The organism is Rossellomorea orangium, assembly GCF_019334305.1.
Taxonomy (GTDB): domain Bacteria; phylum Bacillota; class Bacilli; order Bacillales; family Bacillaceae_B; genus Rossellomorea.
This window is the reverse complement of the sequence record NZ_JAHWGH010000013.1, coordinates 37,776-95,446: the sequence shown is the minus strand read 5'-3', so window position 1 is coordinate 95,446 and position 57,671 is coordinate 37,776. Positions and strand designations below refer to the sequence as shown.

General features: G+C 44.1%; 48 protein-coding genes (1 of these 48 only partly in view). 32 read left to right on the top strand and 16 right to left on the bottom strand.

Features of this window, described 5'->3' with window-relative positions; translation table 11 throughout:
• The 3 genes from KYJ26_RS09360 to KYJ26_RS24200 all read left to right on the top strand — a co-directional run.
• Window positions 1-125, top strand: partial view of a TVP38/TMEM64 family protein gene (locus KYJ26_RS09360; RefSeq protein ID WP_219167007.1) — the final stretch only. 517 nt of this gene lie to the left of the window's left edge; only the last 125 of its 642 coding nucleotides appear in the window; the start codon falls outside the window, past its left edge; the stop codon is at window positions 123-125.
• Window positions 122-682, top strand: a complete 561-nt coding sequence (gene lepB, locus KYJ26_RS09355) for a signal peptidase I (protein WP_219167006.1) — start codon at window positions 122-124, stop codon at window positions 680-682. The genes KYJ26_RS09360 and lepB overlap by 4 nt, the downstream gene beginning before the upstream one ends.
• A 128-nt stretch (window positions 683-810) precedes the next feature.
• The gene (locus KYJ26_RS24200; protein ID WP_219167005.1) at window positions 811-4,032 is read left to right on the top strand and encodes a BTAD domain-containing putative transcriptional regulator; all 3,222 of its coding nucleotides are present in this window, start codon (window positions 811-813) and stop codon (window positions 4,030-4,032) included.
• Between the two features lie 59 nt (window positions 4,033-4,091).
• Here KYJ26_RS24200 and KYJ26_RS09345 read toward each other — a convergent pair whose 3' ends face one another.
• Window positions 4,092-5,606 (bottom strand): HD domain-containing phosphohydrolase, encoded by a 1,515-nt coding sequence (locus KYJ26_RS09345; protein WP_219167004.1) that lies wholly within the window; start codon window positions 5,604-5,606, stop codon window positions 4,092-4,094.
• A 498-nt stretch (window positions 5,607-6,104) separates the two neighbouring features.
• Here KYJ26_RS09345 and KYJ26_RS09340 point away from each other — a divergent pair, with 498 nt between their 5' ends.
• From KYJ26_RS09340 to KYJ26_RS09280, 13 genes are all read left to right on the top strand, one after another.
• Window positions 6,105-7,325, top strand: a complete 1,221-nt coding sequence (locus KYJ26_RS09340; protein ID WP_219167003.1) for a substrate-binding domain-containing protein — start codon at window positions 6,105-6,107, stop codon at window positions 7,323-7,325.
• Window positions 7,326-7,411: 86 nt separating this feature from the next.
• Entirely contained in the window at window positions 7,412-8,185 is a 774-nt protein-coding gene (locus tag KYJ26_RS09335; protein WP_219167002.1) for an ABC transporter ATP-binding protein, read from the top strand.
• Complete coding sequence (locus KYJ26_RS09330) at window positions 8,169-8,876, top strand: ABC transporter ATP-binding protein (RefSeq protein ID WP_219167036.1); 708 nt, start codon at window positions 8,169-8,171, stop codon at window positions 8,874-8,876. Before KYJ26_RS09335 ends, KYJ26_RS09330 begins: the two co-directional genes overlap by 17 nt.
• A gap of 12 nt (window positions 8,877-8,888) precedes the next feature.
• Window positions 8,889-9,749 (top strand): branched-chain amino acid ABC transporter permease, encoded by an 861-nt coding sequence (locus KYJ26_RS09325; RefSeq protein ID WP_219167001.1) that lies wholly within the window; start codon window positions 8,889-8,891, stop codon window positions 9,747-9,749.
• Between the two features lie 4 nt (window positions 9,750-9,753).
• Window positions 9,754-10,746, top strand: coding sequence for a branched-chain amino acid ABC transporter permease (locus KYJ26_RS09320; RefSeq protein ID WP_219167000.1), 993 nt, complete (start codon window positions 9,754-9,756; stop codon window positions 10,744-10,746).
• 13 nt (window positions 10,747-10,759) lie between these two features.
• A complete protein-coding gene (locus tag KYJ26_RS09315; protein WP_219166999.1) occupies window positions 10,760-11,764 on the top strand; it encodes a 3-oxoacyl-ACP synthase in 1,005 nt (334 codons plus the stop codon).
• Window positions 11,765-11,780: 16 nt separating this feature from the next.
• Window positions 11,781-12,692: an intracellular short-chain-length polyhydroxyalkanoate depolymerase gene (phaZ, locus tag KYJ26_RS09310; RefSeq protein WP_219166998.1), complete on the top strand. Its 912-nt coding sequence runs from the start codon at window positions 11,781-11,783 to the stop codon at window positions 12,690-12,692.
• Window positions 12,689-13,432 carry a 3-oxoacyl-ACP reductase FabG gene (gene fabG, locus KYJ26_RS09305; protein WP_219166997.1) on the top strand — a complete coding sequence of 248 codons (744 nt, stop codon included), beginning with the start codon at window positions 12,689-12,691 and terminating at the stop codon, window positions 13,430-13,432. The genes phaZ and fabG overlap by 4 nt, the downstream gene beginning before the upstream one ends.
• Window positions 13,433-13,457: 25 nt before the next feature.
• Complete coding sequence (locus tag KYJ26_RS09300) at window positions 13,458-14,636, top strand: thiolase family protein (protein WP_219166996.1); 1,179 nt, start codon at window positions 13,458-13,460, stop codon at window positions 14,634-14,636.
• Between the two features lie 249 nt (window positions 14,637-14,885).
• Window positions 14,886-16,010: an endonuclease gene (locus tag KYJ26_RS09295; protein ID WP_374939761.1), complete on the top strand. Its 1,125-nt coding sequence runs from the start codon at window positions 14,886-14,888 to the stop codon at window positions 16,008-16,010.
• A gap of 196 nt (window positions 16,011-16,206) precedes the next feature.
• Window positions 16,207-17,694 (top strand): class I adenylate-forming enzyme family protein, encoded by a 1,488-nt coding sequence (locus KYJ26_RS09290; protein ID WP_307513772.1) that lies wholly within the window; start codon window positions 16,207-16,209, stop codon window positions 17,692-17,694.
• Between the two features lie 48 nt (window positions 17,695-17,742).
• Window positions 17,743-18,279: a GNAT family N-acetyltransferase gene (locus tag KYJ26_RS09285; RefSeq protein ID WP_219166994.1), complete on the top strand. Its 537-nt coding sequence runs from the start codon at window positions 17,743-17,745 to the stop codon at window positions 18,277-18,279.
• A gap of 322 nt (window positions 18,280-18,601) precedes the next feature.
• The gene (locus KYJ26_RS09280; protein WP_219166993.1) at window positions 18,602-18,988 is read left to right on the top strand and encodes a VOC family protein; all 387 of its coding nucleotides are present in this window, start codon (window positions 18,602-18,604) and stop codon (window positions 18,986-18,988) included.
• Here the strand turns inward: KYJ26_RS09280 and KYJ26_RS09275 are convergent.
• A complete protein-coding gene (locus KYJ26_RS09275) occupies window positions 18,985-20,139 on the bottom strand; it encodes an MFS transporter (protein WP_219166992.1) in 1,155 nt (384 codons plus the stop codon). The genes KYJ26_RS09280 and KYJ26_RS09275 overlap by 4 nt on opposite strands.
• A 164-nt stretch (window positions 20,140-20,303) precedes the next feature.
• On the opposite strand from KYJ26_RS09275, the gene addB reads away from it, so the two are divergent.
• From addB to KYJ26_RS09260, 3 genes are all read left to right on the top strand, one after another.
• On the top strand, window positions 20,304-23,786 hold the full coding sequence (gene addB, locus KYJ26_RS09270) for a helicase-exonuclease AddAB subunit AddB (protein WP_219166991.1): 3,483 nt from the start codon (window positions 20,304-20,306) through the stop codon (window positions 23,784-23,786).
• Window positions 23,779-27,540: a helicase-exonuclease AddAB subunit AddA gene (gene addA, locus KYJ26_RS09265; protein WP_219166990.1), complete on the top strand. Its 3,762-nt coding sequence runs from the start codon at window positions 23,779-23,781 to the stop codon at window positions 27,538-27,540. Before addB ends, addA begins: the two co-directional genes overlap by 8 nt.
• A 93-nt stretch (window positions 27,541-27,633) precedes the next feature.
• Window positions 27,634-27,936 carry an HNH endonuclease gene (locus tag KYJ26_RS09260; protein WP_219166989.1) on the top strand — a complete coding sequence of 101 codons (303 nt, stop codon included), beginning with the start codon at window positions 27,634-27,636 and terminating at the stop codon, window positions 27,934-27,936.
• A gap of 39 nt (window positions 27,937-27,975) precedes the next feature.
• Here the strand turns inward: KYJ26_RS09260 and KYJ26_RS09255 are convergent, their stop codons facing one another.
• From KYJ26_RS09255 to KYJ26_RS09230, 6 genes are all read right to left on the bottom strand, one after another.
• On the bottom strand, window positions 27,976-28,194 hold the full coding sequence (locus tag KYJ26_RS09255) for a spore germination protein (protein ID WP_219166988.1): 219 nt from the start codon (window positions 28,192-28,194) through the stop codon (window positions 27,976-27,978).
• An 80-nt stretch (window positions 28,195-28,274) separates the two neighbouring features.
• Window positions 28,275-28,685: a spore germination protein GerPE gene (locus KYJ26_RS09250; protein WP_219166987.1), complete on the bottom strand. Its 411-nt coding sequence runs from the start codon at window positions 28,683-28,685 to the stop codon at window positions 28,275-28,277.
• 3 nt (window positions 28,686-28,688) lie between these two features.
• Window positions 28,689-28,868 (bottom strand): spore gernimation protein GerPD, encoded by a 180-nt coding sequence (locus tag KYJ26_RS09245; protein WP_219166986.1) that lies wholly within the window; start codon window positions 28,866-28,868, stop codon window positions 28,689-28,691.
• On the bottom strand, window positions 28,843-29,472 hold the full coding sequence (gerPC, locus tag KYJ26_RS09240) for a spore germination protein GerPC (RefSeq protein WP_219166985.1): 630 nt from the start codon (window positions 29,470-29,472) through the stop codon (window positions 28,843-28,845). Before gerPC ends, KYJ26_RS09245 begins: the two co-directional genes overlap by 26 nt.
• 35 nt (window positions 29,473-29,507) lie before the next feature.
• Entirely contained in the window at window positions 29,508-29,732 is a 225-nt protein-coding gene (locus KYJ26_RS09235; RefSeq protein ID WP_219166984.1) for a spore germination protein GerPB, read from the bottom strand.
• 12 nt (window positions 29,733-29,744) lie between these two features.
• Window positions 29,745-29,966: a spore germination protein gene (locus KYJ26_RS09230; RefSeq protein ID WP_219166983.1), complete on the bottom strand. Its 222-nt coding sequence runs from the start codon at window positions 29,964-29,966 to the stop codon at window positions 29,745-29,747.
• A 129-nt stretch (window positions 29,967-30,095) separates the two neighbouring features.
• Between KYJ26_RS09230 and KYJ26_RS09225 the strand changes: the two genes are divergently transcribed.
• The 4 genes from KYJ26_RS09225 to KYJ26_RS09210 all read left to right on the top strand — a co-directional run bounded on the left by KYJ26_RS09225 (window position 30,096) and on the right by KYJ26_RS09210 (window position 35,849).
• Complete coding sequence (locus KYJ26_RS09225) at window positions 30,096-31,283, top strand: DUF418 domain-containing protein (RefSeq protein WP_219166982.1); 1,188 nt, start codon at window positions 30,096-30,098, stop codon at window positions 31,281-31,283.
• 24 nt (window positions 31,284-31,307) lie between these two features.
• The gene (locus tag KYJ26_RS09220; RefSeq protein ID WP_219166981.1) at window positions 31,308-32,177 is read left to right on the top strand and encodes a fumarylacetoacetate hydrolase family protein; all 870 of its coding nucleotides are present in this window, start codon (window positions 31,308-31,310) and stop codon (window positions 32,175-32,177) included.
• Between the two features lie 72 nt (window positions 32,178-32,249).
• A complete protein-coding gene (locus KYJ26_RS09215) occupies window positions 32,250-32,621 on the top strand; it encodes a YisL family protein (protein ID WP_219166980.1) in 372 nt (123 codons plus the stop codon).
• Window positions 32,622-32,936: 315 nt separating this feature from the next.
• A complete protein-coding gene (locus KYJ26_RS09210) occupies window positions 32,937-35,849 on the top strand; it encodes a bifunctional diguanylate cyclase/phosphodiesterase (RefSeq protein WP_219166979.1) in 2,913 nt (970 codons plus the stop codon).
• Window positions 35,850-35,905: 56 nt separating this feature from the next.
• Here the strand turns inward: KYJ26_RS09210 and KYJ26_RS09205 are convergent, their stop codons facing one another.
• A complete protein-coding gene (locus KYJ26_RS09205) occupies window positions 35,906-36,469 on the bottom strand; it encodes a DUF2777 family protein (protein WP_219166978.1) in 564 nt (187 codons plus the stop codon).
• 148 nt (window positions 36,470-36,617) lie between these two features.
• Between KYJ26_RS09205 and asnB the strand changes: the two genes are divergently transcribed.
• The 4 genes from asnB (at window position 36,618) to KYJ26_RS09185 (ending at window position 42,621) form a co-directional block, all read left to right on the top strand.
• Complete coding sequence (asnB, locus tag KYJ26_RS09200) at window positions 36,618-38,474, top strand: asparagine synthase (glutamine-hydrolyzing) (RefSeq protein WP_219166977.1); 1,857 nt, start codon at window positions 36,618-36,620, stop codon at window positions 38,472-38,474.
• Between the two features lie 322 nt (window positions 38,475-38,796).
• Window positions 38,797-40,320 (top strand): phytoene desaturase family protein, encoded by a 1,524-nt coding sequence (locus tag KYJ26_RS09195; protein WP_219166976.1) that lies wholly within the window; start codon window positions 38,797-38,799, stop codon window positions 40,318-40,320.
• Window positions 40,317-41,819 carry a phytoene desaturase family protein gene (locus KYJ26_RS09190; protein ID WP_219166975.1) on the top strand — a complete coding sequence of 501 codons (1,503 nt, stop codon included), beginning with the start codon at window positions 40,317-40,319 and terminating at the stop codon, window positions 41,817-41,819. The genes KYJ26_RS09195 and KYJ26_RS09190 overlap by 4 nt, the downstream gene beginning before the upstream one ends.
• Window positions 41,785-42,621, top strand: a complete 837-nt coding sequence (locus KYJ26_RS09185) for a phytoene/squalene synthase family protein (RefSeq protein WP_219166974.1) — start codon at window positions 41,785-41,787, stop codon at window positions 42,619-42,621. The genes KYJ26_RS09190 and KYJ26_RS09185 overlap by 35 nt, the downstream gene beginning before the upstream one ends.
• 116 nt (window positions 42,622-42,737) lie before the next feature.
• Here the strand turns inward: KYJ26_RS09185 and KYJ26_RS09180 are convergent, their stop codons facing one another.
• From KYJ26_RS09180 to KYJ26_RS09165, 4 genes are all read right to left on the bottom strand, one after another.
• Window positions 42,738-44,123, bottom strand: coding sequence for an ammonium transporter (locus tag KYJ26_RS09180; protein WP_219166973.1), 1,386 nt, complete (start codon window positions 44,121-44,123; stop codon window positions 42,738-42,740).
• 60 nt (window positions 44,124-44,183) lie between these two features.
• Window positions 44,184-44,525, bottom strand: coding sequence for a P-II family nitrogen regulator (locus KYJ26_RS09175; protein WP_219166972.1), 342 nt, complete (start codon window positions 44,523-44,525; stop codon window positions 44,184-44,186).
• Between the two features lie 253 nt (window positions 44,526-44,778).
• A complete protein-coding gene (locus KYJ26_RS09170; RefSeq protein WP_219166971.1) occupies window positions 44,779-46,134 on the bottom strand; it encodes an MATE family efflux transporter in 1,356 nt (451 codons plus the stop codon).
• 100 nt (window positions 46,135-46,234) lie between these two features.
• Complete coding sequence (locus KYJ26_RS09165) at window positions 46,235-47,995, bottom strand: alpha-glycosidase (protein WP_219166970.1); 1,761 nt, start codon at window positions 47,993-47,995, stop codon at window positions 46,235-46,237.
• Window positions 47,996-48,285: 290 nt separating this feature from the next.
• Between KYJ26_RS09165 and KYJ26_RS09160 the strand changes: the two genes are divergently transcribed.
• The 5 genes from KYJ26_RS09160 to KYJ26_RS09140 all read left to right on the top strand — a co-directional run bounded on the left by KYJ26_RS09160 (window position 48,286) and on the right by KYJ26_RS09140 (window position 54,576).
• On the top strand, window positions 48,286-49,560 hold the full coding sequence (locus KYJ26_RS09160) for an extracellular solute-binding protein (RefSeq protein WP_219166969.1): 1,275 nt from the start codon (window positions 48,286-48,288) through the stop codon (window positions 49,558-49,560).
• Window positions 49,561-49,709: 149 nt separating this feature from the next.
• Window positions 49,710-50,996, top strand: a complete 1,287-nt coding sequence (locus KYJ26_RS09155) for a carbohydrate ABC transporter permease (protein ID WP_219166968.1) — start codon at window positions 49,710-49,712, stop codon at window positions 50,994-50,996.
• 1 nt (window position 50,997) lies between these two features.
• Window positions 50,998-51,840: a sugar ABC transporter permease gene (locus KYJ26_RS09150; protein ID WP_219166967.1), complete on the top strand. Its 843-nt coding sequence runs from the start codon at window positions 50,998-51,000 to the stop codon at window positions 51,838-51,840.
• A 38-nt stretch (window positions 51,841-51,878) separates the two neighbouring features.
• Window positions 51,879-53,417: an alpha-amylase family glycosyl hydrolase gene (locus KYJ26_RS09145; protein WP_219166966.1), complete on the top strand. Its 1,539-nt coding sequence runs from the start codon at window positions 51,879-51,881 to the stop codon at window positions 53,415-53,417.
• Window positions 53,418-53,544: 127 nt separating this feature from the next.
• On the top strand, window positions 53,545-54,576 hold the full coding sequence (locus KYJ26_RS09140; RefSeq protein WP_219166965.1) for a LacI family DNA-binding transcriptional regulator: 1,032 nt from the start codon (window positions 53,545-53,547) through the stop codon (window positions 54,574-54,576).
• A 62-nt stretch (window positions 54,577-54,638) separates the two neighbouring features.
• On the opposite strand, the gene KYJ26_RS09135 is transcribed toward KYJ26_RS09140, so the two are convergent.
• The 3 genes from KYJ26_RS09135 to KYJ26_RS09125 form a co-directional block, all read right to left on the bottom strand.
• Entirely contained in the window at window positions 54,639-55,511 is an 873-nt protein-coding gene (locus KYJ26_RS09135) for an SDR family oxidoreductase (RefSeq protein ID WP_219166964.1), read from the bottom strand.
• Between the two features lie 239 nt (window positions 55,512-55,750).
• Window positions 55,751-57,103, bottom strand: coding sequence for a CoA-disulfide reductase (locus tag KYJ26_RS09130; RefSeq protein WP_219166963.1), 1,353 nt, complete (start codon window positions 57,101-57,103; stop codon window positions 55,751-55,753).
• Between the two features lie 70 nt (window positions 57,104-57,173).
• Window positions 57,174-57,665 carry a YajQ family cyclic di-GMP-binding protein gene (locus tag KYJ26_RS09125; protein WP_206852629.1) on the bottom strand — a complete coding sequence of 164 codons (492 nt, stop codon included), beginning with the start codon at window positions 57,663-57,665 and terminating at the stop codon, window positions 57,174-57,176.
• Window positions 57,666-57,671: the final 6 nt, after the last annotated feature.

Below are 57,671 nucleotides of genomic sequence, written 5' to 3'. Positions count from 1 at the left end.
CAGTCATCGTTGTAGCCATTATTTTCGTTTTGTGGTTTGTAGGAAAACGAATTGAGATACATCTGAATAAGAAGATGGAATTAGACCAACGAATTGAACGGAAAAAGCAGGAGGAATCAAATTGAGAGAAGAGGTAAAAAGAGAAGGACTGGAATGGATCAAAGCCCTGGGAATTGGATTAATCATCTTTATCATCATTCGGACCTTTCTCTTCTCCAACTATGTGGTGGAAGGCGAATCCATGATGCCGACACTGCAGGATGGAAATAAACTGGTTGTAAATAAAATAGGCTACCATATCGGGGAATTGGACCGCTTTGATGTAGTGGTATTTCATGCAAATGAAGAAGAGGATTATGTAAAACGAATCATCGGGCTCCCGGGTGATAAAGTCGTTTATAAAGATGACAAGTTATATGTGAATGGAGAATATTATCCTGAACCTTACTTGGAGAAGTTCAAGCAGGAGTATATTGGCAGCAAGCTGACAGGTGACTTTACCCTGCAGGAAATCACTGGTGAAAAAATAGTTCCAAAAGGAAAAATATTCGTTCTCGGGGATAATCGCAGGGGTAGCATGGATAGCCGTTATTTCGGTTTTGTAGACCGGGAACAGATTGTCGGAAAAGTGGACCTTCGCTATTGGCCCATCAATGAATGGGATGTACAATTTAGAAAATGACATCAAGGGAAGACGACTTAAATGATAGTCGTCTTCTTTTTTTGTGAATTCTGTACTTGTTGTCCTCCAAGGCTCCATATAGATATGTTAGAATAGTAAGAAAATTCGTTCGTTTTGAGGGTGGTATTGTGACGACGGAACTTCCGATTATTGAAACTAAATTTGTGCCGCCTGTTGTCAAGGATTCTTATGTTAGGCGTCCAAGTTTATTGAAAAAAATGAGAACGGTTACAGACTATAAATTAGTGATCGTTCATTCCGGAGCAGGCTATGGGAAAAGTACAGCCATCAGCCAGTTTTTGCAGGATGTGAAACCGAATTATTGCTGGTACTCAATCACACAGACAGATGATGGACTGATTCCTTTTGTGACAAATATTGTCTACAGCATCCAGAAGCAGATTCCGCAGTTTGGACTGGAGCTTTGGGAAACGGTCAGGTCGATGGGGCAATATATGAAAGAGGATGATATCTATCGGTTGAGTGCATTGTTTATTAACGAGTGCATGAACATTCCTCATTCATTCATCATTATCGTGGATGACTATCATCTTGTGGACCATTCATTTCTCATCAATCAATGGATGGAGAAGGTCATTGAGCACTTACCCGGTCATATACACATCTTTCTATCTACACGCACCAAACCTTCATGGGCCTCATTTATACAATTGAAAATCTCCCGTCAATTGCTGGAGATAACGGAAAGTGATTTGTGTCTGACGAAAGAAGAAGCAGAAGTCCTGCTTACGGACTTTCATGAGGTAATCATTCCAGACTCCCAGCTTGATATGATTTATGACTTAACCGAAGGATGGGTCATTGCTGTCAGTATGATCCATTCGCAACTTCAGGAAAACCCGGAGATTCTCTTGGTGGACAAACAACACTCTTCCCTGGAAGAGCTCTTTCATTATTTGGCCCACGAAGTATTTTCCAAACAAACACCAATCGTTCAGCAGTTCCTGAAACAAATTTCAATCCTGGATGAAATCAACGGCAGTATGTGCGAAACCATTTTTGAACTGCCGGGATCGGGACAGATGCTGAAGCAGTTGTCCGATAAAAATGCACTCCTTCAGGAAATGAAAGGTTCTCACCACTATCGCCTCCACGCTTTGTTTCAAACGTTTCTGGAACGTAAATTAAAAGAAGAGAGCCTTGAACTTTACAAAGAACTTCAGCAGAAGTGCGCACGATTCTTTGAAGGACAGGGTAAGTGGAAGAAAGCAATCTTCCATTATATGAAAATGGAAAACATCGAAGCGGTATGTTCCATCCTGGTCCGGGAAGCTGAAGAAATGATGAAAGGCGGACAGCTCGAAACACTGGGTGACTATTTGGGGGAAATACCGGATTCCTTGAAAGATGCCTATTATTCTTTGTGGTTTTATCAAGGTGAGTTCTTCCGATATCGGTCATTTTACGAAAAAGCGGAAAAAGCATATGACAGTGGGATACGATGTGCAAAAAACGATCCGGTTATGCTGAGTAAGTCGTATGAAGGGATTGGAAGGATCTATTTAGATACTATACAACCCGGGAAAGCACAGCGGTATTTATTAAAGGCCATTGAATGCTTGGAGAGCGGGGAAGAAGAGTATCTTATAGAAAAGAATCGACTGTATGCATTAATATCTGAGAATCTGGTCAATTCAGGGAAGGCGATAGAGGCCAAGCTATGGTATGACAAAGGGAAGTTAAACGGGTTCATGAAGGAAGAAGGAAACCTTGAGGCAAGGATGCTCCTCCGTACAGGAAAGCTTCACGAAGCGAGGCAGGTCCTTCTTTACAAGGAAAAAGAGGCGCAGCTTCCTCAATCTCATCGTGAGAAGGAGCTGCTATTGTCCCTCATTCAATCGTTCATGGGAAATGGCGTCGAAGCCAAAACGCTGGCTCAGCATGGGATCACCCAAGGGATCAAAGGGAAATCCCCGTTTGTTGAAGCGTGTGGATGGATGAGGATGGGTCATGCTGTTCAGTTGATCAGCGATTATGATACTTCACTCTCGAAAAGCTGCTATGAAACGTCACTGGAATTAATGAATCAGATCAATGTTTCAAGGGGAAAAGCAGAGCCGTATATGGGCCTCTCCATTCTTTATGCAAGAGTAGGAAATTTTCAAAAAGCGAGGGAACTGGCAGAAGAGGCGTTACATGAAACAGAGAAGGTAGAGGATATGTGGTTGAATTCCCTCATCCTCCTTAGTGTCGGAATAACGGACTACTACAAGGAAGCGTTCAAAGAAGCAAGAATGAACTTTGAGCGGGCACGAGGGCAATTCACTTCATGTGGTGACAGGTACGGCAAAATGATGACAGAGCTGTGGATAAGTGCGACGGCTAGTAAAATAGATGACATGTGCTTATTCAAAGAAAGCATGATCTCCTGTTTGAGTGAAGTCCAAATCGGAGAATATGAGTTTATATTCTTCAAACCGACCACATTCGGACCGAAAGATCTTCAGACCCTGATTCCACTCGTAGTAAAAGCTTATCAGGAGGGGATTCATATCCCTTACTGCCACCATCTATTAACCAGATGGGGGCATGATTCTATATCCTCTCATCCGGGTTACACGATTAAGGTTCAGACCCTTGGACGTTTTGAAATATGGTTAGGGGATCATAAGGTGAAAGAGAAGCAATGGCAAAGGGAAAAGGCGAAGGAATTATTTCAATACTTCCTGATCCAGGGGCACAAATTAAAGAGGAAGGAAGAGATCATTGAAGAGTTGTGGCCGGAAGGGACCGGTTCAGATCGTGATTTCAAGGTGGCACTCAACGCCCTGAACAACGTATTGGAGCCGAATCGACAAGCAAGGGAGAAAGCATTCTTCATCTCTAGACAACAGGAGGGGTATGGGCTGAACCCGGCAGCGAATATCGAATACGATGCAGAACAATTCATCAGCTGGATTATGGAAGGAATAAAAGAAAATGATATGGAGAAGTCCCTGCAATATCTTGAAAGAGGATTTCACTATTATAAAGGCATGTTCCTGCCTGATCGAAAAGGAACGTGGTGGACCGAGAAAGAAAGGGAAAGAATACATCTATTCTATTTGAGGGGATTAGAGAAAAGGGCCCAGATTGCAGTGAGAATGGAAGATATGGATGAAGCCATCGATTACTGCCTCAACATCATTGAACATGACTCCCTTTGGGAAGAAGCTTACAGGATTCTCATGTACTGTTATTACCAAAAGAATAATCGACCCCAAGCAGTAAGATGGTTTCAACGCTGTAAAGATCGGCTTGAGTCAGAACTCGGAGTCGATCCGATGATGGCCACCCGGCAAATGTATGATATGGTCATTGGAACAGAGCGTAGTGAGAAAGGACGATAATGAAAAAGGATCAGATCGGTTAACGGTCTGATCCTTTTAGTTTGATAATAAGTGATTTATCAGCCTGTCTGCTTTATAGCGCCCGATTCAACCCTCATTCCTTTTAGGAAGGCATCGACGAATTGCTCGTCCCACTGAGTTCCTCTCCCATCATTTAGAATTGAGAACGCCTTTTCATAAGGCATACCCTTTCGGTAAGGGCGATCAGAGGTCATGGCGTCAAAGGCATCGGCGACAGCAATCAATCGTCCGAATATGGGAATTTCCATTCCTTTTAATTGATCCGGATACCCTAAACCATCCATCCGCTCATGATGGTGCTTGATGCCGGGTAAGATTGGAAGGAGCTCTTCAGTAAGTTGAACCCCTTTGACGATTTCTTCTCCAATTACAGGATGACGCTTAATCTGGTCAAACTCTTCATCTGTTAATTTCCCTTCTTTTAATAGCACATCATCACGAATCCCGATTTTACCGATGTCGTGAAGAAGGGCAGATTTATTAAGTAAATCGATATCCTTCACCGACCATTTGCACTGCTTGGCAATTAAAATGGAATATTCCGCTACCCGCTTGCTATGACCAGCTGTATAAGGATCGCGAGCATCCAATGTGCCGGCCACCACTGCGAAAAATTGGTCGAGGAGCTGCTGATTCTTCCGGTCCCTGAGGTTGATGGCATCCACCATATGATTAAATCCGGAGAAAAGATGAGAAAACTCATCCGTATACGTATTCGTAACGGTAGCAACATGCCCACCCTCCACTTTTTTGAAATGGGAGACAAGCTCCTTCACGGGTTCTTCAATGCTCTTAAAGATAAGGACCGCCCCGTAAAAGGCAAGGAGCGTAATGATGAAGATCAAGGTCCCTGCCCATTTCCAGTAGTCGACTAAAAGGGTGGAATCCTCAATCGATAAGCGGATCTGAGAAGCGAGTGAAAACAGCAGTATCGGAAACAACGCAAGAAACAATGAAGCTGCCAAAATCTTTCGTTTCAAACTGATAAATATTGTTGACTGATTAGCCGGATCCGTTCCATATGCTTTCATCGTTTTTTGAATAAGGTCTTCTTGAAGTCCGTGACATGCTTTAAAGGTTAAGAAAAATTCGATTAATGCATGAAGGATCGCCACTAAAAAAGCACCACACCAGGCATACAATATATAAGAGTATGGAAGCGAAAGTGAATCTGTATGAATGAAGAAGACGGTCAATAAAGTCGAAGGTAGAGCGAGCCCAAGGAAATGAGGGAGCATAATTCGTTTAACTGTTAAAAGCGGGAATCTTTCTGCTTGTTGATAAGCAGTTATCAGGAGATCCAATTCGATCGTCCCATCCTGCTTTTGATAGACAAGCTTAATAGGACGAATATGCCTCTGGTACACAAGGAATTCAAAGCCGAACATCGTAACAATCGAGAGGGAAATGATGCTTCCCATTGCAAAGAACTCGCTTTCCTTAAGGGAAAGGGTTTGAAAGATAAACACAGAACCGACACCAAACACAGCGATGATACTGCCCAAAAGATAATTCTTAATGATTGTACGCTGAAATTGCTGAAATATATTCAAGGATGAATCCTCCAAATTCACTAACATTTAGTAGATTCATTATAAAGGAAAATGGGAGCGGGGAACATAGGTGATTGATAGATTTGTGGGAAGAGTGAACGTCTTTGTTCAAGTTTTCGGAAAAGTCCAGGCGTTTTGACGGTAAGCCAGTCTGAAAGGTGCAGGAACCAGCCTATCTTCAAGAGCAAGCAGCAGGGTATCGTTCAGCATCCAGATGTCCTTCGGGAAAATCCAGCCGAAATGGGGTGGAATCAAGCCGTTTTTCGGGATAATTCAGCTAAAACGATCCGGAATCCAGCCGTTTTCGAGGATAATCCAGCTGAAATCCCAATAAATTCAGCTGTTTACCTTTTTTATCCAAATCCTATCTCATCGCAAGCACGTACCACGGACCACGAGCCAATCCCCAAGACACCTGTAACTCATTTGTAACTCCTCTCCCCTAAGATGAAATCAAAGCTATTATCGCTTTAGTTCATATCTTTAGGGGGAGAAAATATGAAACGATCATTTAGTTGGACTGCTCTGATCCTGATATTGTCATGCCTGCTGGTTTCTGCAAGTGCCTGCAGCTCGGAAAGCAGCGGAGGCTCAGGAAGTGGAGGAGGAAACGAACAGGAGACGGTGAAAATTGGGGTGCTTGCCTCGCTGACCGGTGCATTGGAGTCATATGGGAAGCAAACGAAGCAAGGGTTTGAATTGGGACTCCAATATGCGACGGATGGAACGATGGAAGTGGCAGGAAAGAAGATAGAAGTAGTATATGAAGATACAGAAACGAAGCCTGAGGTAGCGGTTCAGAAAGCGACGAAACTATTAGAGGAAGATGAGGTCGATTTCCTTGTGGGATCATCAAGCTCGGGCGACACGCTTGCGGTCCTGCCTCTTGCAGAAGAATACGAAAAGGTCATGATTGTCGAGCCGGCTGTTGCGGATAGTATTACGGGTTCAGAGTTTAATCCATATATTTTCCGGACGGCCCGTAACTCTTCACAGGATGCTGTTGCAGGGGCAGCAGCGATTGCTAAGGATGGTGTGAAGATTGCCACCTTGGCACCGGATTACTCATTTGGGCGCGATGGGGTGGCAGCATTTAAAGAAGCGGCGGAAAAGCTTGGGGCAGAAATTGTCCTGGAGGAATATGCGGACCCCGCTGCAACGGATTTTACATCCAATATCCAGAAGGTCATGGATAGTAAACCGGACTATCTATTTGTCATCTGGGCAGGTGCAAACTCTCCCTGGAATCAGATAGCCGATATGAAACTTCAGGAAAAAGGAATCAAGATATCAACGGGTGCCCCTGACATTGCAGCACTTTCCGCGATGGAGCCACTTGTTGGGATGGAAGGGTTCAGCGTGTATTATCATGAGCTCCCTGACAATGAAATCAATGATTGGCTGGTTGATGAGCATCAGAAGAAATATGGAGAAGTACCGGATCTCTTTACCCCTGGTGGAATGAGCTCAGCAATCTCCATTGTAGAGGCGATTAAGAAAACAGAAGGTGATCTTGATGCAGATAAACTGATCGAAACGATGGAAGGTATGAGCTTTGAAACTCCGAAAGGGAAGATGACGTTCCGTGAAGAGGATCATCAGGCCCTCCAAACGTTGTACGCCATCAAGCTTGAGAAGAAAGAGGGAGTACCATATCCTGTTCCGGTATTGATCAGAGAGCTTTCTCCGGAAGAAACCGCTCCTCCTATACGTAACTAATTAGTATATAAAGAAAGAAGGGGGTGACTGACATGGTGTTTCGGCACTATGTTCACAGTCAGCCCCTTTCATGAAATCAGAACGGGGTGAAGAACTTGAGTATATTAGAAACCAAGAATCTGAGTATTACGTTTGGTGGTCATACTGCCGTTGATGATGTGACGTTCTCTGTACCTGAAAAGGAATTCAAATCTATCATCGGACCCAATGGCGCTGGAAAAACGACGCTTTTTAATCTATTGAGCGGTCAGTTAAAGCCTACGGTTGGCGATGTTTTTCTCAAAGGAAAGAAAATTACGGGGTTATCACCGACAAAACGCGCCCGCCTGGGTGTCGGCCGTTCCTTTCAAATGACGAATGTGTTTCCGAATTTAACAGTTTTAGAGAATGTGAGGTTGGCTGTTCAGTCCAAACGGGGAATCCGCTACGTAATGCATCGGAATATCAAAGCATTCAGGGATATGATCAGCGAATCGCATGACTTGTTGAAACTGGTATTGCTTTCGAATAAAGCAGACTCCCTTGCAGCCAATCTAGCCCACGGAGAAAAAAGAAAGCTTGAAATCGCCATGCTGCTTGCACTGGATACGGAAATCTTACTTTTGGATGAGCCGACTGCCGGCATGTCTCTTGAGGAAGTGCCGCAGATCTTGGAAGTGATCCGGACCATCAAATCCCAAGGAACGAAGACCATCGTCCTCATTGAACACAAAATGGATATGATCATGGATTTGTCAGACAGTATCATGGTGTTATTCAATGGGAGACTGCTCGCTGACGATCATCCGAAGGAAATCATGAAAAATGAGCAGGTCCAATCGGCTTATCTGGGGGGACTTTATGATGAGCACACTGCTTAAAGTAGAGGGGATTGAAACGTATATCGGACAGTATCACATACTTCAAGGTGTTTCCTTTGAAGTGAAAAAGGGGGAAGTAACCGTACTTCTCGGGAGGAACGGAGCGGGCAAAACCACCAGTCTCCGGAGCATCATGGGCCTGACTCCCCCATCGTCAGGTAGAGTCATCTATAAAGGTGAGGAGATCAATGGGCTTCCTACCTTTAAAGTAGCTGGTAAAGGAATTGGTTATGTTCCTGAAGATCAAGGGATATTCGGGGACCTCACGGTGGAGGAAAATATGAAGGTGGCCATGAGAAGCCGGGATCAAGAGACGGAGGATCGAATGAATTGGATCATTGATCTGTTTCCTGATTTAAAGAAGTTCTGGAAGAAAGCAGGGGGGAACTTAAGCGGAGGACAGAAGCAGATGCTTTCCATCGCACGGGCGTATTTAAATCATAACGATCTTATTTTGATTGATGAACCGAGTAAGGGTCTCGCTCCGATCGTCGTCGAGAAAGTCATGCGTTCCATTGAAGAAATGAAGGAAAGAACGACAATCCTTCTTGTAGAGCAGAATTTTTTGATGGCGAGCGGGGTCGGGGACCGTTTCTATATTATCGATGATGGAACAACCGTTCACGATGGACAGATGAAGTCATTGGTGAAAGATGAAGAGTTGAAAAAGAAATATTTAGGAATTGCGTGAGGAGTGAATGGGATGGACCTCATCATTAATCTGGCACTGAATGGATTGGCGACAGGGATGCTGATCTTTTTGCTGGCAGCAGGATTGACGCTCATTTTCGGATTGATGGATGTTTTGAATTTTGCCCATGGAGGATTATTCGCATGGGGGGCATACAGTGGTGTTTGGGTTTATACCGTGACTGGGAGTTTTGTCATCGGCATCATCGGGGCCGTCGCGACAGGATTGGTATTAGGTTTTGTGACGGAGAAATTCATCATACAGCCTGTGTACGGAAACCATGTACAGCAAATCCTGATTACCCTTGGATTTATGCTTGTTCTGTCTGAATTACTGAAAGTGGTGTGGGGACCGAATCAGTTATCGGCCACAGCACCTGACTATCTAGCGGGAAGCTTTTCAATTGGGGACATCATCGTCATTAAATATCGTATCTTCATCATCATTATAGGATTTTTGGTTTTTACGATTGTTCAGCTGATTTTGAATAAAACAAGGATTGGATTGATTGTCAGGGCAGGGGTCATGAATAAAGAAATGGTCGAATCCTTTGGAATCAATATCAAAAAAGTATTCTTGTACGTATTCACGGTCGGGTCAGCACTGGCTGCCCTTGGTGGGATCTTACTTGCGCCGTATTCAGGTGTGATTTATGCCGAAATGGGCATGGAGTTCGCGATCCTCGCCTTCATTGTCGTGGTGATTGGGGGGATGGGAAGCTTTCCGGGTTCATTATTCGCGGCAATCCTTGTGGGATTGTCAGGATCATTCATGACGTATTATGTCCCGGAGCTATCCCTGGCCGTGAATATGATCTTAATGGCACTCGTACTCATATTCAGACCACAAGGATTATTCACAGTAAAGGGGTGAGGATATGAAGATTCTCAAAGTTAGGTCACACGCAGTTTTAGGAATGACATTAGCCATTTTAATTGTCTACCCTTTATTTAACGATTCGAGGAGCATGCTGATTCTCCTGACCCAGATATTCATCTTTGGCATCTTCGCCATGAGCTATGACCTCCTTCTAGGTTATACAGGGATCGTTTCCTTTGGGCATGCCATGTTTTTCGGAATCGGAGCTTATTCCACCGGCATCTTTCTCGATCGAATGGAGCCTACCATGTTTTGGCTCGCCGTTTCCATCTTGGTCGCATCGGTCATAGCGGGAGCCGTCAGCTATATCGTCGGACTCCTGACGCTGCGCCTCAAAAGTCACTTCTATGCCATGCTGACCCTTGCATTTGCAGGATTGTTCCTCGTCGGTGCGGAAAAGTGGAGGAGTCTGACGTTTGGTAATGATGGATTCACTTTTCGGACACCGGATTTGATGAAGGACCGTCTAGTCTTTTACTTCATCTGTCTTGGTGTCATGGTCATGATCTTTCTATTATTAAAGAGATTCACCCATTCTCCGGCAGGCTCCGTCCTCCAGGCGATAAGGGAGAACGAGCAGAGAGTGGAATCGATTGGATACCAGGTTCTACATTACAAAATATTAGCAAGTGTGATAGCGGGCGTGACGGCAAGCCTCGCCGGTTCTTTGTATGGACTGTCCTTGCGATTCGTTAACACCAGTGTATTCACCATGGATGTGACCCTTGATGCATTATTGATGACCATTATCGGTGGTGTGGGGACACTCATCGGACCGATTGTCGGGGCAGGGTTGATTGAGTTTGCCCACCACTTTCTGACCGAACTCGCCAAAACATATCCGATTTTTGAACGATGGATCATTTTCTTCGGGATCCTTTATATCCTCGCCGTTATGTTCTTCCCAGCAGGAATTGTAGGGTCATTCAAAAAAATCAAGAAAAGCAAACGAGCAAAGGAAGAGAGCAAACAGCAAAACATCGCAAGCTAAAGGGAGGATCTTCATGACAATCGGAATACTCAGCACGGGGGTATATTTACCATCATCCATTATGACTGGTAATGAAATTGCGGAAAAAGCAGGACTTCCATTAGAAATTGTAGAAAGCAAAATGGGGATCAAAAAGAAAACGGTTCCAGGTCCGGAAGATCATACGTGTGCCATGGGAATTCGGGCTGCAAGAAAAGCCATGGAAAAGGCAGGTATCGATCCCAAGGAGATTGATGTGATTATATACGTAGGGGAAGAGCATAAAGAATATCCTCTCTGGACAGCAGGTATCAAGCTACAGGAGGAAATTGGCGCGTACCATGCATGGGCATTCGATGTTTCCCTTCGATGCGGGACCACCATCATGGCAATGAAACTGGCAAAAAGCTTACTCGAAATGGATCCTGCCATCAAAACGGTCCTTCTGGCAGGAGGCTACCGTAACTCTGATTTCATTGATTACAAGAATGAGAGGACCCGTTTTATGTTCAACCTGGCAGCAGGTGGAGGAGCGATGATCCTACAAAAAAATCTGAAGAAAAATACGGTATTGGAAACGGCCATCATCACCGACGGCTCATTTTCAGAAGACGTTATCGTCCCTGTGGGAGGAACGAAGGAGCCTTTAACAGAAAAGTCCCTCCATCGATATAAGCTGGACGTGACCGATCCTGAAGGAATGAAAAAGAGGCTGGAACAGAAATCCATGGATCATTTCTTAAAGGTAGTACGGGAATCGGTATATAAAAGTGGATACGAAGAGAAAGACATCTCCTACGTCGCCATGCTGCATATGAAAAGGTCCGCCCATGCCTATGTATTAAAGGAATTGGGGCTTTCAGAAGAGCAATCCATTTATCTGGAGGAATATGGTCATATAGGTCAATTCGATCAAATTTTATCATTGGAAGTGGCAGAAAAAAGAGGGAAGCTGAAGAATGGTGACCTGGTGGTCCTTGTCAGTGCGGGGATCGGGTACGCATGGGGAGCGACTGCCATCGTATGGGGAAATCCATAATTAAGGGGGATATGGTATGGCAACGGTTCAATTGAAAAAAGTATTGCTAGGGAATGGAGAGACGTTCGCTTATCGTGAAAGGAGCGGGGGGCATATCCCTCTCGTTCTGGTTCATGGAAATATGACCTCCTCCAAACATTGGGATGTTGTACTTGAAAGATTGGAAGAAACGTATAAGGTTTATGCCGTTGATATGAGAGGGTTTGGGGAATCAAGTTATCATCGGGAGATTGAGGGCATCAGAGATTTGTCCGATGACCTGAAGGACTGGGTAGACGGAATGGGGCTTGAAAGATTCTCAATGATGGGATGGTCTACCGGGGGAGCGGTCGCCATGCAATTTGTCATTGACTACCCCGATTACTGTAAGAATCTTATTTTATTAGCTTCTGCTTCGACAAGGGGGTATCCATTCTTCGGAACGAAAGAAGATGGCACCCCTGATATTGGAAATCGTCTTCGAACAGTGGATGAAGTGATGATGGATAAAGGGAAGACCATTCCTGTACAAGCGGCGTATGACCAAAATGACAGGTCATTTCTTAGGGGTCTCTGGAAAGCCTTGATTTACACCCATGCCGAGCCCGAAGAAGGACGGTATGAAGAATACATCAATGACATGAGGACACAACGGAATCTGGCTCATATCTATCAAGCACTCAATACGTTCAATATAAGCAATACTCACAACGGCCTCGTTGAAGGGACGGGTAAAGCAAGCTCCATTTCCATCCCTGTCCTGGTGTTAAGGGGAGACCGGGATTATGTCATCACCAAAGAAATGACAGAGGAAATTGTCGAGGATATAGGAGAAAATGCTTTATTTGTAGAATTAAAGAATAGTGGGCATTCACCGCTCATAGACGATCTGGATCAATTACTTCATCAAATCCAATCGTTTTTGCAAATGAAGGAGGAACTAACATGAGGCTTGAGGGGAAAGTCGCCTTGATCACAGGCGCAGCGAATGGAATCGGTTACGCAGCAGCAGGTACGTTTGTAAATGAAGGGTGTAATGTTGCCCTTGTGGACTTCAATCAGGAGGCCGGAGAAGAAAAAGCGCGTCAACTGAATGAACTCGGAAAGGGCAAAGCTGCTTTCTTTCAAGGCGATGTAGCTGACCGTGCTTCTGTCAATTCTTTTGTTGAAGCAGTAAAAGATCGATTTGGCAAGATCGATATATTAATCAATAATGCCGGCATTACAAGGGACGGTATGCTCCATAAGCTTTCGCCCGAAGATTTTCAGAAAGTACTGGATGTCAATTTGACGGGTGTATTCAACTGTACCCAGGCGGTCCTGCCCCACCTGATCGATCAGGGGAAAGGTAAGATCATCAACACCTCTTCAGTCAGCGGGGTATATGGAAACGTCGGACAAACAAACTATGCTGCAACAAAAGCGGCAGTTGTTGGGATGACGAAAACCTGGGCAAAAGAATTGGGTCGCAAAGGAATCAATGTCAACGCAGTCGCACCCGGTTTTACCGAGACAGGCATGGTGGCAGCTGTTCCTGAAAAAGTCATTGATCAAATGAAAACGATGATCCCTCTGGGGAGATTGGGAAGACCGGATGATATCGCAAAGGCTTACTTGTATCTCGCATCAGACGACAGTGACTATGTGAATGGCACCGTCCTCCATGTTGACGGTGGGATCATGATGTAATTCGATGAGAAAGGGAAGTGATAAGATGAGAAACGTAGTCATTACATCGGCTTTTCGTACGCCGGTTGGAGCATTCGGAGGAGCATTCAAAGAGCTTCTTCCGACAGACTTGATCGTACCTGTCATGAAAGAGGCGGCGAAAGAAAGCGGGTTATCAGCCGGTGATATCGATGAAGTGATCCTTGGGCATTGCATCCAAAGGACCGATCAGCCGAATACGGCAAGAACCGCTGCACTACTCGCAGACTTTGACGACACGACGACAGGATTTACGATCCAGCGCCAATGTGCAAGCGGCATGCAGGCCATCATTTCTGCAGCCATGCAAATTCAGACGGGCTTATCCGATATCGTTCTTGCCGGCGGTGTGGAAGCGATGAGTTCCAGTCCTTATATTCTTAAACAGCACCGCTTCGGTCAAAGGCTTCAACACGGGGAAATCCGGGATTCCGTTTGGGAGGTGCTCGAAGATCCCATCCATGGCATCATGATGGGGGAAACCGCTGAAAATCTGGCAGAAATCCATTCGATCTCCCGTGAAGAACAGGATGAGTATGCGGTATTAAGCCACCAACGTGCAGTGAACGCATTGGAACACGGGTACTTTGATTCGCAGATAGTTCCCCTAACGGTTAAAGAGCGCAAAGGCGAGAAAGTCATTGATCGGGATGAAAGTCCCCGGGCAGGACTGGAGATTGGCAAGTTGCAAAAACTAAAACCTGCGTTTCGTGAAGACGGGTCCGTCACTGCGGGAAATTCATCCAGCTTGAATGACGGTGGAGCGGCACTCATCTTAATGAGTGAAGAAGAAGCAAAAAAAAGAGGACTCGAGCCCCTCGGAAGAATCGTAGGATACTCAGTAACAGGCGTCGATCCCAAAGTGATGGGAATCGGTCCGGTTCCGGCCATTCAAAAAGGCTTACATATGACGGAAAACTGGTCTCTGGATGACATCGATTTATTTGAGATCAACGAAGCGTTCGCAGCCCAATATTTAGCGGTGGAAAAAGAGCTTGGTCTGGACCGTGAGAAGGTCAATGTGAATGGAAGCGGCATCAGCATTGGACATCCCGTCGGCTGTACAGGTGCCCGCCTTGTTGTGTCATTACTGCATGAAATGAAACGCCGGGAATTGAAGAAGGGAATTGCGTCATTATGTGTGGGCGGAGGCATGGGGGCATCCGTTTTAATAGAGGGAATGTAGTATGGAAAGTACCGGTCCTTATATGGGCGGGTGCTTTTTTACGTTAGGGAAATAAGTGAAATACTCTCCGCTTCCATGGCACAAAATATGTGAAATTAGACTCATTTTCCCTTATTTACAAAAAATTTACCCTATTATGACAACGGTTAATGTACGCTAAATGTGTAATGTATTTAAAGGAGGCGAAGCAGTTTGAAATTTGTACACAAGAAAGTCATTGGTATTTTTGCTATTGTATTTCTTTTTACGATCGCGTGCAGCCAGGTATCACCAACTCAAATGAGTGCGGCGGGAAGCGGAACTTGGAGCTCCCCTTATACAGTAGATCAGGCGATTTCAAATCAGAATGGTTCAACTCAGTCTGTTGAAGGATATGTGGTCGGACAGCCAACCTCAACGTCCTCTGTTGTCACAAATAACTTTCCGAACGATTATGCACTGGCATTAGCGGCATCACCATCAGAAGCCAATACGAATCAGATGGTTTATGTTCAAATTCCTTCTTCTTATCGTTCAAGCTTTGGCCTGCAAAGTAACCCGGGTTTAATGGGTAAAAAGATCAAAGTGACGGGAAGCTTGTCAGCCTACTTCTCCCACCCGGGAGTGAAATCGACATCAGCTTTTGAATCAGTGGAAGATGGTGACACCGATCCGACAGATCCTCCAACAGAACCTACGGATCCCCCGGCTTATGAAGAGTATTACAACGCAGCGGAAGGCAAAACTGGTGATGCCTTGAAAACGGCACTACATAACATCATTGACGATCATCAGACCCTATCCTATGATGCTGTATGGGGAGCATTGCGAAACACGGACGAAGATCCGAACAATCCCAATAATGTCATTCTCCTTTACTCAGGCCGTTCCCAATCCAAAACGACTAACGGTGGCGGGGTGAACGACTGGAATCGGGAGCACGTCTGGGCCAAATCCCACGGAGACTTCGGGACGGCACAGGGTCCAGGGACGGACCTCCATCATTTGAGACCGACGGATGTTACGGTCAACTCCACGAGAGGAAATCTTGACTTTGACAATGGTGGTAACGAGCAGACAGAAGCACCAGGCAACTACTATGACAGCGATTCGTGGGAGCCACGTGATGAAGTGAAAGGCGATGTTGCACGAATGATCTTCTACATGGATGTCCGTTATGAAGGAGATAATGGGGAAGTGGATTTAGAGCTGAATAATAACGTCAACAACGGAAGCGCTCCTTATATGGGTAAAATGTCTGTGCTTCTGGAGTGGAATGAACAAGATCCGGTGGATGCAAGGGAAATCCGCAGGAATAATATTATCTTTGAACAATATCAAGGTAACCGAAATCCATTCATAGATCATCCTGAATGGGCAGAAATGATTTGGTAATGAGTAATGAGCCTGGAATTTTTCCAGGCTCTATTTTATTGTGCGGAAATTCAGAGTGCATGGACTTGTCAGACGAAATTTCCTAGGTAACCTGTTAAACAAAAATGGCAATGGACCACATCCTTACCTAAGCTGTAACTCATTTGTAACCTCTGGCATCTATCATGAAAGCAACCATCCAAAGGAGGAGATGAATATGGAAAGGATCACCGATTGGTTGCAGAAGCGATCAATGATCTCTCCTGAACACGTTGCTTTAATGAATGCTGCTACGGACGAAATGATCAATTACCGCACTTTAGATGAACGGGCGTCTAAGTGGGCTCGATATATGCATGAAAACGGAATAATGAAAGGGGACCGTGTCGTATTCATATCCAGGAATCATACGGTTTGTTTTGAGCTATTGTTTGCCTGTGGGAAGATCGGAGCGGTGTTTGTCCCAATCAATTGGCGATTATCAGCTACCGAAATTGGCTCGATTACAGAGAACTGTACACCGAAACTTCTTTTATATAAAAAAGAATTTCAAGCTCTTGTCACGGACCTTCCTCAAAGCTTTAGTAAGCTATGTATTGATGATGTGACTCAAGAAGTATACTCCCGGGAGAGAGGGGGCTATCCCATACCCTTTCTCACACTTGCAGATCCTTGGATTATGATTTATACGGGTGGGACGACAGGGAGTCCAAAGGGAGTAGTACTGTCTCATCAATCGGTGACGGCCAATGCCCTGAACACAGTGGTAAGCTGGAATTTGACCCATGAGGATTGCACGTTAACGTATTTGCCAACCTTTCATACAGGAGGGTTAAATGCACTATCGGTCCCCCTGCTGATGGTGGGAGGAAAGGTTGTGATTGCTGAACGCTTTGATCCGGAAGAGGCGGTGAAGGATCTGAACCGATACGGCTGCAGTATTGTTCTATTAGTACCGACGATGTATCACTTATTAATGGAAAGGGAGGAATTTAAATGTACCCCTTTTCCGAAAATGAAGGTATTCCTATCAGGAGGGGCCCCATGTCCAGGTAAGGTGTATGACTTTTTCAAAGAAAAGAAAATCTCATTTAAAGAGGGGTATGGATTGACAGAAGCAGGCCCTAACAACTTTTACATCGATCCAATACGGATGAAAAAGGGCTCAGTTGGAAAAGCGATGATGTTCAACCGGGTGAAGGTGGTTGATGAGAGGGGGAATCCTGTCGGTCAGGGTGAAGTGGGGGAGCTATTATTAGGGGGAGATCATCTATTTAAAGAATACTGGCAAAACCCCGAGCAGACACAAAGGGTGTTAAAAGACGGTTGGCTTCATACAGGTGATCTGGCAAAATACGATGGAGATGAAGATTACTATATTGTCGGAAGGAAAAAAGACATGATCATCTCCGGCGGGGAGAATATCTTCCCCTTGGAGCTTGAGCACTGGTTAAGCGAGCACCCGGAAATCTCTGAGAGTGCGGTCATCGGACTGCCCCATGAAAAATGGGGTGAGGTCGTAACGGCCTTTATATCTATGAAGAGTGGAGCAACTCTGACGATAGAAGAGGTGAAGGCTTATTGCTTGAAGAAATTCGGCAAATATAAAATCCCTAAGGACTATCATGTTATGGACGAACTTCCGAAAACAGATGTTGGGAAAGTCAATAAACAGGCGCTGACCAAACTTTTTCAGAGACAATAGAGGGAATTGTATGAAATGCCTCGAAATACATATGTCGAGGTGAAAAGTATGAAGAGACTATTGACCGGTAAGCGAATTGACCTAACAGGATTTCAGGAAGAAGATATTTCGTCCATAAAGAAATGGAACCAAAATGAAGAAGTGCAGAGACTATTGGACGCCCTTCCCCTTAAGCCGAAATCAGAAGAAGAGATTAAGAAATGGATGGTCCCGGAAGAAAATTCCTTTCGATTTGCTATACGCCTGAAGGACGACGGGAGAATCATCGGATTTGCGGAGCTTGACGGCATTCTCTGGACCCATCGCGTGGGATGGATATCCATTTCAATCGGTGACGAAACATCCTGGGGGAATGGATATGGCAGGGAAGCAATGGATTGCCTTTTGGCATACGGCTTTCACGAATTGAACCTTCACCGACTTCAATTAACGGTATTTTCGTATAATGAGAGAGCGATCCGATTGTATGAATCGCTCGGATTCAGAAAAGAAGGAAGCTATCGTCAATTCCTGCAAAGGGACGGAAAGCGGTATGATATGTTTTTATATGGATTATTAGCAGATGAATGGGAAGAAGGATTGTGATGTCCTTCTTTTTTTGGTGTGGAGAGGGGGATGGGCTGTTGGTATGACGTTGAATTGATGGATCGTTGGATCGAGCGCTCAGTCGATTCCCTTAATATGTTAATAGACGCAATTCCCCCGCATAATGACGCAATAAAATTAATAATGACGCAAATACGGAAAAAATGACGCAATCATAATGGAAAATGACGCAATCCCTGACGAAAACGATGCTGAAGATTCCCCTTGAACGAGTCAACAGCCCTTCATTCTCAGCAGTCTTCTCCCTCCTTCCATATTTTGAAATAGAAACATTAATCATGCATGAGAGGGTGACAATAAAGTGAACATATCCGGCTTTAATCATCTTACAATCAACACTAGTAACCTGGAAGAATCACTGTCATTTTATATGGAAATCTTGCGAGCCACGCTGGTACATAAGGGACGAAAAGATGCTTATTTGGAATGGGGGCCGATTTGGATTTGCCTTCAGGAAAGGAACTGCTCCGATACCCGAAGCGGCAGTGGAATCCATCACATTGCATTCACCATCGACGAAAAAGGATTCCAAGAGGCTGTTCAACTTCTAAAGGAGAAGAAAGTGCCGATTGTAAGGGAACCCTTAAAGAGGGGCAAAGGTTGGAGTATCAATTTTCTGGCCCCGGATAGTGTCCAATTCGAATTACACACCTCGAATCTAAAGGAAAGAATGGAAGTGTGGGATTAATTACCCACCTCCCATTTCCTCCGTCCCCTAAACAATAAGCCACCCATCAAAGATTGGAAGAAACAGAAGCCTAGAAGCAAGTATAAAGATTGGACGTATGAAAGATTCATGACGATCAGAGGTGCCAGACTCGTTCCACACAATAAGATAAAGGAGTACAGGCTAAGTGCCTGGCTTCGTCCCTTTCCGCTCATATTTCCGATCAAGGTGATGACGGTAGGTATCAATAATGAGATGGCTGAGACAAATAGAATGGAAGAAATAATGATGAAGGGTATGTGCCAAATTGCATAAATCAAAGCAGCGACCAGGCTTACGATAGATAATGCCAGACCGATAAATAGCGTTTTATAAATTCCGATAACTTCCATAAAGCGCCCGGTATAGAGTGATAAACCCGCTCCGATCAGTCCCACCGACCTTGTAAGAAAAAGGAGATCCTCCTCGCCTGACAAGTGTCGGGTCAAGCTGTCATAATAGGCAATGAAAGAAGCAAGAAGAGTGAATACGATGCCGTAGGAGTATAGGAGTTCTTTCCTCCTCAGTAGTTTCATGATCGTTGCCAGTTGATAGGATGGGGACACGGATTGGACGTTTGTAAGGGGCAGCATGTGCTTTCCTATGACAAAAAGGAAAGCATACACCACTGCGAAAAAATAGAATACCCTTGACCATTCAGATAATTGCGTAATACCCCCGCTGAGTAATTGTCCTAAAATGCCTGCAAAGAGGAAGCCGGTGTTGATAAAGGCAAGAAGCAGGGTCCTTTGCTTTCCAGAAAACAAATCATACGTATAGGCAAATGCGACAGGGGCAAAGCTCCCCAGGCATAAGCCTTGAAATCCCCTCGTGAAAAACAAACTCCAAAAATCTGTAGAAAGACCAACGAGTCCCGATGCGAAGGCAGAAGCAAGCATTCCCCAGACTAGGATCCGCTTTTTCCCAAAGTGATCAGCCGCGTTGGCAAAGGTCAATAATCCGCATGCGTAAAAAAAGATGAACGAAGTGCCGGCCATGACCACTTCACTTTGGGTGATGGAAAGGGAGGCGCCGATCTCCCTGTAAATGGGGATGAATGTGTAAATATTACATGCCACCATAACGGCCATGGCAACTAGAACAGCAGAAATTCTGTTAAAATCATGATTCATGATGAAAATCACCTACCTATCTTTACTGTATGCAGGTGATCCAAATATTTTCAGTCATGATTGAGACGGGAAAGATTCCTGGTAGTGTACTATAATGAACCTATACAAAAAATCATAAACCTTCTGGGTTAGAATAGATAGAGTATAAGAAAAGGAGTGAGAGGATGTCTGTACGCTTTATTCTCGGACGCTCCGGCACGGGGAAAACACATCATGTATTGGGTGAGATGAAACGGAGCTTACTGGAAGCGCCGAATGGGGATCCTATCATCTATATCGTACCGGACCAAATGTCCTTTATATCGGAATACGAGCTCGTGAACACACCGGGGTTGAACGGTATGATCCGTGGACAAGTATTCAGCTTCACACGCCTTGCGTGGAAGATCCTTCAGGAAACGGGAGGAATGAGCCGTTATCATTTGTCGGATGTAGGCTTAAATATGATGATCCGTAAAATCATAGATGAAAACAAGGAACATCTCCACATTTTCAACAAGGCCTCTGAAAAGCCGGGGTTTATTCATCATGTAGAAGCGATTGTCAAGGAATTCAAACGTTATTGTATTTCTCCTTCAGACTTGCAAGAATTTGAAGGGGATGGTGAACGGTCCAAGGTATTGAAGGACAAACTTCATGACCTCGAACTGATTTATGAGAAATTTGAGGAAAAGCTTTTCGGTAAATACATCGACTCAGAAGATTATTTTCAATTGCTTTCCGATAATGTGAGAAATTCCGAGCTGCTGAAGAAGGCAGAAATCTATATTGACGGATTCCACAGTTTCACGCCTCAGGAGTATCTCATCATCGATCAGCTCATTCAGCATACAAAAAAAGTGACGGTTGCCCTTACAACCGATCCGGAAGAGCCTATGGGGGCGATGAACGAGTTAAGCCTGTATCGAATGACGAATGAAACGTATCAGACACTGCAGGATATATGCAGGATGGCAGGAGAATCGATAGTAGAAGAGGTGATGACCAAACCCATTCGCTACCAAAGTGAATCCCTGCTTCACTTAGAGCGTCATTTTGATGAAAGGCCGACCAAATCTTTTGAAGAAGGAAATAGAACCATTGAATTCCTTGAAGCTTCCAACCGCCGGGCTGAAATTGAAGGCGTCGCCAGGGAAATCAGGAAGCTTGCCAGGGAAGAAGGATACCGCTACAAGGATATCGCTGTATTGGTACGAAACAGCCAGGATTATCGTGATAAAGTCGAAACGATATTTCAAGATTATTCGATACCCTTTTTCCTTGATCAGAAGCGGACGATGCTGAATCATCCTTTAATTGAACTTATCCGTTCAACACTTGAGATCATGAACACGAATTGGAGGTATGAACCCGTATTCCGGGCAGTGAAAACAGATCTTCTGTTTCCTTATCAGAAGAATCCAACCGATTTGCGTGAAAAAATGGATCGGCTCGAAAACTATGTGTTGGCTTACGGGATAAAGGGCGACCGGTGGACGAAGAAAGACCGATGGAAATATCGTCGTTTCCGGGGGCTGGAGCATGTGGATGCACCACAGACCGATGCTGAAAGAGAAATCGAACACGAGATTAATGAGCTGCGGTTATTTATATCCGCACCGATCATCCGTCTAGGAAAACGTTTAAAGAAGCGGTCAACGGGTCGGGAATACTGTGAGGCCCTTTATGTGTATCTGGAAGAGTTGGATATACCTGAAAAGCTCGAACGGATGCGCATGGAAGCAGAGGAAAAAGGGAACCTGGTTGCAGCACGAGAACATGATCAGGCGTGGTCAGCGGTGATGGATCTGCTTGACCAATATGTAGAGATGCTCGGTGATGAAGAAACGACCATGAAGAAATTTTCATCAATCCTGGATGCAGGTATAGAGACAATGGAATTCTCCTTGGTACCACCGGCCATTGATCAGGTCATTATTGCCGACCTGGAGAAATCAAGGCTCGGTGATATTAAAGCCGCCTTCATCATTGGCGTGAATGACGGGGTGCTGCCGGCGAAAATGAATGAAGACGGAGTCCTGTCCGATGAGGATCGTGAGTCATTGATCAGGAGGGGGTATAAGATCGCCCCAAGTAACCGGACGAAGCTCCTGGATGAGGAGTTTGTGGCATATAAAGCCTTTACGACTCCAAGTGAACGTCTCTTCATCAGCTATCCGATCGCCAATGAAGAAGGAAAGGCACTACTGCCTTCTGCGTTTATCAAAAGGATAAATGAAATGTTCCCGGGTGCACCAACTAAGCTTCTCATCAATGAACCATCGGAATTACCTGAAGAGGATCAGCTTCATTACGTCTGTCATCCGAATGTGACGATATCCCATCTCACGTCCCAGCTGCAATTAAAGAAACGGGAATACCCTATTTATGATTTCTGGTGGGATGTGTATAACTTCTATACAACGTCCAATGATTGGAAATGGCATTCCGGGCATATATTATCGAGCCTCTTTTACGAGAATATTGGGCAACAGCTGTCTGAGGATACAAGCAAAGATTTGTACGGTGACCATATTCTGGCCAGTGTTTCCCGGATGGAGTTATTTCATAGCTGCCCATTTTCTCATTTTGCAAGCCACGGGTTAAAGCTGAGAGAGAGGGATTTCTTCAAGTTAGAGGCGCCTGACATCGGTGAAATGTTCCATTCAGCTTTAAAATGGATCTCGGAAGAAGTGGAGCGTCATGGTCTGACTTGGGCATCCCTTTCGAAATCCCAGTGTTTAAAGCTCGCGAAAGAAGCCGTCCTGATGCTGGCACCGAAGCTTCAGCACCAGATTCTACTGAGCTCGAACAGGCATTATTATATCGCTCAGAAACTTGAGCAAATCATTGGTCGGGCAAGCCTCATCCTTAGTGAGCATGCGAAGGCGAGCGGATTTGTCCCAGTCGGGGTGGAGCTTGGATTCGGACCTCACGCGACGCTACCCCCGTTCGAGTTTCAGCTCAGAAACGGGACGAAGATGGAACTTCAGGGAAGGATCGACCGGGTGGACAAAGCGGAGGATGCCAATGGGGTATATCTCCGGATCGTCGATTACAAATCGAGTGCAAGGGACCTTGATATGACGGAAGTGTATTACGGTTTGGCCCTTCAAATGCTCACGTATTTGGATATTGTGATAACGAATTCGAAACAATTCGTAGGGGGTGAAGCAAAGCCTGCGGGCGTCCTTTACTTCCATGTTCACAATCCGATGATCAATAGTAAGAAGATCCTGACGATGGACCAAATCGAAAAGGAAATTTTCAAGAGTTTCAAAATGAAGGGTCTGGTCCTCGGGGATACAGATATCGTCAGGTTGATGGATCAGTCGCTGGAAACGGGGAATTCGGATATGATCTCAGCCGGTATCAAAAAAGATGGGTCATTGTCATCCCGGTCAAAAGCGGCCAGCCAGGAAGACTTTCACTATATGCGAAAGCATGTCAGAAGGCTTTATGAAGCTTCAGGAAACCGGATCATATCAGGGGAGACGGACATTTCTCCTTATAAACTGAAGGACCGGACTCCGTGTCAGTTCTGTTCATTCCGTTCCGTCTGTCAATTTGATCAATCGTTGGAGGAAAACGAATACAGAGTGCTGCCTACAGCGAAACCGGAAGATTTATTACGGAAAGTGAGAGAGGAGGTAGAGTCCAATGAGTAATGGTATTCCAGCCAAGCCAATTGATGTAACATGGACCGACGACCAGTGGAAGGCCATTTGGGCGAAGGGGCAGGATATCCTGGTCGCTGCAGCCGCGGGATCGGGGAAGACCGCTGTACTGGTCGAGAGGATCATACAGAAGATTCTTTCAGAAGAAGACCGGATGGACGTGGATGAATTATTGGTTGTTACCTTTACCAATGCTTCTGCCGCGGAAATGAGACACCGGATCGGACAGGCGTTGGAAAAGGCGATCGATGAGGATCCCCATTCTCATCATTTAAGAAAGCAGCTGAGCCTATTGAACCGGGCATCCATTTCTACGCTGCATTCATTCTGCCTTGAAGTGATCCGAAAATATTACTACCTCATCGATATCGATCCAGGGTTCAGGATTGCGGACGAAACAGAAGGAGACCTGCTTCGGGACGAGGTCCTTGACGATCTATTTGAGGAGGAGTATGGAAAAGAAGATAACCATGACTTCTTTAAGCTCGTTGATACGTTTACAAATGATCGAAGTGACGGGGCATTGCAAGATATGATCAGGAAACTGTACGATTTTTCCAGATCCCATCCGAATCCCGATGAATGGCTAATGGGGTTGGAGGGGATGTATGAGCTGGAAGAAGGCGGGGAGATAGACGAGCTCCCCTTCATTCAACCTTTGCTGACAGATATCCAATTACAGCTTCATGGGGCGAAAAGCCTGTTTCAGCGCGCATTGGACCTCACCCGTGTACCAGGGGGGCCAGCCCCGAGAGCTGAGAATTTCTTAAGTGATATCGAAATCGTCGAGAGCCTGGAGGAACGTTTGTCTATTTCCTGGAATGCTTTATATGAAGCGATTCAAACCTTACCCTTCACAAAGCTAAAAGCTTGTCGGGGGGATGAGTACATGAAAGAAATAGTGGATGAAGCCAAGAAACTCCGTGATCAGGGTAAGAAAACATTGGAAAAGCTTCAGGAGGACTTCTTCTCGAGAAGACCCGGGTCATTCCTTGAGGATATGAAGAAAATGAAGGATGTGATCCACACCCTCGCAGTAGTGGTGATCGAATTCGGGAAACGGTTCAGACAAGTGAAAGAAGAAAAGGGACTTGTTGACTTTGCCGATCTTGAGCATTTCTGTCTCGACATATTGAGAGACCATTCCTATCATGCTTTGGTACCTTCAGAAGCTGCCTTGGAATATAAAAATAAGTTCAAGGAAGTACTGGTGGACGAATATCAGGATACGAACATGGTTCAGGAATCCATCCTTCTTCTCATTACAGAAGAACGTGAAGCGGTCGGGAACCGATTTATGGTAGGGGATGTGAAGCAATCCATCTACCGCTTCCGACTGGCTGAACCCAATCTGTTCCTAGGAAAGTACACCCGATTCCTTCCGGTCAGCGGGGAAGCAGGATTGAAAATCGACCTATCCCAAAACTTCAGGAGCCGGAAAGAAGTATTGGAAGGGACGAACTTCTTATTCAAACAAATCATGGGCACATCTGTCGGCGAGATGGAATATAACCGGGAAGCGGAGCTTGTTAAGGGTGCTCCCTATCCTGAAGAAAAGGAATTTCCCATTGAAGTGGCGATCATCGATCAGGAAACCGAAGAGCCTGCTCAAGATGGCGGAGAAGAGGAACTGTCCATCTTTGATGAAGGGGAAATAGAAAAGTCTGTCCTTGAAGCCCGTTATATGGCAAATAAGGTGAAACAAATGGTCGAGGGACGGACACCGATCTATGATGCCAAAACGAAAACAGAACGTCCGATCCAGTATCGTGATGTTGTCATTCTCCTTCGCTCCATGCCTTGGGCTGCGGAAATCATGGAGGAATTCAAACGGCAGGGCATACCGATTTATGCAAATTTATCCACTGGATATTTTGAAGCGACTGAAATTGCCATCATGCTATCATTGTTGAAAGTGATCGATAATCCGTATCAGGATATTCCCCTTGCTTCGGTTCTAAGGTCTCCGATTGTGGGACTGGATGAGCAGGGTCTGGCAAGTGTCCGGGTTCATTCTCGTGCAGGGACGTATTACGAGGCCGTGAAAAAATTTGCTGGTAAGAAGCCGGATAATCCCAGGGATGAAGAAACATTTGAGAAGGTGAAAGTGTTTCTGTATCATCTTGAGAATTGGCGGACGAAAGCGCGTCAGGGATCTGTGACAGAATTGATATGGCAATTGTACCGAGATACCCGTTTCTATGATTATGTAGGTGGGATGGCCGGAGGGAAGCAAAGACAGGCTAATCTCAGGGCATTGTACGATCGTGCCCGCCAATATGAAGAAACATCCTTCAGGGGATTATTCCGATTCCTGCGATTCATCGACAGGATGAGGGAACGCGGGGATGACCTGGGGGTGGCGAGAGCACTGAGCGAACAAGAAGATGTGGTTCGTTTAATGACCATCCACTCAAGTAAGGGTCTTGAGTTCCCGGTTGTGTTTGTCGCAGGTACGTCTAAGCAATTTAACCTCATGGACTTGAATGCAGCCTACTTATTAGATAAAGATCTTGGATTGGCTGTGAAGTACACCGATCCAGACAAACGGATCAGTTACCCTTCCCTCCCGCAATTGGCATTCAAGCGGAAGAAGCGGATGGAGGCGATCTCCGAGGAAATGAGGGTGCTTTATGTGGCGTTGACCCGTGCCAAGGAGAAATTGTTCCTGGTGGGTACGGTGAAAAGCCTCGAGAAATCACTCAAGAAATGGCGGGGTGCTTTAAGTCAGAAGGAGTGGTTGCTGTCTGATTATGACAGGGCGGGTGCAAATTCCTATCTTGACTGGATAGGTCCGTCCCTCATGCGTCATCCTCATTGCAATGAGCTTGGGGGAGAAGTACCCGAGGGAAGCGGCATCAATGAGGAGATTCTTAAACATCCTTCCTGCTTCCAGGTCACGGCTGTTCATAAGACTGAATTGGTCGAAGAGGCCGGGGAGTCACCGAGTGAAGAGGACAATTGGAAAGAGCAGGTGAAGGAAGGAAGGAAAGTGGGAATAGAATCTCTCCACAAAGATGAGGTATTGAAGCGCTTATCGTGGAAATATCCACATCTTCGTGCTACAAATCTACGTTCGAAGCAATCCGTATCAGAACTCAAGAGGATGGTTGAAATAAGAGACGAAGCGTCAAGCATCGATATCCTGAGACGCCACCACAAGCCTGTATATAACCGTCCACAATTCATGCAGTCGAAAGAATTGTCACCTGCTGAAAAGGGGACGGCCATGCATACTGTCATGCAACATATTTCCTTTGAAGATGGGGTGCCGACACAGGGAAAGGTTGAAGATCTATTATCAAACCTTGTCCGTAAAGAAATTCTGACTGAAGAGCAGAAACTGGCAATCTCAGTCGATAACATCGTAGGGTTCTTCGACAGTGAACTCGGAAAGCGGCTGGCAGGCGCACGGAACATCCAACGGGAAATTCCGTTCAGCATGAGCGTCCCTCTAAGTGAAATCTCGGAAACAGGTGATGAAGCCCCGGAAGAAACAATCCTCGTTCAAGGGGTCATCGACTGTGTATTCCGGGATGAATCAGGAATCGTCCTGTTGGATTACAAAACAGACGGCATTCATGATCGCTATGATGGAGGTTTTCCTGAAGCGAAGCCTGTCCTGCTCGAGAGGTATAAAGTACAGATTGAATTATATACCCGTGCGTTAGAATCCATCTGGAAAGAACCGGTATCACAAAAGTACCTATACTTCTTCGATGGAGGACATGTGTTGGAATTATAAATAAAAAACACCTCGAAGCTTTTCTTCGAGGTGTTTTTTTAAGACCAGGCAGGGAATAGCTAAACTAATCACTTACCTGAGGGAGGGTGGAAGATGGGTAAAAAAACGATCGGAACATGTGAATTATGTGCTCGCGGGAATGTGGAAACCACGGTTCATCACCTCACACCCAAGGAGGTGGGGGGCACATTCCTTCCCACGGCGCAGCTTTGCATTCCTTGTCATAAGCAGATACACTCCCTGTACACAAATGATGAGCTGGGTGCAAGGTTAAACACAATTGAAGATTTAAGGAACGATATAAAAATTTATGCATTCATCAAATGGATACGTAAGCAGCCGCCCACCAAATTGATCAAAACAAAGAAAAGCCATGAGCGCAGAAAAAAGCGATAATGAAAAAAACAAAAAGCCTATTCTAAGGCTTTTTGTTTTTTAGTTATTTCCTGTTATCGGTTGGTCAATAACATTACAATCAAAAGTGGTACTTACACTGAATACATTGTAACTTAATTGAAATGGACCGGTATTGAAGCCGCCGGCACCACCGAAAGTCTTGGAAGCAGATTTAGGAGAAATGATGGCCGTGTCCCCAAACTGGACATTTCCGCCCCCGACGTTAAGAATCGCGACTGGACCTACTAATGCGGGCATATTCAACATCCTCTTTTCTATATGTCTATATTATAGGCTATGTGAGTGTTGTGGTAACGTTCATACATCAAAGAAAGAGATCAATCAGGTGATTCAATCGTTTCAATCGTTTCAGACGGTTCCTCTCCTTCTTTATTTTCTAGCTGGCGAATGTTTTTCACCCTTGCTTCCATATATACATTTGATGTATTCCCTATGTGTATGATGGAAGCAGCGGAGGTTGCACGAATATACATCGTATTGACTTTAATCGGGCAAAGATTTAGTCTTGACACCCCAATCTCAGGATTGATAGGGGGGAGTTCAATTGGGTTTAGGAATACATCCGAATCAAAACTACCTTCACTTGTGTAAAAGAGTTCCTTTTCTCTTTGTACGGCAAATGCCTTGGATTGTGCATAAATATTTTGTGAATCTCCAATTTGGTAAACAGAGGAGAAGGCCAGTGTGATCCCCTCAAGTTCATTAACAATCGAATATCGTTTAAGCATGGTTCATCCTTTAGGGGTCAGAGGGACGAATGGACCGATGATCAGGGATTCAGGCGGCGTATCGAATGCAGAGGCAAGCTGGATGATATCGGCATCCCCGACCAAAACGAGAGAGGAGCTGGCCACTCCTGCGATATCAATATTTCCGACGGTTAATTCACGATTGATGACCTGGAGGTTCATTATTATTCATTCCTTCCATATGATCTGGGATTTGCGACATAAAGGAGAAAAGGGCGGTTTCAATGTCTTTCTTGATTTTGTTGATGATCTTTTTCTCCCACTCCCCTTCCTGTTGTTTCGATTCAATAAAGGGTATGTTTTGTAAATAAAATTCGATTCTTTGTGGCATTTGATTCAACAAATCCTGTTGAATCATTTCATAATAAGACGGGTCGAGGGATCTCTGGAACTGAATTTCGTTATCCTGGATGAGACCCGGTAGTTCTGAATCGATATAGGCTCTTATCGCTGAGGAAATTCGTTCTTTATATGGTTCCAAATCTTTAATGGATTTAACATCTACATTGGGCTGAACGGCGAGGTCTTCGATCGTTTCCTTCAAACTGTTTGGATTTAGCCCGATATTCAGCGTCCCGTCCAGGGATTCCACTTTCAGCTGATCAAATTTATATTCGATCTTTTCTACGTTGATAGTCGGTGTATCCCTGAGGCTGGTTAATTCCTGTGACAGGTCATTCACTTTGTTTTCCAACGCGACAATTTTCGAGTTCAACATTTCGATATACTGATAGAGTTGTTGTGGGGTCATATAGTAATTATTCATTCTGCCACCTCTTTCTTTTGTCGCGATCATTTATTTTAGCCTGGTGATTGAAGGGGGACCAGAGGAGTAACGGAAGGTGGTTTGGTTCCACCATTTTTCTCCGCTTCAGGAGCAGGCTCTGTATACCCCCCGGTATTATATAGAAAGTCATTTGTTGTAATTTGACCGCATGTTCCAATTTGAAGGATGGAGGAGTTTGACATGCCGCCAATCTTGATAAATTGAATCTGGATGGATTGTTGCACGTAATAATTGGTCATTCTGCATCACACTCATAGATTAAAGTTTATTCCCTGATCCATGCCATCATCATCAATGGTATAGGTCAGTGAGCTTTCATTGTATACGGAAATTCCTTTACCCGTTATGAATGAACCTGCCCCAGCAAAGGTTTTAGCTGTTGAAATCGGACTGATGTTAAATACATCCCCAATATGGAAAACGGCGCTGGAACCGACATTGACGACTTGAGCAATTCCTACGATTGCGGGCATTGTGACTCACACCTTTAAGACAAAGTTAATTATTGTTATTCTATGTTAAGAACATGAATAGGTGATAATCGCCTAATTTCCTTTTTCGGGTTAAAATGAAATCAAGATTAATTTATCGGAGGAAAATGAATGAACACCATGTCACCAATTGAACAAACAGAACGTATCGTAAGCCTTGATGTGATTAGGGGATTCTCATTGCTTGGCATCATTATCATTAACATGATTTCCTTTCATTCCCCATTTCTGTATCTGGATCCGTATACGTGGTGGAAGACACCTGAAGATGTCACATTATATCCATGGATTGATGTCTTGGTTCAAGCAAGCTTTTATCCGTTATTCGCCATGATGTTCGGATATGGATTAGGGATCCAGCAACAAAGGGCTATGGATAAAGGAACGTCCTTCTACAGCTTTGGAATCAGAAGACTTCTTGTATTATTGGGAATCGGATGTATCCATGCCTTCCTGATATGGTCTGGGGATATCCTGATTAATTACGCTATGTTTGGTCTCGTGCTACTTATATTCATGAGGCTATCCGGTAAAGGATTGATGTGGCTGGGAGGTATCTTATTTCTGTTGCCACAAACTTTTTTCAGTATATTACTAGTATTGATGACCTTTGCCGATCCGACTGGGGTGACGCAATATACAAACATCTCCGCTCTCCAGGATTCGGTTGCCGCCTATGCTTCAGGCAGCTTCAGCAGTATCATGGGACAACGTTTCGAAGACTGGTATATAGTGAATTCGCCTGATAACCTTTTATTCTTATTATTATCAATCCTCCCCATGATGATGATCGGGGCAGGTGCAAGTAAACTGCGACTATTGGAAAAGGTATCGACCTATAAGAAGATGTGGATGGTAACGGGTGGAAGTACATTACTCTTGGGAGTCGCCATTAAGTCACTGCCGCTTCTCATAGAGTCCAACTTTGCTTATTCATACATACAAGACTTTTTGGGAGGTCCGTTCTTATCAGTATCTTATGCAATAATCCTTTCATTATTATTGTTGAATCAAAAAATCATGAAATGGAGCAAGCCGCTCGCTTCAGTTGGGAAGATGTCCCTCACAAATTATTTGATGCAATCGATCATCGGTACATTGATCTTCTATTCTTATGGATTTGGTCTATATGGGGAAGTGACGTTAACGACGGGGACGATGCTCGCAGTAGGCATATATGTCATACAGGTGATACTGTCAGAAATTTGGTTGTCCAAGTTCCAATACGGTCCTGTTGAGAAGCTGTGGCGTGTATTAAGTTATGGTAGACGCAATGTGGGGGAAAAAGGAAAGATGTAAAACGGTAGAGAGGGGATATGAAATATGAAATTCGTAAGTTTTAAAGTGGAGGATAAAGAAACATTTGGGGTGGAGATGGATGGCAGGCTCCTTGATTTGGCCGGGGTCCATGATTTACCAAGGGATTTACTGAAGGGTATAGAAGACGGGGAAGATTTTCTCAAGGATGTGACAGCTGTCCTTAAGGAGCATGCCGGAACTCTTCGCTCTTTTGCGCATGATGAAGTGAAATGGCTTTCCCCGATTCCGAAAGCGAAGAGGAATATTATGTGTGTCGGAAAAAACTATCGTGATCATGCCATCGAAATGGGTGGTGAACAAGATATCCCAAAGGACATCATGATGTTCACGAAAGCAACCAATACGGTCATCGGTCACGGGGAAACGGTACTTCATCACGATGATATAACAGAAGAGCTGGATTATGAAGGAGAACTGGCCGTAATTATAGGGAAGAAGGGGAGGGGAATCTCTCCTGAAGATGCAATGAAGTATGTGTTTGGTTATTCCATCCTTAATGATATTACTGCCCGTGATCTTCAGAAAAAACATGGCCAGTTCTTCATCGGGAAAAGTCTCGATACAACATGCCCGATGGGACCTTACCTTGTGACTAAGGATGAAGTGGGAGATCCTCATAACTTATCCATAGAGACAAAGGTCAATGGTGAAATCCGACAGTCTTCCAATACTGGAGAAATGATTTTCTCCGTTCCAACCATTATTTCTACCTTATCCAAAGGGATGACACTGGAACCTGGGGACATAATTGCGACAGGTACACCATCAGGCGTCGGAAAAGGCTTTAAGCCTCCACGTTTTTTAAAAAAGGGAGATCTAGTGGAAATTGAAATCGCATCCCTTGGAATTTTGACAAATCCGTTACAGGCCTAGTTAAAATTTCTGTTGTTGTACAGACTGTGGTAATATTATGAGCGTAAACTATCTACCTGTAGGAGGTTCAATATGTTTGATAATACACATGCCCATATTACAACGTGGGTCATTGCCATCATTCTTTTCTTTGTAGCGGTCGGCTTACATAATGCAGGGAAGAAAAAAGGCATGAAAGTTGTACATATGATCTTACGATTATTCTATCTGCTCATCATTTTAACGGGCGCACTATTATTCTGGAAGCATCAAGGCATCGATCCTGCCCTTTACGGTATCAAAGGTTTGGTGGGAATCTTATTGATCGGAATGTTTGAAATGATTCTGGTCCGCATGAATAAAGGTAAGAACACAAATGTACTCTGGATCGTGATGGTCATCGCTTTAGTCGTTGTTTTATATTTGGGACTACGTTTACCGTTAGGTCTTCATCCATTTGCATAACGTGAAAAAAAGTTGGCTCCGTATAAGGGCCAACTTTTTTTATTTTAGGCTGTTTTCGTACACATTGTTGCTTTTGGACGTAGCGAGTGGCTGTTGATTTCCTCTCCAGGTGCTCGCTTTCCGCGGGGCTGGCGGTGAGCCTCCTCGGGCTTCGCCCTTCGGGGTCTCACCTGTCCAGCTACGGCGGCTAGCCCCTCGAGGTCATAAGCTAAATGGTCCAGGAAGTCCATTGCTAGCATTTTCATATAAATGAATATCCAAATCTGTCGAATTGTGGTATTTTGATAGAAACGACGTCTTCGAGTAGGTGTGAAAATGGTAAAGTCCTTTCAATACATATATAACGACGAGCACTCCCTGAATCAATTTATTATAGAGAACGGGTTAGATCGACATCCTTCTTTATTCATTCAAGCATTTGTAGGGAATTCCCAGCTTGAAGCCATACAGGAGCTTCAGGATCAAATAAATAGATTAGTTCCTCGAAGCACCCTTATCGGCTGCAGTTCCAAGGGACAAGTGGCAGACGGTAAAATCGTATCCGGCATTGTTTTATCATTTACACTATTTGAAAAAACCAAAGTGAAAGCTCTTTTACAAGAAAAATCAGACTCCAGTAAGCAGCTTGGAATACAAATGTGCGAAGAAATCGGTCAAGCGGACACGAAAGCATTCATTATTTTCTCAAGTCATTTACAGCTTGACGTACAGGAGTTCCTGGATGGAGTTTCAGAAGGCGGTGGTGATACTGTCATTGCCGGAGGTGTCTCTTCCGATCTTCCACAGAAAAGCCACACGTATGTATTCACTAATCAACATATCTCAACTGACGGGTTCGTTTCAGCCTCTTTAAATGGGGATGGATTAATGGTCCATTCCCATGCAGTAGAGGAATGGCAGGAAGTGGGGCCGGCATTCAAGGTTACGAAAGTAAGGGGACATATAGTAGACGGAATCAACTTTATGAAGCCCATCCGGTTGCTTGAAATGTACCTTGGTGAAAGATTCGTAAAGGATCTGCCAGATTCATCAATTGAATTCCCGTTTCTTGCGAAAGAAAAGAATGATTCGGTGGCCGTCTATATCATGAACGTACTGCCGAATGGAAGTGTGGAACTGAGCCAGGAAGTGGAAGAAGGGCAGGAGGTTTCGTTTGGATTTGCAAGCGTGCAGGATATCATCCAGACGACGACAAAACTCCTTGCTCAATTGAAACGCCATCCTGTAGAAACTCATTATGTATACAATTGTGTGGCAAGAAGGAGATATATAAGTGAAGTGACGAAGCAAGAGCTCTCCTATTTCAACCGGATTTCACAGGTGAGCGGGTTTTTCTCGTACGGTGAGTTTGGGCGAAAGGGCGGTAAGCCTAAACTTATGGCTCATTCACTGACCTATCTTGGACTTTCTGAAGGTGTACGAGAACCCATCAAGGATTTGAAAGTCGACTTTCAGTTAACTCCTGAAACAGACGCCATGATGTCGTTGACCCATTTAATCCATACAGCTGAAAAGGATATTCAAGAATTAACCCATAATATTCAAATATCGGAGGAGTATTACCGGTCCCTCTTCGATAATAATACAGATTTTGTATACAGTACGGATTTAAATGGCCGATTCAATTCTCTCAATCCTTCCTTCATTAAAACATTTGGCTTTACGAAAGATGAAATCCTCGGGAAGTCAGCTCTTCAATTTATCAGAGAAGAAGACACGGGAAGGGTAAGGCGTCATTTCTACCGTGCAATGGAAGGGAGGGAACAGTACTATGACCTCCCGATTGCATCCAAAAACGGAGAAGTGAATTTCTTTCAAATCAAGAATATCCCGATCACGGTTAACGGGGAATGTGTCGGGATCTTCGGGATAGGAAGGAATGTCACGAAAGAACGGCAATTCGAAAAGAAAATTACCCAACTTGCTTATTACGATGGTGAAACAGATCTCCCCAATAAGATGAAGTTCAGGGAAATCGTTGATGAACACATCAGTAGGGCAAAGAAGAAGAAGCGAGAGATGGCGGTTTTATTTCTGGACATGGACCGTTTCAAAATGATCAATGATACTCTGGGTCATTGGGCAGGTGATCTAATTATGAAAGAGCTTGCCAAAAGGATTCAGGCAACTCTACCGAAAGGTGCTTATCCCGGACGTTTCAGCGGAGATACATTTACGGTTCTGCTCACGAAAGATGTAAATGAATCCACCATATCAGACATTACAGATGCTATTATGAAAACGATTCAGGCACCGTTCACGTATCAGGGGAAAGAGTTCTACATTTCTGTCAGTATTGGCGTAGGGATATTCCCCCGGGATGGTGAAGAGTCTACCGATTTGTTAAGAAATGCAGATTCCGCTCTCACCCGGGCCAAATCAAAAGGTGGAAATAATACCGTTTATTTTTCCAGGGACATGAAGGAAGATAATACCCGCAAGGTTGAAATGGAAGCTCATTTGCGGAGGGCCATCGATCGCGAGGAGCTCTTCGTAGCTTATCAACCCATCATGAATATTTCTGACCGATCCCTTATCGGATGCGAGTCATTACTAAGGTGGCATCATCCATCATGGGGAATGATTTCACCAGTTGAATTCATTCCCCTGGCAGAAGAAACAGGGCTGATTTATGACATTGGTAAATGGGTTCTTGTTGAATCTTGTTTACAGTTGAAGAAATGGTTAGATCAACAAGCGGATGACTTCTATATATCTGTTAATGTTTCCGCACAACAATTTCAGCACCCTACGTTTCATTGTGATGTGAAAGAGGCATTAGTGATATCAGGACTTAAGCCTGAATATCTCTGTTTAGAGTTGACCGAGACAATCATGCTACATGACGCAGCCCACACCATCGAAGTGATGAAGTCCCTTGCAGATCTTGGGGTGAAGCTAGCTATCGATGATTTCGGCACTGGTTATTCGTCACTCAGTTACCTGAAGCATCTCCCCCTTCATATACTGAAGATTGATCGATCCTTTGTGCAGAATATGAATGATCATACACCCGATGTAGCAATTGTTCAGTCCATAGCGACCATGGGGAAAGGGTTGAATATGAAGGTTGTAGCTGAAGGAGTGGAAACGAACGAGCAATTTCAGTTACTGAAACAGCTTGGCTGTGATTATGCACAAGGATTTCTCATTGAGAGACCTATGTCGTCTGATAAAATGAACACCTATTTAGAGGGAAGGAATCTTGTGCCCAGCCAGAAACCATAAAAAGACCAATGCCTTTCAATTACGGAGGCATTGGTCTTTTTATTATGGGGGCATCATTAGATATTAAAACTCTCGATCACGATCCGCCTGCCGGTGCTTAGTGTGAATTCAAATCGATCGCGCTTCTTTTTATAGTAAGTGAAGTGATGCTGAACTGCACACACCTCCACACCGTTGTCGAAGGTGATGAAGTTCACGCCTTCCTTGATTTTTTGGTTCCCAAGGAATACAAGGTGGTTGTGACAAAAGATACTGTCATAAATCGAATAACCCAAATTGTTCAAGGCTGTTGTAAACTGATGAAAGGCATCATCAGAAATCTCTTCTAATAAATTCTCCAACGAATATAATATATTCTTCTTTATTTGAATTCGATCGCCATTCTCGATTCTTAATCTTTCGTAGGGTGTGACAATGATCCCGTCCTCTAAGAGAACACCGGCAAGCCATTCGCCATCTCTATATACTTTCAATTCATGATTGAGGTAAAATTCGAGCTCAGATTCTTCCTCGGCATCGATTTCGAAAAAGAACCACGTATCCTCCTCGAATAAAGCGGTACCTTCGGAATAGGACCTTTTTTGGGATTTTAAAATGTTTGATCGAAATATGTTGCTCAAGTGAATATCCCTCCTTAACTACATTTCTTGTCATAATTATCATATTTCATTCATGTGAAGATTGATTGAGACAATTAACCATTTCTATCGGTGAGCATAGAATAATTTATGTGTCAGTGAGCCCAGTTTGTTGGACTAGAAAGTGAGGATGATCACCATGTGCGGAATTACAGGTTGGATCCATTATAATCAAGATTTATCGAAACAAAAGGATGTAGTTGAAAAAATGGCGGAAACCCTTTCTAAAAGAGGGCCGGATGAAACGAACGTATGGATGGATCGACACGTTGCGTTTGGTCATAAACGGTTGATCGTAGTCGATCCGGCAGGTGGAAGGCAGCCAATGAGCCTTCATCATAACAATAACCTATTCACCATCTGTTATAACGGAGAACTATACAATACAGAAGATTTACGGAAAGTACTTATAGAGAAGGGATATTCGTTCAACGGACATTCTGATACGGAGGTATTGCTGACTTCTTATATAGAGTGGAGAGAAGAATGCGTTCACCATCTAAATGGTATATTTGCGTTTGCCGTATGGGATAGTGAGGAGGAGCATGTATTTATTGGGAGGGACCGAATGGGCGTAAAGCCTTTATTTTATTTCGAACAGGATGAAGGGATCTTGTTCGGTTCTGAGATAAAAGCTTTGCTTGCTCATCCCGATGTTTTGCCGCAGGTGGACCTCGAAGGCTTGGCGGAAGTGCTGGGGCTCGGGCCATCTCGTACACCAGGAAACGGTGTATTCAAAGGAGTGAAGGAGCTTCGTCCGGCACATGCCATGATTTTCTCGAAAGAGGGTTTGAACATTTGGAGATACTGGAATGTGAAAAGTGAGGAACATACCGATTCCTTTATCGAAACCGTTTCTAAAGTGCGCTTTCTTCTGACGGATGCCATAGAGAGGCAGCTTGTTTCCGATGTACCCTTATGTACCTTCTTATCAGGTGGACTTGATTCCAGTGCCATTACAGCCGTAGCAGCCAATTCATATAAAAAAGATGGAAAAGGGAATCTTCATACGTATTCCATTGACTATGAGGAAAATGATCAATACTTTAAAGCGAATGATTTTCAGCCGAACTCCGATGCACCATGGATTGAAAAAATGACTGAGGAATTCGATACGATTCATCACCGCTGTGAAATCAGCCAGCAAGAGCTTAAGGATCATTTAATTGAAGCGGTCCATGTAAGGGATCTTCCGGGGATGGCCGATGTGGATTCATCTCTCTTATGGTTTTGCCGGGAGATCAAACAGGACTTTACGGTAGGGCTTTCTGGTGAGTGCGCGGATGAAATCTTTGGTGGGTATCCGTGGTTCCACCGCCCGGAAGATTTCAATCGCAGAGGTTTCCCGTGGATGCGCTCTACAGCTGAACGCCAGGGTCTCTTGAAGGAAGAATGGAGTAAGAAATTAAATCTTGAAGAATACGTATTGGAGCAATATGACCGAACCGTTGCAGAAACCCCGATATTAGAAGGGGAAAATGAAGTGGAGACCAAGAGGAGACAATTATTCTACCTTAATTTACTTTGGTTCATGACGACGTTATTAGATCGAAAGGATCGCATGAGTATGGGCGCGAGCCTTGAGGTACGTGTGCCTTTTGCAGACCATAGACTTGTAGAATATGTCTGGAATATTCCGTGGGAGATGAAAATGCACGAAGGAAGAGAAAAAGGCATCCTGAGGAAGGCTCTTGAAGGAGTCCTGCCTCACGAAGTCCTGTATCGAAAGAAAAGCCCGTACCCGAAAACCCATCACCCGGTCTATACGAAGCTGGTCGGGGAGTGGCTGACCGAAATTCTTGAAGACAAATCGAGTATTCTTTATGAACTGTTTGATGAAAAGAAACTGAAGGAAATTGTCGCATCGGGAGGAGCTGCCTTCGAGGTACCGTGGTACGGCCAGCTCATGACAGGACCTCAGCTCCTCGCCCATCTTGCCCAGATACATGTTTGGTTCAAGGATTATAATATTGAGATTGTGGAATAGGAAGGAATTAAGAGACCGGTACAAACATAGATTAAACTAATAATGATTAGTAAAAGGAGGCATAGTAAAGGGGGATGAACTCTTATCTATGCCTTTTTCTTATTTAACCCTTGAGTTATCACTGTTGCAAAATAGCAACATAATGCAATTGGAGAGATCCGTAGGCGTTATTTAAGAGTTTATTATATATAGGACAAGCTTATACATGATAAAAACATATTTAATTGGAAAAATAGAGTTTATCTATTCTTTCTAGTGGAAAAGATTTGTATAAGTATTGTATAATAAATGTACAAATAATTAAGCATTGGAGGCTATAACGATGGCCAAAAAAATAATCGTCATTGGCGCAGGTCCCGGAGGCTTGGCCGCGGCAATGCTTCTTGCCAGTAAAGGGTACAAAGTAGACGTATATGAGAAGCAATCATTTGTTGGCGGGCGAAATGGCTCTGTTACGATGGATGGTTATACATTCGATATAGGGCCGACATTCTTGAGTATGCCGGAAATTGCCGAAGAATTATTTGAGGAATCAGGGAGAAATCTTCATGACTATGTGGATTTACAGGAACTCTCCATGATGTATGAACTCATCTTTAAGGATAGAAAGGTTCAAATGTTTAAAGATCCTATAAAGCTGTCCGATGAAATCGAACGCCATTATCCCGGTAATGCAGAAGGGTATACCCGTTTCATGAATGATACACGAAAAAAAATGGAGAGGTTAAAACCGATCCTGCAGAGTCCGATGGATCGATATTATCAATATATCAGCTGGAAGGTTTTGAGAGCGCTGCCTCAGCTGTCACTGGGTAAATCGCTTTATAGCGTGTTGAGTGATTATTTTACAGAACATGAACTGCGGTTAGCCTTTACTTTTCAATCCAAGTATTTAGGGATGTCTCCATGGGAGTGTCCAGGGGCATTTTCCATTCTTTCCTTCATGGAGCACGAATATGGCATTTTCCATCCTATCGGAGGTTTGAATCAATTATCAAAGGCCATGGCAAAAGTGGTGAGAGAGTATGGCGGTTCAATCCATCTTGGCCAAGGAGTCAAAAAACTATGGATCGAAGACCGTGATGTGGTGAAAGGCATCATGACAGAAGATGGAGAAAAGATTGCCGCTGATGAAGTCATCATCAATGGGGACTTTGCCCACGTCATGAGTAATCTGGTTGAAGATGGTGTCTTAAAGAAATACAGTAAAGAAAAACTGAAAAAGAAAAAGTATTCCTGTTCGACTTTTATGATCTATTTGGGAATTGATAAACAGTATGACCTCCCCCATCACAGTATCGTGTTCGCAGAGGATTATAAGAGAAATGTTGAGGAAATAACGGAGACGTATACCCTTCCTGAAGATCCTTCCATTTATATTCAAAATGCTTCGGTTACAGATCCAACACTTGCGCCGACAGGGCATTCCACATTGTATATCCTTGCCCCCGTTCCGAACAACGTAAGCGGGATCGATTGGCAAGTGAATGAAAAAGTTTTCAGAGACCTGGTATTGGATGCGGTTGAAAGGAAAGCGGGACTTGAAAACATCCGTGACCATATCCAGGTCGAAAAAATCATTTCACCCCGTCATTGGGAAGTGGACTTCAATATTTATGAAGGGGCCACCTTTAACCTTGGTCATCAATTAACGCAGATGATGGCCCTCCGTCCACATAACCGGTTCGAAGAGCTTGAGAACTGCTGGCTGGTCGGAGGAGGCACTCATCCTGGAAGCGGATTGCCTACGATACTGGAATCTGCCCGAATCACAACCAATATGCTGATGAACGAAGACCCGTCCTATTCTTTCACTAAAGAACAAGCAATGGAGGAAGCTTTATGAAAACAGCAGTCATTGGATCGGGAATAGGTGGATTGATATCCGGGTTGTTATTGGCGAAGGAGGGTCACGACGTCACCGTCTATGAGAAAGAGTCTACCATCGGTGGGCGCCTTGCCTTTGTGAAGGAAGGTGAGTACAGAATTGATAAAGGGCCGACCATAGTGCTCCTTCCTGAAATGCTATTGTCCATTCTTTCGGAGGCGGGGATTGACACAGCCGATATTGAATTCATCCGGTGTGATCCGCTGTATCATATTCATTTTGCAGACGGTCAAACGTACAGGAAGTATGCTGATATCCATAAGCAGTATAAAGAAATTAAGGAGCAATTCCCGGGTGATGAAGAAGGATTTCTCCGATTTATGGATGACATGGATAGCAGATTCACAATCGGGAAGCCTCAATTCCTCGAGTCCTCGTTTTTGAACACGAGGGACTATCTTAATCCTCACACGATAGGTTCATTACTCAAATTAAAAGCTTATCGGAATGTAATGGGGAATTTGAAGCGTTATTTTCATCACGAAAAGCTTCAGACAGCCTATGGCCTGCAAACATTATACATTGGTGGGAATCCATACAGTACTCCAGCCATTTATAGTTTAGTTTCCTATAGTGAGCATAAGCATGGTATCTATTATATTAAAGGTGGCTATGCAGGCTTATTGGACCATGTGGAAAAAGCGTGTGAACGAAATGGCGTCACGATCAAGACATCGTCTCCTGTCACAGAAATCGAAACTGAGGGAGGGAAAGCCACGCATATTGTTGTTAGAGGCAAGCGAGAAGAAATCGACTCCGTGATCGTCAATGGAGACTTTCCCACAGCATCAAAATTATTGAAAAAGAAATCCCCTAAATCCTACCAGCCATCATCGGGATGTGTGCTTTTATATATGGGGGTCGATGGGAAGTTTGATGATAAGGAAATGCATCAATTTTATTTAAACGAAAATTTCTCGAGGAATATGGAGGATATTTTCAAGAATAAGAGAATTCCTAAAGAACCTTCATTTTACGTTTTTAATCCATCTAAGCTCGATCCCTCCCTGGCGCCAGAAGGGAAAAGTGTCTTATATGTACTCATTCCTGTTCCTGTATCCGATGATTTGGATTGGAAGGAAGCTTCAGAATTTCTTTCTAACCTCGTATTAGATACAATGGAGGAAAGAGGATTCGATGAGCTTAAGAAACGAATCACGTGGTTAAAGGTCAGGTCGCCTGAAGAAGCAATGCAGGAGGGACTGTATTCAGGTGGAAGTTTCGGCATTGCGCCGAGTCTCTTACAGTCGGGTCCGTTCAGACCCCAGGTACAACCGTTTGCGGAGAAAAATATCTTTGCTGTCGGTGCATCCATCCACCCCGGTGGAGGAGTACCGATTGTCATGCAAGGTGCAAAACTGGTTGCTGAAGCCTTCAAAGAATATTTTAAATCAGAATCGGAAAGGAAGGATGTGTCCTTACATGAACAGGATCTTGGAAGCATACGATCATTGTGAGAATATCATTAAGCTTCATTCCAAAACATTTTACAGAGCGTTCTCTCTTTTACCAAAAGATCAGAAAAAGGCCGTTTGGGCTGTGTATGCATTTTGTCGCAAAGTAGATGATATCGTTGATGAGGGCACAAGTCCTTTTGATGAATTGCATCAGTTCGAATTGGAATTTGAATCTTTTTTAACCGGGTTTTACAACCACAATCAACCAATGTGGATTGCGTTGGATGATGTGTTTAAGCGTTTTAATATGGACGTCCAGGCCTTCCGTGATATGATCAGGGGCCAAAGGATGGATCTCGGCGAAAGGGTCTATGTGAATATGGAAGATGTACTGGATTATTCCTATCACGTAGCGAGCACAGTCGGATTAATGCTCCTTCCTATACTTGCTCCCGGGAAAGAACAGCATTTGAGGGAAGACGGAATCTATCTGGGGTATGCCATGCAGCTTACCAATATATTAAGAGACATCGGCGAGGATCTGGAAAGAGGAAGATTATATATTCCCCAGGATCTTTTAGTAAAATATGAATATACCGTTACGGATTTGAAGGAATATAGAATCAATGATGCCTTTCAGTCCCTATGGGAAGAAATGGCCGGTTTAGCTGAAGGCTATTATGAAAAGGCCTTCCGCACGATGAACCTTTACCCTGTCTATTCAAGAACCCCTGTTAAGGGAGCTGCCCTGCTATACCGGGCGATCCTGGATGAGGTGAGAAATAATCACTACAATGTGTTTTCCAAGAAGCACTTTGTTTCTAAAGATGCAAAAGAGAAAATCATATCGAGCATTTCATAATTAAGCTCATATGGAGGCTGTCAAATGGCCTGCATATGAGCTTATGTTTGTGTGGTTCAACTTGAATAACGGATGTAAAAATGAAAAAAGAGCCGCTAAGAGCAGCTCTTCTGTCGTTATATTGTGTTTCGTTGATTCATGTCGCTCACTTTCCCTGTTCCGATCGAGTTCAAGCGATCGACTAAATCAGATCCGAATGGAGAAGCAGAAGAAACGTTTGATTCCAGCACTGTATCTTTTAGTTCGTATGCATTGGAACCATGTTCTGTAAAGTCCAATCCTGATAGCTCTTCTTCACGTGATACGCGGATACTTGATACTCTCGTTACGATGTAAAGGAATCCTCCGGCACTGATGGAGGTCCAGGCAATGACGGCTAAAACACCGAGTGCTTGAATGGCTACTAATGAAGCGCCTCCGCCATAAAGTAACCCGTTTTGAATATCAAATAAACCTACTGCAACCGTTCCCCAAACCCCACAGATTCCATGAACCGCAATGGCACCGACAGGATCATCTACTTTCAATTTCGAATCGATGAACGTCACGGCTTCGACAAGGATGACCCCGGCTATTAGACCTATTATGAGAGATCCCACAAGCGATACGTTGGCGCAACCGGCAGTGATCCCGACAAGTCCACCAAGGGCACCGTTAAGTGTCAGGGATGGATCGATACGTTTGAATCGGATCAACGTGTAGAAAGCGGATGAAAGAATGGCAGCAGATGCTGAAAATAAGGTTGTCGTGATGACCTGAGGAACAAGGGTCGGATCAGCTGCCAGACTGCTGCCGCCGTTAAAGCCGAACCATCCAAACCAAAGGATGAATACGCCGAGGGCACCGATCGGTATGTTATGACCAGGGATGACATTCACTTTACCTTTGTTGTATTTGCCTATTCGGGCTCCAAGGAATAGAACAGTAATGAATGCCCCTACAGCACCAGTCAAATGGACGACGGTAGATCCGGCGAAATCGACGAATCCAAGCTCTGACAGCCATCCGCCTCCCCAAACCCAATGGCCCACAATCGGATAGATGACTCCCGTCATGGCCACGGTCAAAAGGATATAGCTCTTTAGCTTCATTCTTTCGGCAACTGCCCCCGAAATGATTGTCGCACAGGTAGCAGCGAAGACGGATTGGAATAGGAAGAAACCGATATCCTCACGTCCCGACAGGAAAAAGCTATCTGATCCAATGATTCCACCAGAAGATCCGCCGAACATGAAGCCGAATCCTACGATGAAATACAGGACTGATGCAATGGCTACTGTCAGGAAATTTTTCATTAATATATTGAGAGAGTTCTTGGCACGGGTGAATCCAGTTTCAACCATTGCGAATCCGGCGTGCATGAAGAATACAAGGATGGCAGCAATCATCACCCAAAGAGAGTCTACAGATGCCTGAACCGACTCCGCAGTTGGTGCAGCCGCGAATGCAGTGGAGCTAACGAACAATGACAGAAATAAAAGAGCTGAAATCTTTTTAATCAATGGTATCCCTCCAAATTGAGTTTGGCCGTGGCTGAAGTATCGAATATGGTGAATGGTAACCTATAAAACTGCTTTTCTTCCCCGTTCACCCGTTCGAATCCGAACGACTTCTTCAACAGGGTAAATGAAAATCTTTCCGTCTCCTACGGTTTCAGTGCTGCAGTGCTCCACGATAAGGTCAATGATGTCTTCCACTTGCCCATCGTCAACGATCATTTCCACTTTGATGCGTGGGACCAATTGAAGTTCAAATTTGTTTCCCCTGAATATACCCTGCTTTCCTTTTTGTTTTCCGCAGCCTGCTGCTTCTGATACGGTCAGTCCGCTGAATCCACGAAGACATAAAGCTTCTCGTAAAGACAAAAATGCTTCTGCCCGAATGATCGCTTCTACTTTTTTCATCTTTATTTCCTCCCTTTACTATTGGTTTATTCAATATGACTTCTTTGATGTTAGGTTTTGTAACATGAATAAGTTATATTATTTATCATATTCAGAAAATAACAAAAGTTCAAGTGTTAATTTATAATGTAAGCGTTTTTATGTAAAAAAAGTTAACATGAATTAATGATGGCGCTTACATTTAAGGGTTTAAAAAAGAGTCAGCTCGTTTTGCGAGCTGACTCTTTTGGATAGGGACGTAAGGTCCGTCCCTCTAAATGGCGTCTTTGTCACTTTGGGTGAAGCGTTTGTGAATCCATACTTTGGATCGCCAGCGTTTGAGCATGATGATGCCCCTCAGCCATTCGTCGGCTATAAAGGAGATCCAGATTCCGACGAGTCCGAGGCCGAACCAGATTCCGAGTATGTAGGAGAGTGTGACGCTGACTCCCCACATGGACATAATCCCCATGTAGACGGGAAAACGTACATCACCAGTGGCCCTGAGTGCGTTGATGACCACAAGGTTAAAACTTCTTCCCGGTTCTAGGATGATCGTCAGGTAGATCAACGTCTTACCGAGAGAAATGATTTCTTCGTTGCTGGTGAAAATCCGGAGAAGTGGTTCTGCTGCAACGGAAAATATAGCAGCCATGATAAGGGAGATGATGATGGCTATCTTCAAGCTTTTCAAGCACCGTTCGTAGGCACTGTCAAATTCCTTCGCTCCAACCATATGTCCGATGATGATCTGTGTCCCCTGGCTGATCGCCACGCTGAATAAAAAGATGAACATCATCAGGTTCTGGGCATAAACCTTTGTCGTCAGCGCATTGGTCCCGATGCTTGCAATGAAATACGTAATGACCATCTGCGATCCATTATAAGACAGATGCTCTCCGGCTGAAGGGATCCCGATGCGTAGAAGATTTTTAACGTGAGACATAGGAAGGCTGAATAATGTCCCCAATGGAAGAGCGGTCGGTATTCGCTTCCATATTACGATAAGACTTACGATAAAGCCTATCAGTCTTGAGGTGATGGTGGAAATAGCCACCCCTTCTACCCCTAACACAGGAACACCAAAAGGTCCGAAAATAAATAAGTAGTTCCCGATTACATTGATGATATTCATGCCGATTGTGATATACATGGCATCTTTCGTATACCCGTAGCTTCTCATGATAGCCCCTGCAGTCATGATCAGGGCCTGTATAAAAGCAAATCCTCCTACGATTTTCAAATAGGAAGAAGCCTCATTCATGAGAGGACGTGGAAGATCCATGGAGAGTAGGATTGGCTTGCTGAAAAATACAAGGGCGACACTCAGTAGTAAGCCGAATATCAAGTTGACGGCAATGGAAACGATCGAGACTTCCCCGGCCAGTCGATTTTCTTCGGCTCCTAAGTGCTGGGCGACAAGGATGGCGGTACCCGTAGCGACAAACCCGAACATCACTATAATCAGTGATAGGATCTGATTAGATACCCCGACAGCCGCAACTGAGTCATCCGAGTACTGACTCAGCATTAATGTGTCCGCGTTCCCCATGAGCATGTGAAGGAATATTTCAATGAAAATCGGCCAGGTTAGGGCAAAGAGGGTCATGTTTTTTTGATTCTTGCTCATACGTGTTCTCCTTTAACTGGCCGGGGGATGGCCAGTCTTCTTAAATAGATAAGGGGACTACCCATAAAGGTGTAGTCCCGTATTTAGTGACAACAAGTTACTAAAATTGGAGGATGGCAAAATCGAATCCTTTAAGTGTTACTTCGATTGATTCTGCTTCAGCGGCAAATTCCTCTCCACTCCAAACATTCGTAATCTTCTTGCCCTTTAGTTCAAACGGCAGTGTGTATGTGGTTGATTCCTCACTGCAGTTCAATAGCACAAGAATCGTTTCCTCTCCATTCGATTTAGTGAAGGCAAGACAATGCTCATGAATGTCACCCGGTAAGAAGGATAAGTTCCCTTCATTCCTGAGTAAAGGAAGCTCTTGTCTGAGATTGATATGCTTTTTGATATGCTCGAATAGTTCTTTGTTATGCTGATCTTCCTCCCAAGGGAAGCATTTTCTGCACCCTGGATCCTGTTCCCCGGTCAAACCAATTTCGTCCCCGTAATAAATGCATGGCGTTCCGATGAATGTAAGCATAAACGTGTATATTTGTTTAACACGACGGATGTCTTCCTCGCATTCTGTCAAAATACGGGGAGTATCATGACTTCCAACAAGATTGAAATTCACTTCATTTACGGTTTTAGGATACATATGAACGACAGACGTCATATTCTCCACAAACCGGGCAGGAGAGATAGTTTGCCTGGCGAACAGATTCAAGAGGTTCGTCGTAAATGGATAATTCATGACCGCATCAAATTGATCACCTCTTAACCAGGGCATAGAGTCATGCCAGATTTCACCCAGGATGTACACGTCGGGTTTGATGGTCTTGACTTCTTTTCTAAATTCACGCCAGAAGTGGTGGTCCACTTCATTAGCGACGTCTAAGCGCCATCCGTCAATATCGAATTCATTGATCCAATATCGTCCGACACCCAATAAATAATTCCTTACTTCTTCGTTTTCAGTATTTAACTTCGGCATGGAAGGTTCGAATGCAAACGTATCGTAGTTGGGAGGCTTGCTTTCAATATCCAGAGGGAAATCATGTGCATGGAACCAATTGCGGTAGCGGGATTCTTCACCTTTTTCCAGAACATCCTGGAACTGCTCGAAATAGAAACCACTATGGTTAAACACAGCATCGAGCATCACTTTGATCCCATTTTCATGACAAGCCTTGATTAATTCCTTTAATGTTTCTTTTGTACCAAATTGTGGATCAATTTCAAAATAATCAATGGTGTCATATTTATGGTTGGAGTGTGCCTTAAAGATGGGGGTGAAATAGATCCCTGTAATTCCAAGCTCTTTAAGGTAAGGTATATTCTGAGTCACACCTTCCAGATCCCCACCGAAGAAATTGGTTGGTGTCGGGTCTGCGCTATTCCAAGGGAGCGCTCCTTCGGGGTCATTCTCTGGATTCCCGTTCGCGAATCGCTCCGGGAAAATTTGATACCATACTGTATCTTTCACCCAGGAAGGGGCATTGAACACATCGATGGAATTCAAGAATGGAAAGCAGAAGAAATCTCCAATATCACTGGAAGGGGATCCGTTGAACCCTTTTTCTCCATAAAATATTTCCTCTGTTTCATCCCCAAGAAGAAACCCATATCGAAGCCGCCTGTAGGGAGGGGTAATGGGAGCGAACCAATAATCAAATAGATGATCAGAACCGGTAATGACCATTTCTTTATGATTATACAGCCATTTTCCGTCTTCCCATTGATAAGGGTCGCCATGGAGAAGGGTGACAGAGTTTACGTCATTCTTCTTTGTGCGTAGACGAATGTGTAATTCCTCATTAGTGCAAGCGTATGCATAATTGTCTTTCGGTCTATGATAAACAGCTTCCAAGAGCATCGTCGTTCCTCCTCATTTCTATTTCCTTTAAAGAGTATTCTAAACAAGCTTCTATGTCAATAATACGGTTGTAAAGGAATAAAGCGTTTTCGTTTTTCTTGTGACTATTAAAAAAAATTTAAAAAAGTATTGTCAAAAGGATTATAGTTTGTATAATAAGAGATAGGTTGTGCAATCGTTTTCACAAAGTATGTAAGCGATATCTTTTAAGTTTTTTTGATAGTGTGTGCAAGCGTTTGTTCAATCTGAAATATGAATCAATAGTTTTAACATACTTAGGAGGGGTCGAAATGAAGAAAGCGTTATCATTGCTGATGGTAATCATGCTTGTATTAGGGGCGCTCGCTGCTTGTGGTCCAAACCGTGAGGAAGGATCGGGCGACAGCGGAGAGAAAAAGACAGACGATGCAAACAAACCTGAAAAACTGGTTGTCTGGGAAGACCAAGAGAAAACTGGATGGCTGGATGAAGTAGGTGCCAAGTTCGAAGAAGAAACTGGTATTAAAGTAGAAGTAAAAGAAGTCGAAATGGCTACAAAGATGAAAGAACAATTACGTTTAGACGGTCCAGCAGGTACGGGCCCGGACGTTTTAACATTACCGCATGACCAAATCGGTGAGCTTGCTCTTGCAGGGCATATCGCTCCTTTAGAAGTGGACGGGGAAATTGAAAAGCGTTTCACCGAGTCTTCTATGACAGCTGAAAGTTATGACGGGAAGTTATATGGACTGCCAAAATCTTCTGAAACACCTGTATTTGTATACAACAAGGCGTTAATGGAAGAAGCTCCAAAGACAATGGATGAAGTTTACACTTTCTCTAAAGATTTCACAAAAGACGGAAAATATGGTTTCTTAGCCCTTTGGGATAACTTCTATTTTGCACATGCACCGATCGGTGGATTCGGCGGATATGTTTTTGCTGAAAAAGATGGTGCTTTAGATTCGAAAGATCTAGGCTTAAATAATGAAGGTGCCGTTGAAGGTACTGAATATATTCAAAAATGGTACACAGAAGGATTATTCCCTAAAGGAATCATCGGGGAAAATGGCGGATCTGCACTTGACGGTCTTTTCGGAGAAGGAAAAGTTGCATCTGTCATGAACGGACCTTGGTCTTTCCAAGGGTATAAAGATGCCGGCATCGACATCGGTATCTCTGCAATGCCTAAACTTCCAAACGGTGAGCCAATGAAAACATTCATGGGTGTTAAAGGATGGCATGTATCAGGTTACTCTAAAAACAAAGAGTGGGCTCAAAAATTCATCGAATTCATCACTCAAGACGAGTATGCTAAATTACGTTTTGAACAAACACAGGAAGTTCCAACGAATGAAGGTTTGATCGACGATCCTGCGATCGCTGACAATCCTGGTGCAAAAGCGGTTGCCGAGCAATCACAATATGCGGTTCCAATGCCGAATATCCCTGAAATGGGAGAAGTTTGGGGACCAATGGCTGATTCACTTCAAACAGTTGTAACAGGTAAGCAAGAACCAAAAGCGGCTCTTGATGCAGCTGTGAAACAAATTCAGCAAAACATTGATGCAAATCACTCAAACTAATATCAATTATAGCGGTACCTTCTCATCTTGAGAGGTACTGCTATCCTTTTAAAGACCTATTCAAGGGCTTTTTAAGGAAATAAACACTTCTTTTCTTAAAAAGCTCTTGAAGCTTATCAAAATCGTGAACGTAGAAAGGGGAATATAGGATGGAGCAACAATCCTATCAAACAAAACATAAAAAAACAGCGCTGGCCCTTTCCCTAATCCCTGGATTAGGTCAGATGTATCATAGACAGTTTATGAAGGGCGGATTCTTCCTGATCATGACAGCCGCCTTTATCCTTGTCTTCAGAGATTTGATCAGCTACGGATTATGGGGGATAACCACCCTCGGGACAGACGTCTCATATGGAGATCACTCCATTTTCTTAATGGTATACGGAATTCTTGCCATCATAGTATGTATTTTCGGTATCGGCTTTTATCTGTTCAATCTTCGGGACGCGTATAAAAACGGAGAAAAGAGAGACAGGGGAGAGAAGCTTAGCACCATTCGCGAACAGTACAGAAATTTAGTGGACAATGGATTTCCATATCTTATAATGTCGCCAGGATTTCTTCTGCTCGTATTCGTCGTCATTTTTCCGATCATCTTTGTTGTCCTACTTGCTTTTACAAACTACGATTTGTACCATTCACCACCGGCTAAATTAGTCGATTGGGTGGGGATTCAAAACTTTGTTGATATTTTCAAGATTGATATTTGGAGAGAAACATTCATTACCGTACTTGCCTGGACCCTCGTTTGGACATTCGGTGCCACAACGCTTCAGGTGGCACTTGGTGTATTCCTTGCAATCCTTGTCAATCAAAAGGATTTGAAAGGGAAAGCCATCATCCGTACAGTCTTCATCCTGCCTTGGGCCATCCCGGCTTTTGTTTCAATCCTGGTGTTTGCCGGTATGTTCAATGAATCATTCGGAACAATTAATCGTGACATTTTAGGATTCTTCGGCATTGAAGGGCTTCCTTGGATGACAGAACCGATGTATACACGAATTGCCCTGATTGGAATTCAGGCTTGGCTCGGATTCCCATTCATCTTTGCAATGACAACGGGAGTGCTTCAATCGATTCCGGATGAGCTTTATGAAGCAGCGACGGTGGACGGGGCATCAGCTTTTCAGAAATTCAAGAACATTACGTTGCCACTCGTGCTTTTTGCAACGGCACCAATCATCATTACCCAATACACATTTAACTTTAATAACTTTAATGTTATTTATTTGTTTAATGGCGGGGGGCCTGCCCTGACAGGACAAAATGCTGGTGGGACGGACATTCTGATTTCCTGGATCTACAGCTTGACGATGACGTCTGCACAATATTCGAAAGCCGCTGCCATCACATTATTATTATCCATCATCGTCATCACAGTAGCGATATGGCAGTTCAAGAGAACGAAATCATTCCAAGAAGAGGATATGATGTAATATGAATATGAAGAGACAGAAACTCATACGTTTAACACTTTCATACGCAGCCATTGGAATCATGTTTGCCTTGATCCTTTACCCGGTTGCCTGGATCATTGGATCTTCTTTCAATCCGGGTCAAAGTTTATCCGGTTCTTCCATTATTCCGAAGAATGCAACATTGGCACATTACAAGGAACTATTTGATCTCGAAAAAAGTAATTATATGCTTTGGTACTGGAATTCATTGAAGGTCAGTTTATCCACGATGGCCCTGACTGTCTTACTCGTCAGTTTAACGGCCTATTCATTCTCACGTTACCGGTTTGCCGGTCGTAAGAATGGGCTGATGACATTCTTGATCTTACAAATGATACCGAACTTCGCCGCACTGATTGCGATTTTCGTACTAGCACTGTTAACGAAACTTTTAGATACTCATATTGGTTTGATCCTCGTTTATGTTGGAGGTCAAATTCCGATGAACACATGGCTGATGAAAGGGTATCTGGATACGATCCCGAAAGAGCTTGATGAATCAGCCAAGATGGATGGAGCGGGACATTTACGGATTTTCTTCCAGATCGTCATGCCCCTTGCGAAGCCGATTATTGCAGTGGTTGCACTGTTTTCTTTCATCGCACCATTTGCAGATTTCATCATTGCAAGCATCCTGTTGCGTTCAGAAAAGATGTACACATTACCGGTTGCCCTTTATGATATGGTGGCAAAACAGTTCGGAGCAGAATTTACGACCTTTGCTGCCGGCTCTGTGCTTATTGCCGTACCGATTGCCCTATTATTCCTGTTCTTCCAGAAATACTTCGTTTCAGGATTGACGGCAGGGGGTACAAAAGGATAATCTTATAGGCGTTACTAACATTTTTAGGAGGAGCGGAGATGAAAAGAAGAGTATTATCTCTCATTTTAGTCCCGTTTCTTCTTTTTTACGCCCTTCCGGTAGGAGCAGTTGAAAAAGAAGAACGCAAATGGCAGGATGAGACCATTTATTTTCTAATGGTCGATCGCTTTAATAATGGGGATATGAGCAATGATAAAAATGTAAACACGGAGGACCCGAAGGCCTATCAGGGCGGGGACTTCCAAGGAATCATTGATAAGCTGGATTATATTAAGGATATGGGTTTCACTGCCATTTGGCTGACTCCTATCTTTGATAATCAACCCATGGGCTATCATGGTTACTGGATCACAGATTTCTATAAGACCGAAGAACATTTCGGCTCGATGAAAACATTCAAGAAGCTGGTGGATGAAGCACATAAGCGGGATATGAAAGTCATGCTGGATTTTGTGGTGAACCATGTCGGACCGGAGCATCCTTGGGTCAACGACCCGGATAAAGAGGATTGGTTCCATGACAAACAGCCGATGAACTTTAATAATGAAGAAAGTCTTCAAAATGCGTGGTTATATGACCTTCCCGATTTAAATACCGAAAATCCCGAAGTGAAAAGCTACCTGTTTGATGCTGCCAAGTGGTGGATCAAAGAAACCGATATTGATGGTTATCGTCTGGACACAGTGCGTCATGTCCCTCAAGAGTTCTGGGACGAATTCAGTGAAGAGGTGAAGTCAGTCAAGGATGACTTTTACCTGTTGGGGGAAGTGTTCGACCGAGATCCGGAAAAGATTGCTGCCTACAATGATGCAGGGATAGATGGTTTCGTCAATGTCCCTCAGGCAGAAGAAATGCGTACCGTTTTCCAGAAGCCGGATACCTCCATGGAGCGGTTATTCAATTTTTGGAAATACAATAAAACCTATTATGATAATCCATATTTAATGGGTACCTTCATTGATAACCATGATATGGAACGCTTTACTAGAATGATTGTTCAAGAGAAGCTATTTCCGGGTACGAGATGGAAGCTTGCTCTGACCTATATGTATACAACTCCAGGTATTCCAATTGTTTATTACGGATCGGAAATCGCCATGGACGGGGGCAACGATCCTGACAACCGCCGCTTTATGAATTTCAGGGCGGATGAAGAACTGATTGATTACATCAGTCGTCTTGGGGAGATCCGTCAAGAATACCCATCATTGACAAGAGGGGATATCGAACCTCTCTACAATAAAGATGGGATGGGGATCTTTAAGCGGACGTACGAGGATCAAACAACCGTTATAGCGATCAACAATTCAAGCGAAACACAGAATGTTCAATTGACAAAAGAAGAACTGGCGGATAACCATGAATTAAAGGGGTTAATCGGTGATGACCTTGTCCGCAGTGATAAAGAAGGAAATTATCATCTCGTCCTTGACCGTGAAGAAGCAGAGATTTACTTGCTTAAAAACAAAAGTGGGCTGAATTATCCTTACCTAATCACACTTGGGATTATGTATGTCTTATTTCTTCTATTCCTCTATCTTGTATGGAAACGGGGAAAAGGAAAGAAGCAGCAATGATAGTTGCGGGGGATCTGATACAGGATCCCTGCTGTCATTTTCAAAAATAATAAATTGGAAGCGTTTTAATTAACGGAAAGCATCCCGTGCAGGGACTAAGCTTTTCTAAAAAGGGGGGGTGGAATGAATGGCGGTCACCATAAAGGATGTGGCAAAGCTTGCGAACGTGGCACCATCTACGGTTTCGCGGGTTATTGCAAATAATCCAAGAATAAGCGAAAAAACAAAACAAAAAGTACGGGAAGCGATGGAGCAGCTGGGGTATCACCCTAATTTCATCGCAAGGAGCCTGGCAAATCAGTCGACTCAAGTGTTAGGACTTGTATTACCGGGTTCGGCCAGTACTTTTTCACAAAACCCATTCTTTCCGACGGTATTAAGGGGTTTAAGTGAAGGGGCACAGGAAAAACAGTATGCCCTTCAAATGTCTACAGGTCAATCCGAAGAGGAGATATATGACGGGGTTGTCCAGATGGTCCAGGGTGGACGTGTTGATGGGATCATCCTGCTTTATTCAAAGGTAGAAGATAAAGTAATGAATTATTTGAAGGATCGGGACTTCCCCTTTGTCGTTGTCGGAAAACCTTATAAATATTGTGAAGAAATCACTCATGTGGACAATGATAACTTCCGGGCGACGAAGGAAGTAACGGATTACCTCTTGGAACTTGGGCATGAATGCATTGGATTTATCGGTGGTGACCTTAATCTCGTCGTGACGGTTGAGCGTTTGTTAGGATATGAAAAGTCCCTTAGAAATGCAGGGATCGATATGAATGACGATTACATCATCCATGAAGAATTTCTTCGTGAAGGAGGACGTGAGGCAATCAATGAGCTCATGCAGCTGGAAGATCCCCCGACGGCACTCGTGGTGGCAGATGATTTAATGGCTCTTGGTGTATTGAACACTCTTGATGAGATGGGAATCCGAGTACCTGAAGATATCTCCATTGTCAGCTTCAATAATGTACTCCTTGCCGAGATGTCACGGCCGCCGCTCACATCGGTGGATATCAATATATATAATCTTGGGAACGAGGCAGCGAAAAGCCTGATTCAAAAGATTGAAAACCCGAAAGAGCCTATCAAAAGGATCATCGTCCCGCATCATATTGTGAAGCGATGTTCATGTAGTGAACGAAAAGTGAATGGATAATGGAAAGCGACTGAAACGCGTGATGGCCCTATAACAGAGCATCAGCCTTCAGCCGCTTTTTTTTATCCGTTGATGACGGTCCCTCCATTTATATGAATCATCTGTCCTGACACATAGCTGGAATCGTCACTTGCCAGGTACACGTAGGCAGGTCCTAATTCAAATGGCTGTCCTGCCCTTCCGAGGGGTGTGTTTCCTCCAAATTCTGAAACCTTCTGAGAACTGAAGGTAGATGGAATCAGAGGTGTCCAGATCGGCCCTGGAGCTACTCCGTTCACTCTAATACCATCGGATGCAATATTCTCCGAAAGCGATCGGGTGAAACTGACGATGGCACCTTTGGTGGAAGAGTAATCGATGAGATCCTTATTGCCTTTATACGCCGTGATCGAAGCCGTGTTAATGATCGAAGCACCTTTCTTAAGATGAGGAAGAGCGGCTCGGGTCAAGTAGAACATAGAAAATACATTGGTTTTAAAAGTGCGCTCCAGCTGCTCATCGCTTATATCCGTCAGGCCATCCTGTGGATGTTGTTCAGCCGCATTATTCACAAGGATATCAAGCTTGCCGAACTCGGAGATCGTTTTATTCAGAATGTCTTTGCAAAATGTGGAGCTTCCGATGTCCCCGGGGAAAAGGATGCACCTGACTCCTTCAGCTTCTACCAATTCCTTCGTTTTATTAGCATCCTCATGCTCATCTAAGTACGATATGGCCACATGGGCACCTTCCCTTGCAAAGTACCAGGCAACCGAACGACCAATTCCGCTGTCGCCGCCGGTAATGAGGGCGACCTTCCCGTCTAACTTGCCGCTGCCTTTATAATTTTGATCCGTATGGATAGGTTGGGGGTTCATTTCATCCACTGTACCGGGCTGGTGATTCTGATGTTGAGGTGGAAATGTCTGCTTTTGATTTTGCTGTTGTTGAGACAATGAAAACACTCCTTTTAAGGTATAGGTTATCTTAGGATAGTGTTTACCCGGAAAAAATTATTATTAACGTGATTTTTGGGTATGGGTGGTGTAAGTAGCATAATTGGGCTAGGGGTTTTCAGTGATAACGATGTGTGGGGGAGGAATCCAGCCGATTAACAAATTCTACCACCATCATCTCAGCATCATAAAAAAACAGGCTCCTGCCAAGAGGAGCCTGCCTGTCTGTCATTATTCATTTATTTCTCATTCATCAACCCGGCGGCTTTATAACCAATCATATTTAACAACCCTTTTGGTGAAGAAAAGGGAGGGGCATAGCAGGTTTCGATTTCCTGGAGATCTGTAACCGTCAATCCACCGTATATGGCAGTGGCCAGGATGTCGATTTGTTTATCGACACCTTCACCCCCTACCACATTACCACCAAAGATCTTACCTGTATCAGGACAGAAATGAACCCTTACATAAACATCCTGAGCACCAGGGTAGTATCCGGCGTGGGATTTTCCTTCGTGAACAGCCGTTTTATAGGCGTAGCCCTTGTCCTTTAACTCTTTCTCACCCAATCCCGTTGAAGCGATGGAAAGTTCGAATACTTTCGCGATGGCTGTTCCGAGCATTCCCTTAAATGGGACAGGGTTTCCCGATAGATGCTTTGCGATGATGTAGGCTTGCCGGTGGGCTGGCCAGGCAAGCGGGACTTGTTTAGGCGTACCGTCAATGAAATCAATGGACTCGACAACATCCCCAACGGCATAGATGCAGGGGTCATCCGTTTGCATGTACTCATTGGTCACAACCCCGCCTGATTCCCCGATGGATAATCCGGCTTTATTTGCCAGTTGGTTTCGTGGCTTCACTCCTACAGAAAGGAGGATGAAATCGGTTGGGAACGTTTCCCCGCTCTCCAGCTTCAATGTACACTCCGGTAGTACCTCTTTCAGACCATCATTTGTGAACAGCTTAACATCCTGCAGGGTGATATGATCCTGCAATAGCTTAGCGGTTTCATCATCAATAATGCTGATGACATGTTGTGATCGTTCGACGATGTTCACCTTCATCCCGAGATGAGTGAAGTTTTCAGCCATTTCCACCCCGATGAATCCACCGCCTATGATCGTGCATGTTTCAGGCTTTTCTGTTTCTAAGAATTGTTTGATTCTATCCATGTCTTCAACGGTTCTGAGATGGAAAGCAGGGATTTGCTGAAGACCGGCTATGTCAGGGAGAAAAGGAGATGCGCCTGTGGCGATGACCAGGTAATCATATGATTCCTCATAATCGCTGTTGCCGCCATGATCCCTTATAAGTAACGTTTTTTTGTCACGATTGATTTGTAACGCTTCATGATGCATTCTGACATCGATGTTCTTTTTCGTATGTAAACGTTCAGGAGTCGCTGCAAACAGACTTTCACGGTCCTTGATCACATCTCCCAAATAATAGGGCATGCCGCATGCACCGTAGGATAAGTACGATGTTTTCTCAAGAAGGATGATTTCAATCTCACTGTCGACTTTCCTGATTTGGGATGCCGTTGTGGCACCGCCGCCGACGGCACCTATAATGATGACTTTTTTCTTCATGTTTTTCCTCCTAAATTGAAAGAAGTCTAATGGAATTATTGTACCCATTAGACTTCTTTGAAAAACCGTTTTAACGGAAGTTTACGTATTGTACATCAATAGATAAGTCGGCTTCGCGGATGGCTGCGATGATCTTTTGAAGATCATCCTTACTTTTTCCGGTTACGCGTACTTGATCATCCTGTACTTGACTCTTTACCTTCACGCCGGAATTCTTGATGATGGTGTTGATTTTTTTTGCGTTTTCTTTGTCGATTCCTTGTATAAGCTTCGCACGCTGACGGACTGTGCCGCCTGAGGCACCTTCAAGCTTGCTGTAATCCAGATTTTTAACCGGGACATTACGCTTGATCAGTTTGCTTAGAAGGACGTCTTTCAACTGATTCATTTTGAACTCATCATCTGAGACAAGGACAATTTCCTCACCATCCAATTTTATGTCACTCTTGCTTCCTTTGAAGTCATAACGTGTTTGTACTTCCTTCAGTGCAATTTGAATCGCATTGCTTACTTCCGACATATCAACTTTGGATACGATATCGAATGAACTTTCCTTTGCCATATGTAA

Excerpts from the sequence above, each read along its gene's own strand:
- KYJ26_RS09285 (WP_219166994.1), top strand. The coding sequence starts at position 17,743 with ATGAAGAGACTATTGACCGGTAAGCGAATTGACCTAACAGGATTTCAG.
- KYJ26_RS09325 (WP_219167001.1), top strand. The coding sequence starts at position 8,889 with ATGGACCTCATCATTAATCTGGCACTGAATGGATTGGCGACAGGGATG.
- KYJ26_RS09300 (WP_219166996.1), top strand. The coding sequence starts at position 13,458 with ATGAGAAACGTAGTCATTACATCGGCTTTTCGTACGCCGGTTGGAGCA.
- KYJ26_RS09145 (WP_219166966.1), top strand. The coding sequence starts at position 51,879 with ATGAAAAGAAGAGTATTATCTCTCATTTTAGTCCCGTTTCTTCTTTTT.
- KYJ26_RS09255 (WP_219166988.1), bottom strand. The coding sequence starts at position 28,194 with ATGCCCGCATTAGTAGGTCCAGTCGCGATTCTTAACGTCGGGGGCGGA.
- KYJ26_RS09140 (WP_219166965.1), top strand. The coding sequence starts at position 53,545 with ATGGCGGTCACCATAAAGGATGTGGCAAAGCTTGCGAACGTGGCACCA.
- fabG (WP_219166997.1), top strand. The coding sequence starts at position 12,689 with ATGAGGCTTGAGGGGAAAGTCGCCTTGATCACAGGCGCAGCGAATGGA.
- KYJ26_RS09250 (WP_219166987.1), bottom strand. The coding sequence starts at position 28,685 with ATGCTTAAACGATATTCGATTGTTAATGAACTTGAGGGGATCACACTG.
- asnB (WP_219166977.1), top strand. The coding sequence starts at position 36,618 with ATGATCACCATGTGCGGAATTACAGGTTGGATCCATTATAATCAAGAT.
- KYJ26_RS09125 (WP_206852629.1), bottom strand. The coding sequence starts at position 57,665 with ATGGCAAAGGAAAGTTCATTCGATATCGTATCCAAAGTTGATATGTCG.
- KYJ26_RS09130 (WP_219166963.1), bottom strand. The coding sequence starts at position 57,103 with ATGAAGAAAAAAGTCATCATTATAGGTGCCGTCGGCGGCGGTGCCACA.
- KYJ26_RS09320 (WP_219167000.1), top strand. The coding sequence starts at position 9,754 with ATGAAGATTCTCAAAGTTAGGTCACACGCAGTTTTAGGAATGACATTA.
- addB (WP_219166991.1), top strand. The coding sequence starts at position 20,304 with ATGTCTGTACGCTTTATTCTCGGACGCTCCGGCACGGGGAAAACACAT.
- KYJ26_RS09230 (WP_219166983.1), bottom strand. The coding sequence starts at position 29,966 with ATGCCCGCAATCGTAGGAATTGCTCAAGTCGTCAATGTCGGTTCCAGC.
- KYJ26_RS09155 (WP_219166968.1), top strand. The coding sequence starts at position 49,710 with ATGGAGCAACAATCCTATCAAACAAAACATAAAAAAACAGCGCTGGCC.
- KYJ26_RS09220 (WP_219166981.1), top strand. The coding sequence starts at position 31,308 with ATGAAATTCGTAAGTTTTAAAGTGGAGGATAAAGAAACATTTGGGGTG.
- KYJ26_RS09185 (WP_219166974.1), top strand. The coding sequence starts at position 41,785 with ATGAACAGGATCTTGGAAGCATACGATCATTGTGAGAATATCATTAAG.
- KYJ26_RS09170 (WP_219166971.1), bottom strand. The coding sequence starts at position 46,134 with ATGAGCAAGAATCAAAAAAACATGACCCTCTTTGCCCTAACCTGGCCG.
- KYJ26_RS09340 (WP_219167003.1), top strand. The coding sequence starts at position 6,105 with ATGAAACGATCATTTAGTTGGACTGCTCTGATCCTGATATTGTCATGC.
- KYJ26_RS09235 (WP_219166984.1), bottom strand. The coding sequence starts at position 29,732 with ATGACCAATTATTACGTGCAACAATCCATCCAGATTCAATTTATCAAG.
- KYJ26_RS09290 (WP_307513772.1), top strand. The coding sequence starts at position 16,207 with ATGGAAAGGATCACCGATTGGTTGCAGAAGCGATCAATGATCTCTCCT.
- KYJ26_RS09215 (WP_219166980.1), top strand. The coding sequence starts at position 32,250 with ATGTTTGATAATACACATGCCCATATTACAACGTGGGTCATTGCCATC.
- gerPC (WP_219166985.1), bottom strand. The coding sequence starts at position 29,472 with ATGAATAATTACTATATGACCCCACAACAACTCTATCAGTATATCGAA.
- KYJ26_RS09260 (WP_219166989.1), top strand. The coding sequence starts at position 27,634 with ATGGGTAAAAAAACGATCGGAACATGTGAATTATGTGCTCGCGGGAAT.
- KYJ26_RS09245 (WP_219166986.1), bottom strand. The coding sequence starts at position 28,868 with ATGAACCTCCAGGTCATCAATCGTGAATTAACCGTCGGAAATATTGAT.
- KYJ26_RS09150 (WP_219166967.1), top strand. The coding sequence starts at position 50,998 with ATGAATATGAAGAGACAGAAACTCATACGTTTAACACTTTCATACGCA.
- KYJ26_RS09160 (WP_219166969.1), top strand. The coding sequence starts at position 48,286 with ATGAAGAAAGCGTTATCATTGCTGATGGTAATCATGCTTGTATTAGGG.
- KYJ26_RS09190 (WP_219166975.1), top strand. The coding sequence starts at position 40,317 with ATGAAAACAGCAGTCATTGGATCGGGAATAGGTGGATTGATATCCGGG.
- KYJ26_RS09175 (WP_219166972.1), bottom strand. The coding sequence starts at position 44,525 with ATGAAAAAAGTAGAAGCGATCATTCGGGCAGAAGCATTTTTGTCTTTA.
- KYJ26_RS09225 (WP_219166982.1), top strand. The coding sequence starts at position 30,096 with ATGAACACCATGTCACCAATTGAACAAACAGAACGTATCGTAAGCCTT.
- KYJ26_RS09330 (WP_219167036.1), top strand. The coding sequence starts at position 8,169 with ATGAGCACACTGCTTAAAGTAGAGGGGATTGAAACGTATATCGGACAG.
- KYJ26_RS09210 (WP_219166979.1), top strand. The coding sequence starts at position 32,937 with ATGGTAAAGTCCTTTCAATACATATATAACGACGAGCACTCCCTGAAT.
- phaZ (WP_219166998.1), top strand. The coding sequence starts at position 11,781 with ATGGCAACGGTTCAATTGAAAAAAGTATTGCTAGGGAATGGAGAGACG.
- addA (WP_219166990.1), top strand. The coding sequence starts at position 23,779 with ATGAGTAATGGTATTCCAGCCAAGCCAATTGATGTAACATGGACCGAC.
- KYJ26_RS09275 (WP_219166992.1), bottom strand. The coding sequence starts at position 20,139 with ATGAATCATGATTTTAACAGAATTTCTGCTGTTCTAGTTGCCATGGCC.
- KYJ26_RS09315 (WP_219166999.1), top strand. The coding sequence starts at position 10,760 with ATGACAATCGGAATACTCAGCACGGGGGTATATTTACCATCATCCATT.
- KYJ26_RS09165 (WP_219166970.1), bottom strand. The coding sequence starts at position 47,995 with ATGCTCTTGGAAGCTGTTTATCATAGACCGAAAGACAATTATGCATAC.
- KYJ26_RS09195 (WP_219166976.1), top strand. The coding sequence starts at position 38,797 with ATGGCCAAAAAAATAATCGTCATTGGCGCAGGTCCCGGAGGCTTGGCC.